We start from the raw sequence: 55,142 nt of genomic DNA, 5'->3' as shown, positions 1-55,142 counted from the left end.
CCGTGCGGCTCCCGATGGCGGCGAACCAACCGGTTTCGGCCTTGTCGAGCATCTACGTCCCAACGCTCGCGGGGGGCAGCATCCCGCTGCTCGAAATCGCCAGCCCCAAACTGAAGAGCGTGCCGCCGCTGATCACGCGCTACAAATTGCAGCGCACGGTGACGATTACCGCGTACAACCAGCCGGGGGTGCTGACCTCCAACCTCAACAGCGCGGTGACCGCACGGCTGGCGAAGATCGACTTGCCGCCGGGCTACAGCTTCGGCATCGGCGGCGAGGCCGAGGCGGCGCGGCGCAATTTCTCCGGCCTGGGGCCGATCATCCTGCTCGCGACCTTCGGCATCTTCGGCGTGCTCGTGCTCGAATTCGGGCGCTTCCGCGAGACGATGGTGGTGGCAGGCGTCATTCCGCTCGGCACGGTCGGCGGGCTGGTGGCGATGCTGCTGACCGGCAATTCGCTGTCCTTTCTCGCGATCATCGGCTTCGTTGCGCTGATCGGGATCGAGATCAAGAATTCGATCCTGCTGGTCGATTTTACCACGCAACTGCGCGCACGCGGGATGGCGCTGCGTGAAGCGATCGAGAAAGCCGGCGAAATCCGCTTCCTGCCGGTGCTGCTGACCTCGGTCACCGCGATCGGCGGCTTGCTCCCGCTCGCGCTGGGTGGGTCGTCGCTCTATGCGCCGCTGGCGTGGGTCATCATCGGCGGGCTGATCAGCTCGACCTTCCTTAGCCGGATCGTCACACCAGTCATGTATCTGCTCGCGGTGCGCAGCGACGAAGCCAAGCGCCTGGCGGCGCAGCCAATCTCTTAACTTCTTCTTCCTCCGCGTCTCCGCGTCTCCGCGTGAATCAGCCTTTTTTTTGTTCACGTTGAGACGCGGAGACGCGGAGAAGAAAGGGGGTGTTGCGCTGCGCGCGGCGGGGTCGTAAAAACACATTCGGGCGACCGCAGCGGTCGCCCTTTTGCGTTTCAGGAGACGAGCCGTGACCACCCCAGCCTTGATGCCCGTGTACCCGCGTTGCGGCGTGCGCCCGGTGCGTGGCGAGGGCTGTTATCTTTACGGCGAGCAAGGCGAGAAATACCTCGATTTCGCCGCCGGCATCGCGGTCAATGCGCTCGGCCATGGCCACCCTAAATTGGTCGAGGCGATCGCCAAGCAGGCGGCGACGCTGATGCACGTGTCGAACCTCTACGGCTCGCCGCAGGGCGAGAAACTCGCGCAGCGGATCGTCGACAACAGCTTTGCCGACACGGTGTTCTTCACCAATTCGGGCGCCGAAGCGGTCGAATGCGCGATCAAGACCGCGCGGCGGTATCACTATGCCAATGGTAATCCGCAGCGGACGACGCTGATCACCTTCAACAACGCGTTCCATGGCCGGACGATGGGCGCGATCTCGGCGACCAACCAGCCCAAGATGCGCGACGGGTTCGAGCCGTTGCTGCCCGGCTTCCGCTATGCGCCGTTCAACGATCTTGAAGCGGCGCTGGCGCTGATCGACGATACCACCGCGGGCTTCATGGTCGAGACGATCCAGGGCGAGGGCGGTGTTTCGGCGGGGACGGTCGAATTCATCCAGGGCCTGCGCAAGGCTTGCGACGACCATGGCCTGCTGCTCGTGCTCGACGAAGTGCAGTGCGGTTACGGGCGCACCGGCAAGATGTGGGCGTATGAACATTACGGCATCACGCCGGACATCCTGTCCTCGGCCAAGGGCATTGGCGGCGGCTTCCCGCTCGGCGCCTGTCTCGCGACCGAGGAAGCGGCCAAGGGGATGGTGTTCGGCACGCACGGATCGACGTACGGCGGCAACCCGCTGGCGATGGCGGCGGGAGAGGCGATCCTCGACGTGATGCTGGAAGATGGCTTCCTCGACCACGTCACCGCAATGGGCGAGCGTCTGCGCACTTCGGTCGAGCAGATGATGCCCAATTTCGATCATCTGTTCGAAGGCGTTCGCGGCAAGGGCCTGATGTTCGGCATCAAGCTGAAGGACACCGCCGTCGCGCGCGATTTCGTGGCGCATTTGCGCGATCATCACGGGTTGCTGACGGTCGCGGCGGGCGAAAATGTCGTGCGCGTTCTGCCGCCGCTGGTGATCGAGGAAGCGCATATTGCGGAGTTCGTGCAGAAGATCAGCGACGGCGCGCGGAGCTTTGCGCCTGCGGCGGTGGCGGCGTGACCTCCCCTGTAATCCTCCCCGGAACGGGGAGGGGGACCGTGAGCATTCAGCGAACGGGGGAGGGGGCTCTCCCCGCGCGTTCCGCTCGTGGCGCTCCCCCTCCACCATTTTGCCGAAGGGGCAAAATGGTCCCCCTCCCCGTGCCGGGGAGGATTTAAGATGCGCCACTTCCTCTCGCTCTCCGACGCCGGCCCCGATGGGATCGCCGCGATGCTGGCCGATGCGCTCGACCGCAAGGCGGCGCGCGTCGGTTGGCCCAAGGGCAAGGCAGACGCCGACGCGCCGCTCGCCGGTCACACGCTGGCGATGGTGTTCGAAAAGAACTCGACCCGCACCCGCGTGAGTTTCGACATGGCGATCCGCCAGCTCGGCGGGTCGTCGGTGGTGCTCGACTCCGGCACCACGCAACTCGGCCGCGGCGAGACCGTCGCGGACACCGCACGCGTGCTGTCGGGCTATTGCGACGCGATCATGCTGCGCACCGATGATCATGCCAAGCTCGAGGAAATGGCGCATCATGCGACCATTCCCGTCATCAACGGCCTGACCGACAATTCGCACCCGTGCCAGATCATGGCCGATCTGCTGACGATTATCGAGGCGGGCAAACCGCTCCCCGGTCTCAAGGTGGCGTGGCTGGGGGACGGCAACAACGTGCTCGCCTCGATCATGGAAGCGGCCGGGCTGATGCAGTTCGATGTCGTTGCCGCCTGCCCGCAAGGCTTCATGCCGCCCGAGAATGACGTCGCGCTCGGCAAGGGCCGCGCGCGCGTTGTCGGCACGGCGGCGGAGGCGGTCGAGGGCGCCGATGTGATCGTCACCGATTGCTGGATCTCGATGGGGCAGGATCACGCCGACACCAAGCTCGCCGCGATGCTGCCCTATCAGGTCGACGCCACGTTGATGGCGAAGGCGAACCCCGATGCCAAGTTCCTCCACTGCCTGCCCGCGCACCGCGGCGAGGAAGTTACGGCGGAGGTGATCGACGGGCCGCAATCGCTGATCTGGGCGGAGGCGGAGAACCGGCTGCACGCGCAGAAATCGGTGCTGCGCTGGTGCTTCGGGCAGATCGGTTGAACCCCGCCTGAGGCTCCACCATATTCGTCATCCCAGCGAAAGCTGGGATCTCCTGGACGTAGGGCGCTCCCGAGCCCCACGAGACCCCAGCTTTCGCTGGGGTGACGAAAGAGTGTGATGACAGAAACTTCCACCTCCGACACCGACCGCGCGCTCGGCTTCACCATTCCCGATCGCCACGCGCGCGGGCGGATCGTGCGACTTGGCCCCGTGCTCGACACGATCCTCGCCGCCCACGCCTATCCCGCGCCGATCGAGGCGCTGCTCGCCGAGGCGCTGACGCTTGCGGCGCTGATCGGATCGACGCTGAAGGATGCGGGCGGGCAACTGACGCTGCAGGCGCAGACGCAGACCGGCATCGTCACGCTGCTGGTGTGTGATTACAAGGGCGGCGAGCTGCGCGGCTACGTCCAATATGATGCCGATCGCCTCGCCGCTGGCCCCGAAAACCCCAGCCTGTTCGCTTTGTTCGGCGCGGGCTATTTGGCGATCACCTTCGATCAGGCGACGACCGGCGAGCGCTATCAGGGCATTGTCCCGCTCGACGGCGATTCGCTGAGTGCTGCGGCCGAGCATTATTTCCTCCAGTCCGAACAAATCCCGACACTGGTGCGCGTCGGCGTTGGCGGCCGCGTCGCAGGCGGGCTGTTGCTGCAGCATTTGCCCGAGGGCGAGGATGGGCGCGAGCGGCTGCACACAAGGCTCGATCATCCCGAATGGGAGCATGTCGCGATCCTCGGCCAGACGATGAAGGCGGAGGAGCTCGCCGATCCCGCGATCCCGCTCGAAACGCTCGTCTGGCGGCTGTTCAACGAAGAAGAGGAAGTTCGCCTCCACGGTGAAACCGGTCTGGTCCGCGGATGTCGTTGTTCGCCCGACTATATCGCGCAAGTGCTCGCCAAATTCCCGCCCGAAGAACAGCAGGCAATGGCGGATGAGAGCGGGACGATTTTCGTCGATTGCGCGTTCTGCGCGCGGAAGTTCCCGGTGGTACCGGCGCCGCTCGATAACGCAGGGATCGTTACGTGACCGATATTGTTCGTCGCTGGCCTGCCCGGAGTGTGGTATCGTGTGCCCCTGCGAGACACGAGATCGTCTGCGCGTAATCGGGCGGGAAGCAACGGAATGCGAGTAGGAACCTTGGCGTGCCGCATCGGCGCGGGCTTGTTGATGACAGCCGGTTTGGCGGCGGCTGCACCCGCCGCTGCGCCGACGCTCGCTGCGGTCGCACGGATCGAGCCGGGACAGTGGCAATTGAAGGCGCGCGATTCGGCTGCCGTGCCGAGCACGCTGTGCATCGGCGATGCTGACATGCTCATCCAATACGGCCACACCGGCGTGCAGTGTCAGCGTTTCGTGATCGCGAATGAGGTCAATCTTGCGACGGTTCACTACACCTGTCCCGGCACCGGTCACGGCCAGACCAGCGTAAAGGTCACGACCCCCCGCAATTTCAGTCTGGAAACGCAAGGCATCATCAACGGCGCGCCGTTCGAGGAACAGTATGAAGCGCGCCGGATCGGGGCCTGCCCCGTCAATGCGGCGACCCATTAAGCGGCGGTTTACGATTGAGTGGTAGGACACCGTTGTGCAGATTTTTTGACGGCACGCTTTCTCCCTAATTGCCCGGCGACGGGCGCCACTGGGTCGCTTTCGGGCGGCCCGTTTTTTGTGCTGCGCTTGCGAAAGCACGCCTTTGGGCGTACCCAGTCGGCATCATGACATTTGAAACGACCTCTTCGGTCACGTCACTGGCCGTCGTGCTGGTGTCGGGTGGCCTCGATTCGATGGTAGCGGCGGCGCGGGCGCGCGAGGACGGGTATGGCCTGCTCGCGCTGTCGGTCGATTATAACCAGCGGCACCGGCTCGAGCTTGCTTCGGCGCGGCGCATTGCGACGGCGCTAGGCGCGGAGCGGCACGTCGTGCTCCCGCTTGATCTCGCGGCGTTTGGCGGCTCGGCGCTCACCGCCGACATCGCCGTGCCCAAGGACGGCGTGCAGCCCGGCATTCCGGTGACCTATGTGCCCGCCCGCAACACGATTTTCCTCAGCCTGGCGCTTGGCTGGGCCGAGGCGGCGGGCGCGCGTGACCTCTATATCGGCGTCAACGCGCTCGATTATTCGGGCTATCCCGATTGCCGCCCCGAATTCATCGCCGCGTTCGAAGGGCTGGCCGAACTCGCGACCAAGGCCGGGGTCGAGGGCAGCCCGTTCCGCATCCACGCGCCGCTCCAGCACATGACCAAGGCCGATATCGTGCGCGAGGCGGCGCGGCTCGGGCTCGATGCCGGCATGAGTTGGTCGTGCTACGATCCGGCGCCGGGCGGCTTGCATTGCGGCGAATGCGACAGCTGCCGCCTGCGCAAAAAGGGGTTCGAGGAAGCGGGCTTGCCCGACCCGACCCGCTACGCGGTCTGATCGGGTGACGTACACCGTCAAGGAAATGTTCCTGACGCTACAGGGGGAGGGCGTGCAGGCGGGCCGGCGCGCGGTGTTCGTGCGCTTTGCCGGATGCAATCTCTGGTCGGGGCGCGAACAGGACCGCGCGACCGCGGTGTGCCGTTTCTGCGACACCGATTTCGTCGGCACCGATGGGGCAGGCGGCGCGAAGTTCGCCGATGCCGCCGCGCTGGCTGCGGCGGCGGCTGGCTTTTGGGGGGCGGGCGAGGCGTTGCGTTTCGTCGTGCTGACCGGCGGTGAGCCGATGCTGCAAGTCGATGATGCGTTGGTTGATGCACTCCATGCCGCCGGGTTCGAAATCGCGATCGAGAGCAATGGGACGTTGCCTGTCCACCCCGGAATCGACTGGGTCTGTATCAGCCCCAAGGCCGGGAGCGAGGTCGTGCAGCGCCACGGCGACGAATTGAAGCTGGTTTGGCCGCAATCCGGCAGCGATGTCGCAGAGTTGGAAACGTGGGATTTCGCCCACCATTTGATCCAGCCGCTCGACAGCGCCGGCGCTGCAGCCAATCACGCCGCGGCGATCGATCTCGTTTTGGCGCGGCCAAAATGGCGACTGACGCTGCAATCGCACAAAGCGCTGGGACTGCGCTGACCGGTTCAAACACGCTGAACCAACACCGTTCGCCCTGAGCCTGTCGAAGGGCGCATCTCCGAACGCTACGTCGCTCGCGGGGGCACGTGCCCTTCGACACGCTCAGGGCGAACGGGAGAAGTGGGGCGCGCAGCTACCGGAATGATAGCGTGAACGGTCCGCATTTGCGATCCTGCCACTGGTCGCGGCGGTTCCAGCAGACATCGTCGAGCCGGGGCAGCCATGCGCGCGTGTCGATCCGGACATAGCGCGGGAAACGTTCCTCACCCCAGGGTACCAACGCGTTACGCATCGCACTCATGTTATTGACGGCAACCTCGTAGACGGTGCCACGCGGTGCATAAGCGGCAGCGGCGGCAACCTGCGCGGCGGTTTGACAAAAGCCATATTGCGCGGCGACGGTGGTAAAGGCCGAATAGGTCCGCGTGCCATAGCGGTCCATCGCGGTTTGGCCGGGCTTCACGCCCTTGGCGGTGCGATTGAAATATTTGACAAGCGTGTCGAACGATTTCTTGAATTCGTCCTTATGATTGGCGAGCGCGACATTGTAATTCTCGACCGTCAGCAGCGTCGGCTCGAACTGGCATTGCAGCGCGGCGACGTTGAGCGCGGAGCGTAAATTCCACACCAGATTGGCGCGAATTTCATCGGGGGTGGCGCCCGGCAGGGTTGGCAGCCCGGGTTCGTCGCCACGGATCGGCGGGCCGCTCATATCGTGCGGCTGGAAGAAGAACTGGGCCGAAGCCGGGGTGGCGAACGCGGCGACGGAAAGCGCGGCGGTCACGGCAAGGGTACGCAACACGGTCATTCTTGGCCTCTCATCATCGGGGACCGCGATTACGGCGTTTCGCGGCGCAACCCAAACTCTTTTTCGAATTCGGTGCCGTCGCGTCAAGCGCTTGCGCGCATCGACATTCCATCGCCCCGAATCGAAAGGGCCGCCCGGTTGCCCGGACGGCCCTCGATATAATCGTTCCCGTTTGGGAAGGATTACATCTTGTTCTCGGTGGTCATCGTCGTGGTGTTCGACGTCATCATGGTGTCGTTCGACATCATCGCGCCATCGTTCGCCATTGCGCCGTCGGTCGCCGTCATGGTGTCGTTGGTGGTCATCGTGTCGGTCGAGTTCATGTCGGTGACCATCGTGTTGTCGGTCGTCGTCGTCTCGGTCTTGGGGGTGCAAGCCGAAATGGCAATCGCGGCAACAGCGATCATCGAACCAGCAGCGACTTTGGAAATGAATGCACGCATTGGAAAGCTCCCTAGATAATGGATTTGGTTGGCCTCGAGACCTTTAATACCCAAACCGTAGTGGACATTAGCCCGGAATCGCCGTGCCCTCAAGCCCAGATTTCTCACCCCAAAGAATGAGTATCAAGAAAAGCGCCGAATCGGCACGCCAATGCCGCGTCGAACGTCGCAAAATCGGTCGGCGCGCCGATCCTTTCGGCGCTGGTCACGCCGAATTCAGCTAAGCCGCACGGCACGATACCGCCGAAATGTGCCAAATTCGGGGCAAGGTTGACCGAAAAGCCGTGCAGCGTGACCCAGCGCCGCACGCGCACCCCGATCGCACCGATTTTAGCCTCCACCACACCGCTGCCGCCCGCCGGATCGGGGACATGGGTCCAGATTCCGACCCGACCGTCCGCCCGAAACGCCGGAATCCCCAAATCGCCCAACGTATCGATCACCCAACCTTCGAGCGCGTGGACATAGCGGCGCACGTCGCGCCCGCGTTTGTTGAGGTCGAGCACGACATAGCCGATGCGTTGCCCCGGACCGTGATAGGTGTAGCGCCCGCCGCGCCCGGTCTGCACCACGGGAAAGCGCGGATCGAGCAACTCGGCCGGATCGGCACTGGTCCCGCCGGTATAGACGGGGGGATGTTCGAGCAGCCATACCTGTTCGCGCGCGTCTCCGGCCGCAACGGCGGCGGCGCGCGCCTCCATTTGCGCGAGCGCTTCGGCATAAGGCACTGGCGAGGGCGCGATGCGCCATTCGATCTCGTCGGGAATTGCAGTCACGAAATCTCGAATGGGACAGGACCTTGAGCAACGCAAGTCATTGGCAAGCCGCTTGCGCTTGCGCTAACAGCCTTTCAACTTCCGGGGGAGACGGACGACGTGATTGCAACGATGAGCACCGTGTGGGACCGCACTGCCGAGTTCCTCAGCGACAATTTGGCAGCGCTCACGCCAATCGTGTTGCTCGGGATCTTCGTGCCGTTGACGTTGCTCGGTAATCTGATGCCGTTGATGGGGTCGAGCGGACAAGTCGGCGATTGGGCGCTTGGGGCAATCGTGTTCGTGCTCGCGCTGGTTACGACCTGGGGCGGTATCGCGATCACCGCGCTCGCCTTCGATCCGGGTGCCGGCCGCGGCAGCGCGGTCGCCACCGCCAATCGCCGGATCGCGCCGGTCCTCGGAATTGGACTGGTCACGACGCTCGCGGTTCTGCTGCTCGCGGTGCCGATTGCGGTGGCGCTGGGGATGAGCGGCCTCGATATGACCGCGATGGCTGCCGGCAAGCCACCGACAGGCGTCGTCAATGGCTGGGCGCTCAGCTTTGCGACGTTCTATATGATCGCCTTCGCGGTCTTCCTGCTCTGGGCCTATGCCCGGCTGGTCCTGCTGATCACGCCGATCATGGTGATGGAGCGGCGCGGGTTGGGGGTTTATGCGCGTGCTTTCGTGCTGACTCGCGGCATTGCGTGGAAGGTGATCGGCGTCTTGCTGCTTTATGCGATTGTCTCGTGGGTTGCATCGGCGGCGGCCAAGACGGTGTTCGGCAGCGTGTTCGGCCTGTTGATCGGGGGGACGGGACCGATCACGCTCGCCTCGGTCCTCACGCAGATTGCGGTGGCGACGATCTCGACGCTCTTTTCGGTCCTGTCGGTCGCGTTCGTCGCGAAACTGTATCTGGCGACGCGCGATGCGCGCGAGGCGATCGTCGAGGCGACATGACGCTGAATGTAGCGGGCGTCCTGCGCGACGCCTGGGCCATGGCGAAGCGCGATCGCGATGTCCTGATCGCGCTTGCTGGGCTGCTGATTTTCGTGCCGCAATATGGATTGTTGTTGTTTCTCGGGCCGCAGCCCGAATTCCCGGGGTTCGAGGCGGATGCCGCCGCGTTGAAACTGTATAATGATGCCAGCACGTTGTGGATGACGACCTATGGCCCGGGCGTGTTGCTCGCAGCGTTCCTGGTCGTGATCGGACAAATCGCGATTACCGCGCTGTACGTCGATCGGGCAAGACCCGATGTTATGACCGCACTGCGCCGTGCGCCGCTGCTGTTTTTCCCCGCCTTGCTGGTGGTGACGATCGCGTCGCCGCTTGGCCTGTCGCTGCAGACCGTGCCGCTGCTGATCCTCCCCGCTGCCTATCTGGAGGGGCGGTTGTTGCTGACGATGCCGATTCTGCTGGGCGAGCGGCCGATTTCGGCGCTGCGCGCGGTCGTGGCAAGTTGGCGTCGGACGGCGGGGCATGGGTTGGTGGCGGCGGGCCTCGCCTGTTTCACCGTGGTCGGGGGCAGGGCCGTCGCGCTGCTGTTTCTGGCACTCGGCGAGGTGTGGGGCCGCGCGCCGATGCAAAATCCGTTCGTGATGGCGTTGATCGACGGCGGTGCGGCGCTCGGCGCTACGCTGGGCGCGGTCGCGACGTTTCTGGTTCAGGTTGCGCTCTACCGGCGGCTCAGCACCGGCACCTGAGGGGCGGCATCGGGCGGCAAATGCCCGGTGATACGTGGATCGGCGAAGGTTTCGACCGTGCGCCCGATCGCCACGAAGCCCTGCGCGCGGTAGAAATTGAGCGCCGAGGGGTGATCGAGCGTGCAGGTATGGACCCACACGCGGTCGATTCCCTTGATCCACGCCCGCGCCAGCGTCTCGGCCATCAGCCAGCGGCCCAGACCCTTGCCCGCGAGTTCGGGGATCAGCGCGAAATACGAAATTTCGCACGCGCGCGGCGCGCGGAAATCGAGTTCGAGCATCCCAACCTCGATCCCGGCGCGATCGACCACCGCATAGATCGACACGGCGGGATCGTGGATGATGTCGAGCAGCTGCTGCTCGGTCATCACCAGTCGCGAGAACCACAGCCAAGGCGCGCCGACTCGCCGGAACAGCGCGCGATATTTCTCCGCGCTCGGCCGGTCCCACGCCACCAGCCGCAGCGGCGACGACGGGAGCGGGCGCAGCGGCGGCTTTCTCCGCATCTCCAGCGTGGTAACGATCGCTGCGACCTCGTCGTCGCGAACCGGCATCAGCCCCACAGCGTCAGGACCCCCATTTCACGACCAGGTGGCGAGTGGCGGCAAGCTCATCAGAATCGCGTCGATATTGCCACCGGTCTTCAGCCCGAACAGCGTGCCGCGGTCGTAGACCAAATTGAATTCGGCATAGCGCCCGCGCCACTCGAGCATCTGCGCGGTGTCAGCAGGGGTGAAGTCCGCATTCCTCCGCCGCCGCACGATGCGCGGGAAGGCATCGAGAAAGCCGCGACCAATATCCTGAATAAACGCGAAATTGGCGGCGAAATCGCCCTCGAGATGATCGCAGAAAATGCCGCCGACGCCGCGGTGCACCTTGCGATGCGGAATGTAGAAATAGTCCTCGGCCCATTTCGAATAGCGCTCATAATAATCCGCGCCGTGCGGATCGCACGCCGCCTTCATCGCGCCGTGAAAGTCGGCGGTATCCTCGGCATAGGGAAGCGGCGGGTTGAGATCGGCACCACCGCCGAACCAGCGCTTGGTGGTGACCAGGAAACGCGTGTTCATGTGGACTGCCGGCACATGCGGGTTCGCCATGTGCGCGACCAGACTGATCCCGGTCGCAAAGAAGCTCGGATCCTCGGCAGCGCCGTGAATCGTCTTGCCGAATTCACCTTCGAACGCGCCGCCGACGGTCGAGACGTTGACGCCGACCTTCTCGAACACTTTGCCCTTCATCACGCCGCGCACACCGCCGCCGCCGGGGGACCCGTCCGGATTGGGGCGATCCCACGGCGTGTATTCGAAATCCGCGTCCGATCCAGCTTCGCGCTCGATGCTCACAAATTCGGCGCAGATCAGGTCGCGCAAATGTTCGAACCAGACGCGTGCCTGTGCCTGTTGCGTGTCGAGTTCGATCATTCCGGCCACCCTTGTGTTTGTCGTAAAGCTTCGGCGAGCGCGATTCCCGCCGCGACCGCGACATTCAGCGATCGCATCCCCGCCGCAAGCGGAATTCGCACTTGAACATCGGCGCGGGCGTGAACGCTATCGGGAACGCCGCTCCCCTCCGATCCCATCAGCAGCACATCGTCAGGCCGGAACTCGGCCGAATCGAGCCGCACCCCGCCGCGTGTGGTCAGCAAGACGATGCGCCCGCCGATCTGCCGTTCAAACGCGTCCCAATCGGCGTGGCGCCGCACATCGACGACGTGCGCATAGTCCATGCCCGATCGCGCGAGCGCCTTTTCGCTCCATGTGAAGCTGGTCGGTTCGATCACGTCGACGCCGGTGTTGAGGCACGCGCCGAGTCGGAGGATGGCACCGACGTTTCCGGCGATTTCGGGTTGGTAAAGGGCGATCCGCATTCCCCCCGCTAGCATCCCTAAAATAGATGGCAAAATCCTGTTGGCAAAATCCCGCGCTCGCGTCTAACAGAGCGCACAGCGCCGCCTTTCGTGCGGTGCTTAAGGCATCCCCGCGCATTCTTCGCGGGTGGGCACATCAAATTTGTCGTTCATCCGCTTTGGGTTTGGCGGGCGAGCGAAGTGCAAGGGCAAGTGGATGGCAAGCGGCAATACCCTCGAAATTCCCAGTCAACACCAAGCGCCGCCCGAAGGCGAACCGCGCCGTCGCGATTTTCTGAGCATCGCGGCCGTCAGTGCCGCCGGTGTCGGCGCGATCGCGATCGTCGTGCCCTTGGTCAACCAGATGAATCCTTCAGCCGACGTGCTCGCGCAAGCGACGACCGAGGTCGATCTGTCGAAGATCGAGGCTGGGCAGGGCGTCACCGTGTTCTTCCGCAAACAACCGTTGTTCGTCCGCAACCTGACCCCGGTCGAGATCGCGGCGGCGGACAAGGTCGACGTCAAGACGCTGCGCGACCCGGAGACGCTCGCGCAACGCACGCGTGGGCAGAAGAACTGGCTGGTCACGATGGGCGTCTGCACCCATCTCGGCTGCGTCCCGCAGGGTATCGTCTCGGGCGAAAGCCGCGGCGAATTCGGCGGCTATTTCTGCCCGTGCCACGGATCGCAATACGATACCGCGGCGCGCATCCGTAAAGGTCCGGCCCCAAAAAATCTGATGGTGCCGGACTATACGTTCACGTCAGCAACGACGATTTCGGTAGGGACCAAGGCATGAGCTTCCCCTGGGCAAAGCATTACGCGCCGTCGAACGGCTTCACCAAGTGGATCGATGAGCGCCTGCCGCTCCCGCGCCTGGTCTATGGCGCGGTCGGTGCGGGTTACCCCGTGCCGCGCAACCTCAATTATTTCTGGAACTTCGGCGTGCTCGCGGGTGCGGCGCTCGGCATCCAGATCATCACCGGCATCGTGCTGGCGATGCATTATGCGGCGAATGGCGGCGTGGCGTTCGATTCGGTCGAACACATCATGCGCGACGTCAATGCCGGGTGGTTCCTGCGCTATGCGCATGCCAACGGCGCATCGATGTTCTTCATCGTGGTTTATATCCACATTTTCCGCGGCCTCTTCTACGGATCGTACAAGGCCCCGCGCGAAATGATCTGGCTGCTCGGCGTCACGATCTTCCTGCTGATGATGGCGACCGCCTTCATGGGCTATGTCCTTCCCTGGGGTCAGATGAGCTTTTGGGGTGCGCAGGTGATCACCGGTTTCTTCTCGGCGATCCCCGTGGTCGGCGAAACGATCCGGATCTGGCTGCTCGGCGGCTTTGCGCCGGACGATGCCGCGCTCAACCGCTTCTTCTCGTTGCATTATCTCCTGCCGTTCGTGATCGCGGGCGTCATCATCCTGCACATTTGGGCGCTGCACATCCCGGGTTCGAACAACCCGACCGGCGTTGATGTGAAGGGGGAGCAGGACACCGTTCCGTTTCATCCTTACTACACCGCCAAGGATGGCTTCGGGCTTGGCGTGTTCCTGTTCATCTTCGCGGCGCTGGTGTTCTTCGCGCCGAATGCGCTCGGCCACCCGGATAATTACATCCCGGCCAACGGGCTGCAGACACCGGCACATATCGTGCCCGAATGGTATTTCTGGCCGTTCTACGCGATCCTGCGCGCCTTCACGGTCGATTTCCTGTTCATTCCAGCCAAGCTGCTCGGCGTGCTCGCGATGTTCGGGTCGATCCTGCTGCTGTTCTTCCTGCCCTGGCTCGACAGCTCGCCGGTCCGCTCGTCCAACTATCGCCCGCTCTACCGGATCTTCTTCTGGCTGCTGGTAGCGGATATCGCGGTGCTGGGTTGGTGCGGCGGGTCGCCGGCCGAGCCGATCTACGTGATCCTCAGCCAGATTTGCGCGGCCTATTATTTCGCGCACTTCCTCATCATCCTGCCCATCGTTTCGCGGATGGAACGTCCGCAGCCCTTGCCGAACTCGATCACCGAGGCGGTTCTGGCGAAAAAGGGTGGCACTTCACCGGCTCATACCGCGCTCAGCGGTAGCCCGGTTCCGGCCGAATAAGGGGCAATACGACCAATGGTTCGCGCAATCGCAATCCTCATCGGCGCCGGTTTCGTCGCTGTCCTGTCCTGGGCGCTGTTCTGGTCGGTCGAGGGGCTCATCACCGAGCCCCCGGCGGCAACAGCCGTTGCCGAGTTCCACCTTCACCCGAAGGAAGTCGCTTTGGCTTCCAACGGCTTGCTCGGCACGTACGACAACCGTCAGCTGCAGCGCGGGCTTCAAGTGTATAAGGAAGTCTGTTCGAACTGCCATTCGCTCAAGCATGTCGCGTTCCGCGACTTGACGCAGATCGGCTATTCGGCGGCACAGGTGAAGAAGTTCGCCGCCGACTGGGGGACCAAGGCCAAGCAGTTCGATCCGAAATCGGGCGATACGACCGAGCGGCCCAACACGCCCGCCGATTATTTCCCGACCGTCTATTATCCCGGCCAGGGCAATCCGCCAGATCTGTCGCTGATCACCAAGGCGCGGCATGACGGCCCGGCCTATGTCTATTCGCTGCTGACCGGTTACGGCGAACCGCCAGCCGCGATGCTCAAGAAATATCCGGATGCGAAGACCCCCGACGGGCTCTATTTCAACCAGTATTTTGCAACGCTCAACCTCGCCATGCCGCCCCCGCTCGCGCAGGATGGTCAGGTGACGTATCTCGACGGCACCAAGCCGACCGTGAAGCAAATGTCGGCGGACGTATCCGCCTTCCTCGCTTGGGCGGCCGAGCCGAACTTGCCGACGCGGCATGGTTATGGCTTGGCGGTGCTGGCGTTCCTCGCGTTCTTCACGCTGCTGACCTACGGCGCGTACAAGAACATCTGGCGCGATATTAAGCACTGAGACCCGCGCCGCACGCTTCACGCCATCTGTCATCCCCGCGAAAGCGGGGACCCAACACCAGCCGGTCGAAATGGGTCCCCGCTTTCGCGGGGAGGATACGATGAGCGCGGACCGGGTCCGAAAGTAACGAGCGAGGGCATCGTGGCCGACACTGACGACCGCAACGCTGATCTTCGGGCGCTGATCCGCACGATTCCGGACTTTCCCAAGCCCGGAGTCCAGTTTCGCGACATCACAACGTTGCTGCTCGACTCGGTAGGCTTTGCCGCCGCGATTGCGCGCATGGCCGCTGGTACGCAGGGGCCGGTCGATCTCGTCGCCGGGATTGAGGCACGCGGGTTCATCTTCGCCGCCGCGCTGGCCGCGCCGCTCGGGGCAGGCGTGCTGCTGATCCGCAAGGACGGCAAGCTTCCCGGTACGACGATCGCCGAAGATTACGCGCTCGAATATGGCACTGACCGCATCGCGATGCATGCCGATGCGCTGGTGCCGGGTCAGCGTGTGTTGCTGGTCGACGATCTGATCGCGACCGGCGGCACCGCCCGCGCTGCCGTACGGCTGTTGCGCAAGGCTGGGGCGATGGTAACCCAAGCGCAGTTCCTGGTCGATCTGCCCGATCTCGGCGGGGCGGATGCGCTGCGTGCCGATGGTCTGGCGGTCGATTCGCTGGTGGCGTTCGCTGGGCATTGATCGCGGCAACGGAACAAACCGCGTCCGAGCCGGGTTCATCAGGGATCGCGGTGCTGTAAAGATCAGTGGCGCGATTCCAGCCTAAGGATCGCGCCATGTCTCGCCTGAAACTCGTCTTTGCCGCTGCCGCTCTGGTCTCGATCGGCGGGTTGTCGGCGTGCGCGGATGGTTATGGCTATGGCGGCCTGTCGGCGGGATATGGCGCCAGCGCCTGGGATCCCTATTATGGCGGTTATCGCGCAGATCCCTATTGGGGCTGGAACAACGATTCCTATTATCCGGGCACGGGATCGTACGTTTACGACCGCCAGAACGTCCGCCGGCGCTGGAACCCGCAGCAGCGCGGCTATTGGCAGGGGCGGACGCAGTCATGGCGCGGCGCACACCGCGAAATGCGCCCGATGTGGCGCGACTATGGGGTGCAGGGCCGACCGGGTTGGGGCCGCCGCCGCTAGGCGATTGGGCGCGTCGCGATCAGGCCGATCGAGACGAAGGTCATCACCACGACATCGTCCTGGTTGAGGACTTTCATCCGGCTGCGGTAACTCCCCATTTCGGGGCGGCTCTGCGACGCGCGTTTGTCGAGAATCTCGGTTTCGCAGCGCAGCGTGTCGCCGGGATAGACCGGTTTGAGCCAGCGGAGTTCGTCCAGCCCGGGGGAGCCCAACCCCGCCTGGCGGTGCGCCTTCAGATTTGCGACGACCATCGCCATCGTCATCCCGCACGTGTGCCAGCCGCTTGCCGACAGCCGCCCGAAATGCGTCTGCGCCGCGGCCTCGTCCGACAAATGGAAGGGTTGCGGGTCATAACGTTCGGCGAACGCTACGACCTCTTCGCGCGTCACCTCATAGCGTCCGAATGACGCCGTCGCGCCGACCTCGATATCTTCAAAATACTGCATGCGCCACGTGTCGAGCCGGACGCGCCCTAACGCAAGCGTTACTTGTCGAGCGCCGCGCGGAACGGGGCATCGTCGCCGTCGAGTCCCGTGCCTGCGGGCAGCCGCAGCAGATCGCGAAGCAGCGGCGCGACATCGACATTGTCGAACGGCGGCAGCGTGCCCAGTGGCCTGATCGCCGGTCCGCTGGCGATGAACACAGCGGCCATTTCGGGCGCGGCACTGTCATAGCCATGATTGCCCAGACCACCGGCATCGGTGGGGGTGGTCTTCGCCAGCAACCACCCGGTTTCGGGCAGGCAGAAATAGGGCGGGATGCGCGGGTTGGTGCCATAGTGGAGCCGCGCCGGGATGTCCGCCTTGCGCCAGCAGTCGAAATGTGAGTGCTTGCCGAGCAACGCTTTTTCCAGCGCCGCTTCATGGCCTGCAACCGGATAGAAACTGGCGAACGGTCCGGAGTCGAAGATCCGATAATCGGCCGGATCGGCGATCTTATCGATCGCGATTGTGCGTTGGGCACTGGTTGCCGCCATGCCGTGATCGGCAACAATGACGAGGTTCGCTGGCTGCCCGAGCGCGCGCAGGCCCGCCACCAGCGTGCCGATCGAGGCGTCGACATCGGCGACGGCGGCAGTCGTTTCGGCTGCGTCAGGGCCATAGGTATGCCCGGCGGTGTCAACCGTGTCGAAATAGAGCGTCAGGAATTTCGGCCGGGTCGCTGCAGGGCGCCGCAACCAGTCGATCACACTCGCCACGCGTTGCTGCGCCGGAACCGCGATGTCGTACGGCCACCAATCCTCGGCACGCACGCCGCCGACCGGCTTCTTGTCCTTGGGCTTGGTGCCGCCCCATGCGACGTTCGATCCCGGCCAGAACAGCGTCGCACTGCGCACTCCGGCGCGCTCCGCCGTCACCCAAATCGGTTCGGCCGCGTTCCACCAGAACGGGTCTTGCGAGTCCGCCATCGTGAACTTCACCCCGGGCAGGCGGGAGTCTTCCATCGCGTTGGAGACGATCCCGTTGCGATCGGGCCGTAATCCGGTGACGAGCGTCCAGTGATTGGGGAAGGTTTTCGACGGAAAGCTCGGCCGCATCGCCGCGCTGATCCCGCGTGCCGCCAGCGCATCGAGATTGGGAGTCACGCCGCGCGCGCGATAATCCGGCCGAAACCCGTCGATCGAGACGAGGATGGTCACCGGAGCACGCACCTCCGCCACCACGGCGGACGGGGCGGGCGGCCCCGCCAGTGGTGGCGTGACGCATGCTTGCAGTGCGGCACACAAGGCAGCGGCGACAATACGGGAGGTCCAGCGCATGGGCCTCCTCTTGCGGCGCATGTGCGTCACGCTCATGACAGAGCCGGGGGCATCCGGTGACGAACCCGCGCCGCCTTATGCCAGCCCCGCCCAGTCGCAAGCTCAGACATTGAAGCGGAACAGCATCACGTCGCCGTCATGGACGACATATTCCTTGCCTTCCTGCCGCAACTTGCCCGCGTCGCGTGCGCCCGCCTCGCCTTTCAGCGTGACGTAATCGTCAAAAGCAATCGTCTCGGCGCGGATGAAGCCGCGTTCGAAATCGGTATGGATCTCGCCCGCCGCCTGCGGGGCCTTGGCGCCAACGTGCACCGTCCAGGCGCGCGCCTCCTTCGGGCCGACGGTGAAGAAGGTGAGCAATTGTAGCAGCTTGTACCCGGCGACGATGACGCGCGTGAGGCCGGTTTCGGACAGACCCAACTCGGTGAGAAAGTCGCCGCGTTCCTCCGGGGCCATCGTCGCAATCTCGGCCTCGATCGCGGCGGAGACGACGACCGCTTCGGCCCCTTCGGCCTTGGCCTTTTCGAACACGCGCGCGGAAAAGGCATTGCCCTCGGCGGCATGCGCTTCATCGACGTTGCAAACGTAAAGCACCGGCTTGGCGGTCAGCAATTGCGCCTGCGCGAACGCGCGCGCCTCGTCTTCGTCCTTGGGCACGGTCAGCCGCGCGGGCTTGCCTTCGCGCAGCAAATCGAGCGCCTGCGCCAGCACCGATGCGGCGATCTTGGCTTCCTTGTCGCCTTGCGTGGCTTTCTTCTGAAGGTTGGGTACGCGCTTTTCGAGGCTCTCGAGATCGGACAGCATCAACTCGGTCTCGATTGTCTCGGCATCGGCGATCGGATCGACCTTGCCTTCGACATGCGTCACGTCGTCATCCTCGAAGCAACGCAGCACATGCACGATCGCGTCGACTTCACGGATATTGCCGAGGAACTGGTTGCCCAGGCCTTCCCCTTTCGACGCGCCGCGCACCAGGCCTGCAATATCGACGAAGCCCAATTGCGTCTCGATGATCTTGGCCGAGCCCGCCACGGCGGCGAGCGCCAGCAGCCGGTCATCGGGTACCGCGACATTGCCGACGTTCGGCTCGATCGTGCAGAACGGATAATTCGCCGCCTGCGCCGCTGCCGTCTGCGTCAACGCATTGAACAAAGTGGACTTGCCGACATTGGGCAGTCCCACGATCCCACACCGAAATCCCATGATCTTCCTTGAACCGTCATTTTCGTGAAGCCTCGCCGATACGGCGTCCGGCGCGGGAATGCCAGTGCGCGGTGCCGCACGGCAAAGCGGGAACGAACGATTGCGCCAATCGGTGCGGTGTGTAGGGATCGTACGGGCAACGATCAGTCGGGGGGCTGGATGGGGGCTAAGAAAAATCTCGCGGCACTTGGCTGCATAACGCTGCTGGCCGGCGGCGTGCTGCCGACTTGCGCGCCCGCTGCGCCGCGCGAGGCGATCCCCCGTATCTACCTTGCGTTTCGCGCGTCGCTTTTGCCCGATCCGGTTCCTGCCTTTCCCGGGATTGGCGAGCGTATCGTGCGCGCACCCGGCCCCCCGGCGCAGCGCGACATTCTCGGGTGGCTGGAGGCGCGGACCGCGCTTCGTCCGGCGCGCACGATCGTCGATTTCCGCCCCATGCCAACATCGAACCTGCGGCTCTCGCTCGGTACGCGCTTTTATAGTGGCTATAGCGCCGACGGCACATCGCCCGGCGCCGAAGCCGCGTTGAATTTCAACCCGCGCGGCAACAATCGACCGGCTGCGCTGCGGGACGGGTTCGATCGGTTCGCCCCGATCGCGCTGATCGGCTTCGAGCGCGCGATCGGCGGCGGGTGGCGCGCAGGGGTGGATGCGGGCGCGATGCTGGGGCGGGCGGTCTCGGTTGTTCCCAATGTCGACCGGCCGGGCGGCATATCGGGCGCGCAAACCCCGCGCGCCGACCCGCTCAATCCCGTCGGGGCCGTGACGCTGAATTACGCATTCTAGGCGTTACCAGCGATAGTTGAAGCTGATGCTCACGCGTTCGGCCTTGGCATTGCCGGGGGCAACTTCGTGCCGCAGCCAGCTTTCCCACAGCAGCACGCTGCCCGCTTGCGGTTCGATATAGACGAAGGGCTTCAGCCCCTCCGGCGCATCGGCGCGGCGCGGCGGTGCGGCCATCATCATCGGCAAGCGCGGATCCTCGAGCTTGAGCGCACCGGCGCCCGGCGGCACCGCGATATAGACCGTGCCCGACACGACGCTGTGGGGATGAACATGCCCCGAATGCGTGCCGCCCGGTTTGAGGACGTTGACCCACAGGCTGTCGAGCTTGAGCTTGCGGTCGTTCAATTCGAACGCGCATTCCTCGGCAAATTTGGCGACATGTTTGTTGAGCACTTTGACCAGATCGCCGAACGCCGGGTCGCGGTGTGGCAAGTCATTGAGCGAGGCGTAAGACGTATAGCCGCGATAGCCATGCTCCTTCGACCATGCCCGCCCGGCGCGGTCATCCTGTGCCAGCGCGTGGCACGACCGGTCGAGGTCGGCGACCAGCGCCGCATTCTTCAATTTGCCCTCGTAGAACGGGGTCGCAAACAAGGTCCGCACGTTCATTTTTCGTCCCCAAGCCGCAGTGCCACGTCGCTCATAAAGCGTTGATCGTCGCCGGTCGCGAGCCAGGCCGCCTCCGCCGATACCGCGCCGAGCAGATCGGCGAGCCGGTCCATCTCCGCCTTGGCATAATTGCCGAGCACATAGGAACTGACTTTATCCTTATGCCCCGGATGCCCGATGCCGAGCCGCACGCGGCGGAAATCCTCGCCGATATGCTGCGCAATCGAGCGGATGCCATTGTGCCCCGCCGCGCCGCCGCCGGTCTTCACCTTGACGCGGAACGGGTCGAGATCGAGCTCGTCGTAGAACACGGTCACCGCGTCGGGCTCGAGTTTGTAGAAGCGCATCGCCTCCCCGACGCTGCGCCCGCTTTCGTTCATGAAGGTCGCGGGTTTGAGCAGCAGGATCTTCTGCCCGCCGATCCGGCCTTCCTGAGTCCAGCCCTGGAACGCTTTCTTGACGCTGCCGAAGTCGTAGAAGTCGGCGATCGTATCGGCCGCCATGAAGCCGACATTGTGCCGGTTGAGCGCATATCCTGCGCCCGGATTACCGAGGCCGACCCAGAGTTGCATTTCTAAAATCACCCCTCCCCTTCAGGGGAGGGGCCGGGGGTGGGGCCTCTCCACGTGCGTATCGCTTGACGAGAGGCCCCACCCCAACCCCTCCCCTGAAGGGGAGGGGCTAAGTTGTCATTACTCTGCGGTGTCGCCCTCTGCTGCTTCGGCGGCAGCCTCTTCAGCAATCGCCGCATCGGCTTCGTCCTCGGCAACCGTCGGCACCGTCGGCGGCACGATCGTCGCAATCGCGAAATCGCGATCGGTGATCGCGGGCTCGACGCCCTTGGGCAGCTTCACGTCCGAAATGTGGATCGAGGCACCGACGTCGAGGCCCTTGAGCGAGATCGTGATCTCGGTCGGGATGTCGGCGGCGTCGCACACCAGTTCGAGCTCATGGCGCGTGATGTTGAGCACGCCGCCAAGCTTGGCGATGCCGGGCGAAGCGTCTTCGTCGGTGAACACCACGGGCACGTTGACGTGCACCGTCGTGTGCGCGCCGATGCGCAGGAAGTCGACATGCGTCGGGCGTTCGGTGACGGCGTCGAAGGCGACGTCCTTGGGCAGGGTGCGAACCTGCTGGCCACCGGCCTCGATCATGATGACCGAATTCATGAAGTGACCCGTCATCAGGAGACGCATCAGCGCCTTTTCCTCGACGTGGATCGACAGGGGTTCCTGCTTGTTGCCGTAGATTACGGCGGGGACGCGGCCTTCACGACGAAGCAAACGGGAGGCTCCCTTGCCAACCTGTTCGCGCGTCTCGGCTGCGAGCGTCAATTGGTCGCTCATTGCAAACTCCGATTACGTTAGGGTTCAGATGCTCGACCAGGCCTCCAGGGATGACCCTGATCGAAGCGGCGGCCTATAGGGGAGGGGGGACGCGGACGCAACTGCGCTAAAGTCCCTCTCCCTTTGGGAGAGGGAGGGAGGAGCGAAGCGACGGAAGGGTGAGGGCAGTACGCGCTGAGATCCTGCCCTCATCCGGCGCTGCGCGCCACCTTCTCCCAAAGGGAGAAGGATTTACTTCACGCGCTCCACCATCATTCCCCGCGCGCGCAACATCGCCACGACCGAGTCGGTCCCAACCAGATGCCCCGCCCCGACTGCGATCAACACCCGCCCCGGTCGCGCCATCCGCCGCACAATCGCGTTCGTCCAGCGGCGGTTGCGGTCGATGATCAGCGTCTGCCGGATCGCCGGATCGCGCCGCACCGGATCGAGCGTCGCCGCCAGCGCAGCGGCATCGCCCGCCGCCCACGCCTCGAGGAAAAGCGCATAGCCGCGCGCCGGATCGAGCGCCTCCTGCGCCGCCTGCAGCAGCAGCAAACGTTGCGACGCCTCGGGCAAGCGATCAAACGCCGCGAATTGACCGCCGCGTGTTTCCAGTGCGCCGATCGCGCGCCCGGCAAAGCCTGCGGTCAGCACCGGCTCGACGCCGTCGGCGGCGCTCGCTGCTTCCTGCCGCCCCGCCGCCGCACCGAGCGTCAGCGCTGCGGCCCAGGTTTTCAGACGGTCGAGCGACTCGGGTGCCAGTCCCGCGCTCGCCATACCGCGTTCGAGCAGGCCGCGATCGGCGACGGCGACTCGCGCCCGAATCGGCGGCAATCCGTCGCGCTGCGCCACCGCCAGGAATTCGTCCCGTGCTGCCTCGGCATCGGCAGGCGGGACTTCCAGAATCAGCGTATCCGCCGCAGCGATCGCTTGCGCGATCGCTGGCGTCCGCCACTGCACCCCCGGCGGCAAGGCGTGGATCGATCCGAACAGCCAGATCGTCGTGTCCTTGTCTGCCACGCGCCACAGCGCCGGATGCGCCTCGACCGGATGCGGTTTCCCGCATCCGGTGAGGAGCACCGCCAGCAGCAGCGCCAGCCAGCGGGGTGAAGGCGCGATGCCCGTCAATATTTGACGCGCGTCGCGGTCAAATGATGCTTGCCGAGCTGCACCTGGACGCTGTCCTTGCCGGCCAGATGCCCCGCACCGACCGCGACGAACACCGTCCCCGGCGTCTTCAGCCGGTTGTCGATCCAGTCGGCCCAGCGCGCATTGCGATCGACCAGCAGCACTTTGTAGAGGTTGGGCTGGCTGGTCAGATCCTCGTTCATCAGCGCGCTCAAGCCCTCGGCATCGCCCGCTTTCCATTTGTCGACCATCGCGTTGATCGTCGAATCGAACTTGTCGACGTCCTTTGCCCCGGCCACCAGAAACGCAATCTGATCGGCCTGTGGCAAATCATGGAAATAGCCGAGCTGTTGCTGCAGCGTTTCCAGCCCCGATACCGGCTTGCCCGCCGCCTTGGCCGCCTTGTCGAGCGCGGTTTCGGCACCGTCGCCGGGGGTGAAGCCGGCCTTTTGCAGCGCGATCTGCGCCATCGTGACCGCGGCGAACCACGGTTCGAGGCTGTCGAACTGGTCGATCCCCGCCGCCGGGACACCAAGCTTGGTCAGCGCCGCGACATAGGTCGCGCGATCGGCTTCGGTCAGCTTCTGCCGCAGCGGCGGGCCGTCCGGGTCGATCGCCAGTGGCAGCACGACCTTCTGCGCTTCGGCCGGATCGGGCAGCGGGATTTCGAGCACGAGTTGCCCGCTTTCGTCGAACGCCTTGCGCACCGCCGAATCGAACCAGCTGAGCCGCGGCTTCAGCGCATGGACCGTGCCGAACAGATAGATCGTCGTGTCGGCATCCTTGACCACCCACAGCGCCGGATCGGCCGGGATCGAGGCTTCGGTCGCCGGGGCGGCCGGCGCAGGGGCGGGGGCAGCAGGGGCAGCTTGCGGTGCGCTATTGCCGCCAAGCAACAGGGCCGCGAGGGCGACCGTCATCGTCTTCACATCCATGATACAGGTCCTTTTGCGATTGGTTTGAAGGATCAGCGCATTTTGCGCCAGAAATAGGCAATCATCATCGTGACGAAGACGACGAGATACAGGGTCATCGCGTCGGGCGCGGGCACCAGTCCGCCCTTCCACAGGATCAGCCACACCGGGTAGCCGAGCAGGAAGACGTTGGCACCCATCGTCGCCGCCCAATAATTGTCGAGCCGTTGCAGTTCGTCCATGTTGCGATGGTAGAACACGCTGCCGCCAAGCACCGCGACGACCATCACCGCCGCCGCCAGAATCGCGAACCAGCCAGGCATCGTGCCGCCCGCGCTGATCGGCGCATCGTGTTGCTCGACCAAGGCGGCGGTAAAGCCAACTGCGCCGCCGAGCAAAGCGAGCACGCTGAAATTGAGGATCGTCCGGCGCGATTTCGCGCGGCTTGCGGCTTCGCCGGGGCCGATACCCTTACCGGTCATCGCCGGTTCCAGTCTGATCATCGAAAATCTCCTCGATCCGCAGGTCGAACAGCCGACCCAGCTTGAAGGCGAGCGGGAGCGAGGGATCGTATTTCCCCGTCTCGATCGCGTTGACGGCCTGGCGCGATACGCCTAGCCTTCCACCGAGTTCTGCCTGGCTCCAGTCGCGCTCGGCACGCAGCACTTTCAGGCGGTTCTTCACGGCGTCCACCGCATCACGACCACAGGATCGTGAAGAGTAAGGCAAACGCTGTGAACAAGGACGATCCCAGCACGATCCACTCGTCGCGCTGGCGCGTTCGTTCGGGGCACATCGGTTCTCTCCGTCATGCGACGCTGACCCAATGTCAGCCGTCCATGACTAAATGCCCGTGATTCGCGCGCATGTCAACTACCCCTGACTAAAAGTCAGCGGAGGACGACTTTGGCAGAAGCGAAGCGGTGCGCGTGGTTGACCCCTTCGCGGCACTGCGGCAAAGCCCGCCGCGTGACGCAACCGCTCAGCTTCCAGAACATGATCCTCCGGCTCCACGATTATTGGAGCCGGCATGGCTGCCTGATTCTTCAGCCGCATGACATGGAGATGGGCGCGGGCACGTTTCACCCCGCGACCACGCTGCGCGCGCTCGGCCCCGACAGCTGGAACGCCGCCTTCGTCCAGCCGTGCCGTCGCCCGACTGACGGGCGTTACGGCGAGAATCCCAACCGGCTGCAGCATTATTACCAATATCAGGTGATCCTGAAGCCCAGCCCGCCCGATTTGCAGGAACTCTATCTCGGCAGCCTTGCGGCGATCGGCATCGATCCGCTGCTCCACGACATCCGCTTCGTCGAGGACGATTGGGAATCGCCGACGCTCGGCGCGTGGGGGCTGGGCTGGGAAGTGTGGTGCGACGGCATGGAAGTCACCCAATTCACCTATTTCCAGCAAATGGGCGGCTTCGACATGAAGCCCGTCGCGGGCGAGCTGACCTACGGCTTGGAACGCCTCGCGCTCTATATCCAGAACAAGGACAGCGTGTACGATCTCGCGTTCAACGACGCCGGGGTGACGTACGGGCAGGTGTTCCACGAAAATGAGGTCGAGATGTCGACCTGGAATTTCGAAATCGCCGATACCGACAGCCTGTTCGACCAGTTCCGCAAGCACGTCGCCGAATGCGAGAATTGCCTGGCGGCCAAGCTGCCGATCCCGGCGTACGAACAAGCGATCAAGGCGAGCCACGTCTTCAACTTGCTGCAAGCGCGCGGCGTCATCTCGGTCGCCGAGCGCCAGGCCTATATGGGCCGCGTGCGCGATCTCGCGAAGGGCAGCTGTCAGGCGTGGATGGACCGCAACGGGTGGGCGGCGTGAGCACCTTGAGCGCCGCAAGCAAATCCCTGCTTTCTCCTCCTTCTCTCCGCGTCTCCGCGTCTCCGCGCGAACCAATTTTTCTTTTCACGCGGAGACGCGGAGACGCGGAGAGAAAGAAGAAGGATTTGCGCACACAAAGACACGAAGACACCAAGCAGGAAGCATCGTCTTGCTTCGTGCCTTTGTGTCTTTGTGTGAGATCCCTCTTTCTTGTGCCTGCGGCGCATAAGGCGTTCGCATGACTGACTTCCTCCTCGAACTCCGCTCCGAGGAAATCCCCGCGCGGATGCAGGATCGCGCGCGCGAGGATCTCGCCAAGCTGTTCGCCGCCGAGCTTGCCAAGGCCGGCCTCGTCGCGAGCGAGCTCGTCACTTACGCCACCCCGCGCCGCCTGACGCTGATCGCGCGCGGGCTGCCGACCGAGACCGCCGCCGTTTCCGAAGAAACCAAGGGCCCCAAGGCGAGCGCCCCGCCGCAAGCGCTCGAAGGCTTTCTGCGCAAAACCGGCCTCACGCGCGAGCAACTGGTCGAGCGCGACGGCGTACTCTTCGCGGTTATCGACAAACCCGGCCGCGCCACGGCGCACGTGCTCGCCGAGGCGATCCCCGCGATCATCCGCGCCTTCCCCTGGCCCAAGGCGATGCGCTGGGGTGCCGCGTCCACTACGATGGAATCGCTCCGCTGGGTCCGCCCGTTGCAAGGGATTGTGGCGCTGTTCGGTGACGATGTGGTCCCGTGCGAGGTCGCTGGGATCGTCAGTGGCGCGGCAACGGTCGGCCACCGTTTCCACCATCCCGGCATCATCACGATCGGCAATGCCGACGACTATGTCGAGAAGCTCCGCGCGTGCCACGTCATCGTCGACCAGGCCGAACGCCGCCAGATCATCGCGCTCGGCGCGACGATGGCCGCGCGGAAAGCCGGGCTCGAGCTGGTGCAGGATGAGGGCCTGCTGACCGAAAATGCCGGCCTCACCGAATTTCCGGTTCCGCTGCTCGGCCGCTTCGACGCGGCGTTCCTCGACGTCCCGCCCGAAGTGATCCAGCTCACCGCGCGCGTGAACCAGAAATATTTCGTGTGCCGCGATGCCGACGGCGCGCTGGCAAACGCCTTCGTCTGCACCGCCAATATCGATGCGTCGGATGGCGGCGCGGCGATCATCGAGGGCAACCGCAAGGTGCTCGCCGCGCGGCTGAGCGATGCGAAATTCTTCTACGACACCGATTTGAAGGTGCCGCTGGAGGAGCAGGCCAGGAAGCTCGACCGCATCGTGTTTCATGAAAAGCTCGGCACGGTGGCGGACAAGGTCGACCGGGTGGCGAAACTGGCAAGGTGGCTGGTCGAGGAGGGGATTGTTGCTTCTTCTGCTCCCCTCCCGCTCGCGGGAGGGGCTGGGGGAGGGCATGTCCCACTCGCCAACGCCTCCGATGCGGACAGCCCCTCCCCTAACCCCTCCCGCGAGCGGGAGGGGGAGTTGTCGCGCGCGGATCTTGCGTCGCTCGCCGAACGCGCCGCCCGCCTGTGCAAGGCCGATCTCGTCACCGGCATGGTCGGCGAATTCCCCGAGCTGCAGGGCCTGATGGGCGGCTATTACGCCGCCGCGCAAGGCGAAGACCCAGCCGTCGCCGCCGCAATCCGCGATCACTACAAGCCGGTCGGGCAGGGCGATGATGTGCCCACCGATCCGGTGACGGTGGCGGTGAGTTTGGCGGATAAGCTGGATACTCTTGCCGCGTTCTTTGCAATCGACGAGAGGCCAACCGGATCGAAGGATCCGTTTGCGCTCCGCCGGGCGGCGCTCGGCGTTCTCGCGATTCAGACGAGTTCGCATCTCCGCTACGACATACAGGCTGCATACGAAGCGTGGGGACGCGCCGCCGGAAAAGAATGGCTTTCCATTGCCACGGGCCTTGAGCATCTGCGGTATTTTTTCGCCGACCGCCTGAAAGTCCAGCAACGCGAAGCCGGGGTCCGGCACGATCTGATCGACGCGGTCTTCGCGCTCGGCGGGGAGGACGATCTCGTGCGCCTGCTCGCCCGCGTGCACGCGTTGCAGGCGTTCATCGGCACGGCCGACGGGGCGAATTTGCTCGCCGGGTATAAGCGCGCGGCGAATATTTTGAAGAAGGAGGGGTTTGCTCCTTCTTCCCCTCTCCCATCGGGAGAGGGGCAAGGCGCTTCGGCGCCGCGGGGTGAGGGTGACGCGCAACGCACGCCGGATCACCCTCACCCTTCCGACGCTTCGCGTCTCCCTCCCTCTCCCGAAGGGAGAGGGGATTTATCGCTGTCCTACACGCCCGAACCAGCAGAAGCTGCGCTCGCCAATGCGCTCGATTCGGCCGAACCCGCCGCCGCCGCCGCCATCGGCGCGGAGGACTTCGCCGGTGCGATGGCCGCACTCGCAACGCTGCGGGCGCCGATCGACCAGTTCTTTGAAAGCGTGATCGTCAACGACGCGCACGACGACAAACGCGCCGCGCGCCTCGCCTTGCTTGATCGGGTTCGTGCTGCAGTGCACAATGTCGCCGATTTCTCCAAGATCGAGGGCTGAATGGACATGCGTTTATGCCTAAACTTAGCCTAAACTTCCGATTGCCTCCCCAGCAAGATAACGCCGTTAAAGGGACGACCATGACGCACTACGTATATCGCTTTGGCGGCGGCGTTTCGGATGGGGGCAAGGGTGATCGCAACTTGCTCGGCGGCAAGGGCGCGAACCTTGCGGAGATGGCATCGATCGGCCTGCCGGTGCCGCCGGGCTTCACCATCTCGACCGAATTTTGTGACGTTTACTATCAGGAAGGCCGCGCTTTCCCCGACGGCCTGAAGGCCGAAGTCGCCACCGGCATCGCGCATATCGAAGGCATCACCGGCAAGGTTTTCGGCGACGCAACCGATCCGCTCCTCGTCTCGGTCCGCAGCGGCGCACGCGCGTCGATGCCGGGGATGATGGACACCGTCCTCAACCTCGGCCTCAACGATGCGACGGTCGAGGGCTTGGCGGCCACGAGCGGCGATGCGCGCTTCGCGTGGGACAGCTATCGCCGCTTCATCCAAATGTATTCGGATGTCGTGCTCGAGCTCGATCATGCCGCGTTCGAGGATGCGCTCGAAATCGCCAAGGAGGATAACGGCTATTTCCTCGACACCGATCTGACCGCGCCCGACCTTCAGAAACTCGTCGGCGAGTATAAGAAGCTGGTCGAGGCGCAATGGGGCAAGCCCTTCCCGCAGGACGTGCACGATCAGCTGTGGGGCGCGGTCGGCGCAGTGTTCGGATCGTGGCAGTCGGAGCGCGCGAAAGTCTATCGCCGCCTCAACGATATCCCCGCAAGCTGGGGCACCGCGGTCAATATCCAGGCGATGGTGTTCGGCAATATGGGCGACACCTCGGCAACCGGCGTCGCCTTCACGCGCGATCCGGCGATCGGCACGCGCGCCTATTACGGCGAATTCCTGATCAACGCGCAGGGCGAAGACGTCGTTGCCGGCATCCGCACCCCGCAATACCTCACCACCGCGGCGCGTGAAGCGGCGGGGGCCAAGCCGCTGTCGATGCAAGAAGCGATGCCGGTGGTGTTTGCCGAACTCGCCAAGGTGTTCGACCTGCTCGAAACGCATTACCGCGACATGCAGGACATCGAATTCACCGTGCAGCAGGGCAAGCTGTGGATGCTGCAGACTCGCTCGGGCAAGCGCACCGCCAAGGCCGCGCTCAAGATCGCGGTCGACATGGCGGAGGAAGGCCTCATCACCCGCGACGAGGCGGTCGCGCGTGTCGACCCGCAAGCGCTCGATCAATTGCTCCACCCGACGCTCGATCCCAAGGCAGTGCGTGACGTGCTGACCAAGGGCTTGCCAGCGTCCCCCGGCGCGGCGAGCGGCTTTGCGGTATTCGACAGCGATACCGCCGAAAAGCGCGCGGCGGCGGGGGACTCGGTGATCCTCATCCGCACCGAAACCAGCCCCGAGGATATTCACGGCATGCACGCGGCGCGCGGCATCCTCACCGCGCGCGGCGGAATGACCAGCCATGCGGCGGTGGTCGCGCGCGGCATGGGGCGGCCGTGCGTCTCGGGCGCGGGCAGCATCTCGATCGACGCCAAGGCGGGCGTGATGCGCGTCGCCGGGCGCGAGATCAAGGCGGGCGACATGGTCACGATCGACGGCACCACCGGCGAAGTGATGGCGGGCGAAGTGCCGACCGTGCAGCCCGAAGTGTCGGGCGATTTCGCCGCGCTGATGGTGTGGGCTGACGCCGCGCGCCGCCTCAAGGTCCGTGCCAATGCCGAGACGCCTTTGGACGCCAAGGTCGCGCGCGAATTTGGGGCCGAGGGCATCGGTCTCTGCCGCACCGAACATATGTTCTTCGATGCACAGCGCATTACCAACGTCCGCCAGATGATCCTCGCCGAGGACGAAGCCCTCCGCCGCGTCGCGCTGGAGAAATTGCTGCCCGAACAGCGCAGCGATTTCGTGCAATTGTTCGAAGTGATGGCGGGCCTGCCGGTGACGATCCGCTTGCTCGATCCGCCACTGCACGAATTCCTGCCGCATGAGGAAAGCGAGTTCGCCGATGTCGCGGCGGCCGCCGGAATCGCGGTCGACGTGCTCAAGCGGCGCGCGGCTGAACTGCACGAATTCAACCCGATGCTAGGGCATCGCGGCTGCCGGTTGGGCGTGACCTACCCCGAAATCTACGAGATGCAGGCGCGTGCGATCTTTGAAGCGGCGGTGCTCGTTGCGCAGAAATCGGGCGCTGCGCCGATCCCCGAAGTGATGATCCCGCTGGTCGGCACGCGCCGCGAGCTGGAACTGATGAAGACCGTGGTCGACAAGGCCGCGCAGGCCGTGTTCGCCGACACCGGCACCACGCTCGAATACCTCGTCGGCACGATGATCGAGTTGCCGCGCGCGTGCCTGATGGCAGGCGAGATTGCCGAGATTGGCGAGTTCTTCAGCTTCGGCACCAACGATCTCACGCAGACGACCTTGGGCGTCAGCCGCGACGATGCGTCGCGCTTCCTGACGACCTATGTCGAGCGCGGCATTTACGCGCGCGATCCCTTTGTTAGCCTCGATGTCGAGGGCGTCGGGCAGTTGATCGAAATGGCGGCGGCGCGGGGCAGGGCGACGCGGCCCGACATCAAGCTAGGCATTTGCGGCGAGCATGGCGGCGACCCGGCGAGCATCGCGTTTTGCGAAGGCGCTGGGCTCGATTACGTGTCGGCCTCGCCCTACCGCGTGCCGATCGCGCGGCTCGCGGCGGCGCAGGCCGCGCTCGCGGCGCGTAAGTGAAACCCTGGGCGCGCTACCTGATCGGCGCGGTCACTGGCGTTGCGCTCGGGCTTGGTGGGGCGGTGTATCTCGTCCGCCACGCTGCGCTCGGCAACAATGTCACGATCGGCCCATGGGCGACGGGCCGCAGCTTCGGCTCGGCCAGCGCCGATCCGTACACGCGTGCCATCGTCGCGGTGAAGGGCTTGCTCGCGCTGCCGGCGCAGGAGGCGCGCTATTACACCGCCGCGACCGACAGTGACGGCGCGCCGCTCGACGGGCGTTGCCGCTATTTGATCCTGGGCGGCGAACTGCCCGCGGCGTGGTGGAGCATGACTGCCTACGATCCTGACGGGTATTTGATCCCCAATGGCGCCAACCGTTTCTCGGTCGCGGGCAATGCCTTCCCGAATGGCGGGCGCGGCGGCTGGTCGATCCGGCTTGCTCCGACGCGGCAAGCGGGTGCCTGGTTGCCGAGCGGCGGGATCCCACGCCTTGAATTGACGCTCCGGACCTATTTGCCGACCGACGGCGGCACCGGCAATCCGAGCGTCGACGTCTTGCCGCGGATCCTGCGAGAGGGATGTTAATGGCACGCTGGACCGGACCCGCTTTGCTCGGCCTGCTCGTTGCGGGCGCGACCTGCTATGCCGGGCTCGTCTTCACCCCTGACGTGTTAACGGGTGCCGCGATCCGGCGCGTGTCCGAGGGCGGGTTCGGTCGCTTCAGCCACGTCCCGCTTGCCGATGCAACAAGCCGCCGGATTGTCCGGCCCAGTCCCGATCTCGCTTATTCGTCTTGTCCCTATGATGTGTCGAAGGGGCCGCTGCTGATCGACGCTGTGCCGGTTGCCGCACCCTATTGGTCGCTGTCGATCTTCGATTCGCGCACCGACACGGTGTTCGTCCGTAATGGCGGGCAAGCGCAGGGCAAGACGTTCCGCCTCGCCATCGCGCGGGCCGGTCAATCGATCCCGGCCGGGTATGAAGCCGTTCGCGTGCACGGCGCGCGCGGCATCGCGCTGGTGCGGATCCTCGTCGCCGATCGCGCGACCTTTCCGGCGCTCGATCGCGCCCGCCGCGCGACCGTCTGCCGCGCGGGTTAGGCGACTGGCGCGGGCTCTGCCGCGGCAACGTCCGCTGCGGTCTCATTGCTGCGCCCGGCGCGAAAAAATGCCGCCTGCGCGCGCCATTGGTCGCGCGCAATCGTGCCGACCGGAAGGCCTAATCGTTCTTCCAGCGCCATTTCGTCTTCGGCCGAGAGCATCTCGATATCCTCGAACCGTACCACGCCGAGCCCGAACAGGCGCGTGTTAAGCGCGTCGTCAATGCCGCGGATTCGCGTGAGTTCGTCGCGCGCGCTGCTCGCGAACCAGCCCTTGCTGGGCATTTCGGGTTCAGCGGGGCCGATCGGCGCGGGGGGTGCCTCGGTTGCTGTCGGCGTCATCGGCACCGGCGCGACGGGTTCGAATACCGCATCCTCGACAGTTGGCTCCGATTTTGCGGGCTCTGGTGTTGTGATCGCGACCGCTTCGGCATGTTCCGGCAGCGCGATCACGGCGGCGGCGGTCATGGGTTCTGGGATCGGTTCGATCTCGGGCGGTGCAGCATCGACTTCGGCCATCGGCACCGACTCGACCGGAGCCGGCTCGACGTCGCTCTCGCGTGTCGGTTCGGGTTCGACCACGCTCAGCGCCGGGTGTTCCGCCACGGCGACAACAACCGGAACGGCGACGGCAGCCGCAGCGGCCGCGCGCAACCCGGCAATCGTGCGTTCGGCTTCGGCGTGGTCGGCGCGAATGGCCTCAAGGTCGGCCTGCAGGTCGGACGCGCGCTGGTTCGCGGCGCGGGCGCGATCCTCGGCTTCGGCATGGTATGCGGTGAAGCTGTCGGACTGTTCGCGCACCCGCCGCTTCCATTTCTTGGTGCTCGGCGCGCTGGCATAGCCCAGCAACCAGCCGCCAAGCAGTAGCACGCCCAGCACGATGAACTGTTCCGGTGTTGTGAACAGCATGGCGACATTCCCCGCGGTTTCGTTACGACCGCGATCCTGCCGTTAACCACGCCGTGGGGCAAGCACTTAGAACGGATTAGACGCCGTTCTTGAAGGCATCTGAGATCGAACATGCGGCTGGTCCCAGAATGACGACGAACAGCGTCGGCAGGATGAACAGGATCAGCGGGATCGTCATGATCGCTGGAAGCCGTGCGGCCTTTTCCTCGGCGCGCATCATGCGTTCGTTGCGGAATTCGGCGGAGAGCACGCGCAGTGCCGAAGCGAGCGGCGTACCGTATTTTTCGGTCTGGATCATCGTCGTCACGACGCCTTTGACCGCATCGAGCTTCACGCGCATGGCGAGGTTCTCAAACGCTTGCCGCCGTTCGGACAGGAAGCCCAATTCGATCGCGGTCAGCGTGAATTCGTCGCCAAGCTCGGGATAGGCCTTGCCCAATTCGCGCGCCACGCGGTTGAACGCGGCATCGACGGTGAGTCCCGCTTCGGCACAAATCACCAGCAGATCAAGCGCGTCGGGCAAGCCCTTCTGGATTTCCTTGCTGCGCTTGGTGATCTTGTTGTTGAGATAGAGGTCGGGGGCCTTGTACGACAGGATGAAGTTTACCGCGACCAGGCCATACGCCTTGAACGGTGTCCAATCGGCGAACATTTCGGTCCCGTAGACCAGGTACAGCACGAAAACCCCCCAGGTGAGCGGGATGACGAGCCGTCCGAAAATGACCGCGACGGCATATTCCTTTGACCGGATGCCGGCCTGCATCAACTTGATCTGTGCGGCCTTGACCTGGCTATCCTGTAGCACCTTCATGCCGGACAGCAGCGCCTTGATCCGGTCGGTCGTCTCATTCTTGGTGACGAGCTTGGCGCGGCGCTTGGTCGAAGCGGTGATGCCCGCCTTTAGCTGTTCGCGCCGGTCGTTCAGCGCTTTTACCCGCTTGGTCATCGGGTCGCGTGCGGTGGTCGCCGCGTAAATCGCGAGCAGCACCATGAACGCGGCGACCCCGGCGAGCAGCGTGGCGACGGTGTACACATCGACGCCGAGGATGACGGGTCCGGTGGGGGCGTTGGTCATCGCATCAGATCTCGAAATTGACCATCTTGGCCATGATGAAAGCACCAAGGCCCATCCACAGCAGCCCACAACCACCCGCGACCATCAGCCGCTGATCGATGAAGAAATTCTGCATATAGCTGCCATTGATCATCCAGATCATGCCGAACACAATGAACGGCAGCGATCCGACGATGTACGCCGATGCCTTGGATTCGGAGGACATCGCCTTGATCTTCAACTTCATTTGCCCGCGCATACGCAGCACGGTGGCAAGATTGGCGAGCGTTTCGGCCAGGTTGCCGCCGGTCTCGCGCTGGATTGCGCAAGTGATGACGAAAAATTGAAATTCGGGCGTGCCGAGCCGGTCGGCCGTGTCCTGCAACGCCGCGTCCATCGTGCGGCCGATCTTCATCTTGTCGGTGATCGCCTTGAACTCGACCCCCACCGGCCCGTCAAGCTCGGCCCCGACGACACCGATCGTTTCGGTAATCGGAAGCCCCGAGCGAAGGCCGCGCACCAACAATTCGATGGCGTCGGGAAATTTGGCGGTGAATTTGGCGATCCGGCGCTTGATGAAGAACCCGACGGCCATATGCGGCAATCCGGCACCGATCACGACGCCGACCAGCAATCCCAACAGGATCGGTAACCCGGCAAAGGCCAGCAGCAGCGTGACGACCGTGACGATGCCGAGCGTCGCCATGCCGTATTGGCCAACGGTCCAAGGCTTCCCCGTCATCGCAAGGCGCTTTTTCAGCAGCGCTGGGCGTGGCAGGAAGCGCATCGCCGCCGCGTCCATCTTGTTGCTGCGCGCCGCCGCGATCCGCCGCATCTGTGCATCGACCAGCGCATTTGCCGATTCGTTGTGGCGCGCACGCACCGCACTCAATCGACGCGTGCTCGCGCGTGCAGCGGATGGACCGCTGAACGCGAAGGCCATCAGTGCCAGCACGATCAACGCGCCCACACCCAGCGAAAGGACAGGGATCAGTTCCACAGGCGTATCTGGCGCTCCGTTTCGTTACGACGGGGTTTACACCACCGTCAGGCGGATCATTTCTTTTTGGAAGACCGCGAAATCATCGACTTGAAGTCGAATTTGCCCATGAGCGAGGTGCCCTTGCCGACCGGCTTGTTCTTTCCGGCTTTCGTGCTGACACTGTCGATCGATTCGGCCGAATCACCGACGGCCATCAATTTGGTAGCAAGATCGACGATCGGGACGATCGTCTTGTTGCCTTTGCCGGCCTCGGCGAAGGGTTTGCCGAGCTTGGCCGATTGCGCGGCGAGCTTCTGGTCGAAATTGACCAGGAAATCGATCCGACGTTCGATCGATCCTTCAAAGTCCTTACGGCTGATTTCGAGCACGGCGGCGGGTTGAACGCGGTTGGCAACGACCACGATCTGCGTCTGTGGCGCGTTCGATTTCATCCACGACAGCAACCGGATCGTGTCGCGCGCGGCGGCCAGTGTCAGCTCGGTCACGATCACCGCGACCTGGATATCGGTCATCAAATGCGGATGGAGCACCAGCATTCCGCGTGGCAGATCGACCACGGTGCATTCGAACGCGGCGCGCATCTCCTCCTGCAATTGATAGAAGGCGCTGCCGTCGGTCAGCACCGGCGAATTGATCGGCGCCTCGGCCGACAGCACCGACAGCCGCTCGCTCGACTTTACCATGGCGCGTTCGATGAACAGCCCGTCGATGCGGCTCGGATTTTCGATCGCATCGGTCAGTCCGCGGCCGGGTTCGAGGTCGAGCGACAGCGCGCCCGTCCCGAAATGCACATCGAGATCGAGCAAAGCCGTCGTCCGCGCGCCCTTCTCGCTCAACACCCATGCAACCGAGGTTGCGAGCGTCGATGCACCAACCCCGCCACGCGCGCCGATAAAGGCGGTGGAAATGTGCGGACGCTCGGTCCCGACATCAACCGCTTTGGGCGCGTTGAGAATGGCCTGGGCGTTGGTGAACGCCTCGCGCAGCATATCGGGGTTGAGCGGTTTCAGCAGATAATCCTGAATTCCACTGACGACGAGGTCGCGGTACAGCCGCACATCGTTGACTTGGCCCGCGGCGATCACGACCGTCCCCGGCTCGCACACTTCGGCCAGCGCATTGATATCGTTCAGCGGATCTCCGCTTTCCGAAAGATCGACGAACAGGATTTGCGGCGAAGCCGAGACCGACAGCGACTGCACGGCGTTGCGCAGCCCGCCTTTGTTCACCTTCTCTGGCGCCCAACCCATTTCGACGGCGATCGGGCGTAGCGTTTCGGCGGTGGTCTCGTCGCAGACATAGGCGGTGAACGGGTCGCGCAGACCGATCCGACCCGGATTGAAGGGTGCGTTCATCAGTTGCCGCCTTTCGAGCTCTCGGACTTGACCGTGGTCCCGCCGGCGCCGGTCGGGGTCGCCTTGCGATAATTGTCGATTGCCCGGCCCGATGTGGCGGTGTCGGTGATGCCGTTACCGACCTGCCCGCGCACCAGATCGGTCGGGTTGGCGACCATCGCGGCAAGGTTGGAATTGACCGCACAGCCTTGGTTTGAGCCGGTATGGCCTTCGAAATCGGGGCCGCGAACGCGGCTGAAATCGGGGCAACCGGGCACGCTCGCTTGCATCCGGCTCACCACGACGCGGATCATCCCGGCCGCGACCGGAGCGTTGGTCAGCGGCGCTTCGTCGGAGACTAGCAGGCCATAGCGCGCAACTTGACGGGAGACATCGTCGCGTACGCCGGTTCCGTAAGGGTTGGGATCGTCGATCGCGACTTGATCGCCATAGCCGAGCCGCAGCGACCCCATCCACCCGGCCAGGCGCTGGTCCTCACCCGGTGCAAGGCCATTGCCGCTGGTCGCGACGTCGAGCGCGTAATCGCTGCGGCTGACGATGGGCTGATGCACCGATTCGAGCCCGCGATTCTGCGTACCGGAGCCCGAGCCCACGGTGGTGCAGGCACCCATCAGCAAAGCCGGGGCCAAACCGGTCGCGATCAGGAGTGTACGATGGTACATGGTCATGTCCCTCCGGGGCGTCAATTGATGCTGAAACCGGGCGCGGCGGCGCTGCCCTTTTTCGGTGGCGTGGCGGGCGCAGGCAGCGCGGACACCGGTTCCTCGCGGCGTTGCGGGGTGGGCGCAGGTGCGGTCGGCACGACGGGGGCTGGCGTCACTGCTCCGAAGGTTGGCTGCGCCGTGCTGCGCGGCGCAAGGCTCGGCTTCGGTCGCTCGCCGCCAGTCGTGCCGTCGCCCAATTGGCCGAGGAAAACGCGGCCAAGATCGGTCGGAGATTTGAGCCCGTCGGTCGGCAGGACGATGTCGTTCGCGTTGGTCGGCTTGACCAGATACGGCGTGATCACGATCACCAATTCGGTTTCGTTGCGCTGAAACGCGTTCGAACGGAACAACGCGCCGAGTACCGGCACATCGCCCAATCCAGGCGCTTTTGTGATCGAATTGTTGTGGCTGTTCGACAGCAGCCCACCGATCATCATGCTTTGGCCGGAGCCGAGCTCGACTGTCGTCTCCACCCGCCTCGTGCTGAGCGCCGGGATCGTGGTCCCGGCGATCGTCACCGCGCCGTCCGATGAGAGCTGCGAAACCTCCGGCCGCACGCGCATCGAGATGCGCCCGTCGGCGAGTACCGTAGGTGTGTAGGACAGGCTCACGCCATATTGTTTATATTCGACCGACACCGCGCCGAGACCCTGGCTGATCGGGATCGGGATTTCGCCGCCGGCCAGGAACGAGCCGGTTTCGCCCGAAATGACCGTGATGTTCGGGTTTGCCAGCGTCGAGACTTCACCATCGCGCTCGCCGAGATCGAGTGAGGATAGGACGTCGAGGCCCAGTACCTTGCCAGCCGCGCCGAGCGTGGTGCCGTTGGCAACGGTCGTGAGCAGGCTGGTTCCCGTCGATGCGACGGTGCCGCCGACGAACAGCGGCCCGCCCGGCGCATATTGCGGTGATGCCCCACGGCCCTGCCCAATGCCGAAATTGAAGCCGCCGCTGCTGTTCAGCGTCTGGAGATTAACGCCGATATTTTTGACGAAGCTGCGGCTGACCTCGGCGATGCGCACTTGCAGATTGACCTGCAATGGCGTCGCCGTCCCAAGGCGCGAGAGCACCTTGGTCGAGTCGCCGACATAGGCCTGGACGAGCCGCGTCGCTTCCGCGCCGTCCTCGGGTGCCTTCACCGTGCCGGTGAGCAGCACCAGCCCGTTCATTGGCGTTGCCACGATGCGCGCGTCGGGCATGGCGAGCGACAACATTTGCTGGATCGAATCGAAATTGTTGCCGACGCGGACGGTCGCGGAATAGACCACCGCGCCCGCCTTGTTCGTGACCGAGACGGTCGTCTCGCCGGCCGACTTGCCGAAGACATAGAGTTGGGTTGGCGAGCGGACCTGAACGTCGGCGATCTTGTCGTCGGCGACGAACACGTCGCTCATCGGCCGCGGCAGCGTGACGAGGCGTCCGCGCCCGGTGTTGACTTGCAGCACCGTACCGGAGGCGACGGTCTGGGCCGGGGCAGCGGCGGGCGCCACTGCGACGCTTCCGCCGACGAGCGCGACGGCGAGCGACCAGCCGAGCGAGATGGACACGCTACGCATCTACTTCTTCCCCCCAACGGCGACTTCCGTCACCGCATTTCCCCGAGCGATATGGACGACTGGTCCGGTGTTGACCGCAGCACCGGGAAACCCGCCGCTGGCTGGTGTCGCGCCACCCTGCGAGTTGGTGGCCGCAGCCTTTCCCGGCACGGTGCGACGCTGGAAGCGCGACACGTCGGCCCCGGTCGCCATGGTCGACGTGCCCGTCGATGGCGCGCTGGCGATTCGCGTCAGCATCGCCTTTTCGGCCTTGGGATCATCCGGCATGCTGACGTCGCCGCTGGCGATCGCCTGTTCGAGTTCGCTGCTGTTATCGGCGATCGAGCGCAGCGACAGCGACAGTGAGCCGAGCGTCTGCGCAACCGCAATCTGCTCGGCAATCTTCGGGGTGGCTTCGACCGTTACATTTGAGAACGTACGGACGATAGTCTTGCCATCTTCCCCGGTGGAATTGTCGGTGCGCTGATCGGTGGCGAGCACGCGCAGATTGCGCATGATTGTCTCGGCGGCCTTGAGCGGTGGACCGTCGCCGCCGCCCGCCACGCTTTGCGTCAGGATAAGGTCGATGCGGTCGCCCGGGAAAACGAAGCCCGCGACGCTGGTCTGCGTCTGCACCGGCACCGTGACCGCACGCATGCCCGGGCCGAGTGCGGCGGCGAGGAAGCCGCTGTCGCCAGGCTTTACGAGGGATCCGTTGGTCAGCGGCTGGCCCGCGGTAATCGCGTTGCGCACGACAGTGCCGGCAAGCGACTTGGGATCAAAGCCCGGCTTTTTGATAAAATAGACGTTCTCGACCATTTCCTTGGGCCATGGCTGATAGCGGATCGACGTGGCGTCGAGGATCGTGCCGACCGGCAAGGCCTTGGTCGCGACCAACACTTCGGGGCCAGTATTCTGCTGCGCCACCGCCGCGACGGCTTGCGGTGCCGAACTGCCGACGATCAGCGATCGTGCCATGAACGCCGTGATCGCCGCGACGATCAGCGCACCCACCAGCAATATGATCTTGCGACTATCCATTTCAGACCTTTCGGACCCGGTCGATTGAGCCGGCGTTAAGCATTCACACCAAAGTGGTTAAAAAGCGGTTCACGCAGCGCGATCAGCGCGGCGATGGCGATTGCCACGCCGTATGGCACTTCGATTTGGCCGGTGCGGTGCCGCACTGCGCGCTCGACCAGCAGCAGCAGCGTCAGTGCTCCGCCGACCAGTGACATCACGATCAGCATCCACGTCAGCGGCACCAGTGGCAGCCACAAAGCGAGCGCACCGATCATCTTGACGTCGCCGCCGCCCATCCAGCCGAACTGGAACGCCGCGACGAACAGCGCGAATACGATCAGCGCGAGACCTAGCTGCGTCGCCATGTCGGGCCAGAGCGTCAGGTCGGTCGCCCACCACCAGATCGGGGCCAACAGCGCGATTGCGGCGTTTTTCCAATTGGCGATCTCGCGCGTGCGCGCGTCCTGGATTCCGGCCGAAACCAGAAGCGCCGCAAGCGCGACGAGCAAAGTTGCGGAAAGCGAAGCCCCACCCATAAGGGAAAAGCCTAGACGTCAGGCCTTTCTAAAACGTAACCAACGGCAATGGTCTCCCCCCAACTCTATCGCCGAGCGATTCCCGCCGCCGCGCGGATTACCCGCTGGACCGCCCGCGACGGCTGGCCGCTGCGGCGATTCGATTGGCCGGCCGAAGGGCGCGCACGGGGCCGGATGCTGTTCGAGGGCGGTCGCGGCGACATCTTCGAGAAGTATCTTGAGGCGTTCGCGCACTGGCATGCGCAAGGCTGGTCGATCACCTCGTTCGACTGGCGCGGGCAGGGCGGATCGGGGCGGCTAACGCCCGACCCACATGTCGGGCACGTCGATGACTTCCAGCTCTATGTCGACGATTTTCGCGACTTTTGGGCAGGTTGGGTCGCCGAAGGGGCGGGGCCGCATGTCGTGCTGGGCCATTCGATGGGCGGGCATTTGCTGCTCCGCGCAATGGTCGAGGGTGCCGCGACCCCTGATGCCGCGGTGCTCGTGGCGCCAATGCTCGGGCTGCACAGCCCGCTTGGCTGGACGCTGGGCGAGCGGCTGGCGGGCGTGCTGGGAGGCGTCGGCAATTCGGCGCGCCCGGCCTGGCGCGGCAATGAGCGCCCCGCATCGACCGAGACCCGGCAGGCTCTGCTGACGCACGACCAAGAGCGCTATGCGGATGAAATCTTCTGGCAATCGTCCAAGCCGGAGCTGCTGCTCGGCCCGCCGAGCTGGCGCTGGGTGATCGAGGCGTTCGGCTCGACCCGGCGGTTGCGCGACGATTCGCGGCTGAAGACGCTGTCCGTGCCGATCCTGTTGCTCGTTGCCGACGACGACAAGCTCGTCTCGCCCAAAGCAGCGTACAAGACTGCGGCGAAGCTGCCCGATGCGCGGATCGTGCGCTTCGGCAAGGAGGCGGCGCACGAGCTGTTGCGCGAAGTCGATGCGGTGCGCAATCGTGTGATCGGTGAGATCGACATTTTCCTGTCGGCGCGCGCGCAAGGATGAGCGGTATGACGCGGTACGATATCGCGATCATCGGTGCCGGAATGGCGGGCGCCAGCCTGGCCGCGGCGGTTGCGCCGCATGCGTCGGTGCTGCTGTTGGAGGCCGAAGACTTGCCGGGCTATCACGCGACCGGGCGCTCGGCGGCCTTCTGGTCGGAAAGCTATGGCGGGCCGGGGGTGCAACCGCTGACCACCGCGTCGGGCGCGGCGCTGCGCGACGGCGGGTTTCTGGAGGATCTCGGCTCGCTGCATATCGGTCGTGCGGCGGATCAGGCCGCGATCGAAGCGTTTCTTGCCGAATTCGCAGGAAGCGGCGTGGCGCTCGAACGCGTCGATCCCCGTGCCTTCATTCCTGGGCTACGGGCCGACTGGACGCTCGGTATTATGGAGCGAAGCAGCACCTATATCGATGTTGCTGCGCTGCATGCGCACTGTTTGGCCGATGCGCGGCGCGCGGGTGCGGTGCTGACGCTTTCCGCGCCGTTGCAGGCTGCCACGCACATGGCCGATCGCTGGCAGATCATGACCGGCGCCGGCATGTTCTCGGCGACGATTCTGGTGAATGCGGCCGGGGCATGGGCCGACGACGTCGCGCGCCGGGCCGATGTCGCACCGATTGGCATCACCGCGTATCGCCGCACGGTCGTGCAACTGGTGACCGACCCGGCACCGCCCGCGACGATGCAGCACATCGCCGACATTGCCGGGAATTTCTATTTCAAGCCCGAGGCGGGGGGGCGTTTGTGGCTCAGCCCGCATGATGAAACCAAGGTCGCGCCGGGCGACGCCCAGCCCGAGGAAATCGATGTCGCCACCGCGATCGACCGCTTCGAACAGGTCGTGGACTGGCGCGTGACGAAGGTGGAACGACGCTGGGCAGGCCTGCGCAGCTTCGCGCCCGATCGGCTGCCGGTCTACGGCTTCGCACCCGATTCGCCCGGATTTTTCTGGTGCGCGGGGCAGGGCGGTTTCGGCATCCAGACCGCGCCCGCGGCAGCCGCACTCGCCGCCGCAGTCTTGCTCGGGCTGGCGCCCGATGCGAGCGTCGCGGCGATCGATCCGGCGCGCTATGCCCCGGGGCGTTTCCACGCGCTGGCGTAACGATCGGCTCGGGTATAGGATATCGCCACCGAGAAAGCGGGAGGCTCTGATGGCACATAAATTCGAGATCTATAAGGATAAGGCTGGCGAGTTCCGCGTCCGCTTCAAATACAATAGCGAGACGATGTTCACGACCGAAGGCTATGCCAGCAAGGCGTCCGCCCAAAACGCGATCGATTCGATCAAGAAAAACGGCCCGGACGCGCCGACCGAGGATAATAGCTGAGCTAACCCCGCCGTCCCGCCGCCACCGCGGCATCGCTCGCCAGCGTGTCTGCGCGTTCGTTGTCGGGGTGGCCGGCATGGCCCTTGACCCACACCCATTCGATCCTGTGCGGTTTCGCCGCATCGAGCAGCCTTTGCCACAGATCGGCATTCTTGACCGGCTGCTTCGCGGCGGTCTTCCAGCCGTTTTTCTGCCAGCCTTTGATCCACTTGGTCAGCCCGTCCATCACGTAGCGGCTGTCGGTCGATAGCGTCACATGGCACGGCCGTTTCAGCGCATTGAGCCCCTCGATCGCCGCGGTCAGTTCCATGCGATTGTTGGTGGTGAGCAGTTCACCGCCCGAGAGTTCCTTCTCGGTCGTGCCCGAACGGATCAGCGCGCCCCAGCCGCCGGGGCCGGGGTTGCCCTTGCACGCGCCATCGGTGGCGATTTCGATTTTGGTCAGTTCGGTCATGAGAGCGTCTTCAACAGGCTGGCGAGATTGGGGTCGTAGACTTTGACACGCCGCCAGAACGCCAGCGGATCCTTGCGCGTTACCACCGCGTCGGCCGGGGTGTTGAGCCAATCCCACGCGCGGGAGAGTGTGAAGCGGATGCATGCCCCGACAGCGAGATCGTTGAAGGCGGAGCGCTCGTCCTGTGACAAGGGGAAATGGCGCGCATAGCCAGCGATCAGCGCATCGCCGACTGCAGCGTCGAACGTCATGCCCGTCGCATCGAACGCCCACGCCGCGTGCATCACCGCCAGATCATAGACGCGGATATCGGTACAGGCGAAGTAGAAGTCGATCAGCCCGCCGACGGCATCGCCGCGCATCAGCACATTGTCTGGAAACAAATCAGCATGGATGGTCGAACGGGGGAGGGGGTCGCGTGCCCATGTCGCGGCCAGATCGGCGAGCGCGACGGTCATGTCGTGATGTAGTCCGGGGGCGATCGAGTCGAGGGCGCCTCCGCATCGATCGAGCAGCGGCTGCCACGTCGCAAAGCCCATCGAGTTCGCGCGTTCGAGCGGGAAATCGGCCAGCGCCGCGTGCATTTCGCCGAGCGCGGTCCCGGCTGCGAGAGCCTGTGTCGGCGTCGGATGCGTCACCGAAACCCCCGGCAGGAACTGGATCAGGCACGCGGGTCGTCCCTCCAGCGTCTGGATCGCCACGCCGTCGCGGTCCTTGATCGCGGGGGGCACCGGGCACCCACGCGCCGCGAGATGATCGAGCAGCACCATGAAATAGGGCAAGTCGCCGCTATCGACGCGCTTCTCGTACAGCGTCAGGATGAAGCGTCCGGTCGTCGTGTCGACCAGATAATTGGTGTTCTCGACCCCCTCGGCGATGCCCTTGACGGATACCAGTTCGCCCACGTCATAACGCGTGAGAAAACCGGCCAAAATCTCGGCCGAGACAGGCGTGTACACCGCCATGGATCAGGCGGCGATTTCGAGCCCGCGGGGCAATTTGAACGAGATCGTCTCGCGCTTGGTCTCGACTTCCTGCTCGGTGATGACGAACCGCTCTGCCAGCCGGTCGACCAGTTCGCGCACCAGCACCTCGGGCGCGGAGGCTCCGGCGGTGATCCCGAGCGTCGTCACGCCGTCGAGGAAAGCCCAGTCGAGCTCCGCAGCACGCTGGATCAGCCGTGCCCGCGTGCCCTCGCGCTCGGCGACTTCGACCAGTCGCACCGAATTTGACGAATTGGGCGCGCCGATCACCAGCAGCGCGTCGCACGCATGCGCGATCGCCTTGACGGCGCTTTGCCGGTTGGAGGTGGCGTAGCAAATGTCCTCGCCGCGCGGCCCCTGGATGCCGGGGAACCGGCGCTTCAGTACTGAAACCACCTCGGCGGTGTCATCCATCGAGAGCGTTGTCTGCGTCAAGAAAGCGAGGTTGTCGGGATCGACCGGTACGAAGCCTTCCGCATCCGCGACTGTCTCGACCAGCGACATCGCCCCATCGGGCACTTGACCGAAAGTGCCGATCACCTCGGGGTGGCCGACATGGCCGATGAAGAGAATATGCCGCCCGGCCTCGACTTGCCGCTCGGCTTCGCGGTGGACCTTGGAGACGAGCGGACAGGTCGCGTCGAAAAAGGCGAGGCCGCGCTCGGTCGCTTTGTCCGGCACCGCCTTGGGCACGCCGTGCGCGGAAAACACGACGGGCAGGCCGTCGGGAACCTCGTCCAGTTCCTCGACAAATACCGCACCCTTGTCGCGCAACATGTCCACAACGAAGCGATTGTGCACGATTTCATGGCGCACGTAGACCGGTGCACCGAACTTCTCGATCGCCAGTTCGACGATCTGGATCGCACGATCAACGCCCGCGCAAAACCCACGCGGGGCGGCGATGATCAAGGCGAGGGGCGGCTTTTGGGGGGTAAGCATCACAGGGGCAACCCTACGCGATTGCTTGCGTAGGCGAAAGCCGCTTCCTATGGTGCACCAGCATCTGCGCAATAAATCCTTACACAGGTGATTTTGCGCGCGAGGCTAAAGCCCTTTTGTATGACAAGGTACGTGACCCCGTGAAAACCCGGAAATCGACCATCGCCGCATCAGCGTTCCTGCTGTCGGCATGCTCTCTGCTTGGCGCGTGCAAGACCACCGGCGACCTTGACGAGACGGGCGGCATCACCGCGATCCGGACCGCCTGCCCGAGTGTCGCGGTTCCGGCATCGACCGGCGACATCACCGTGTTCGATCCCGCGACCAGCCGCGACGCCAGCGCAGTCGATGTGACGGCGGTGCTGACCAAGGTGCGTTCGACCTGTACCGATTCGGGGGCCGATATTCTGACCAGCGTGACCTTCTCGGTCGAAGGCCGCCGGACCAGCACCGATGGCGCGCGGGACGTCACCTTGCCGTACTTCGTCACCGTTGTGCAGGGCGGCAGCGCCGTGGTCGCCAAGCGAATTGGCCATGCGACGCTGCATTTCGAGCCCGGCCAGGCGCGCGCCAGCATACAGGGCACTGGCAGCGCAACCGTCGCTCGCTCCGCCGCGACTTTGTCGGACGATGTGCGCAAGAAACTGACCGAGAAGCGCCGTCCGGGCGACCAGGAGGCTGCGGTGGATCCGCTCACGCGTCCGGAGATTCGTGCCGCGGTGCTGAGATCGACCTTCGAGGCGCTGGTCGGGTTCCAGCTGACCAACGACCAGCTGAAATATAACGCCACGCGGTAATCCGCCGCGTGCCGTCATCTCGCGAGGAGTATGAGCGGCAGGTTCGTGGCTTGCGGGACGTGGCGGATGCTATGCTGGCGGACGGCATTGCGATCGAACAGGTGGGGCAGGTTATGGTCGACTTGCGTAATACCTGAAAGCACGGTTTCGTGGCCACGACGATCCTGCGATCGTCGCGGTCATGAAATGCGCAATCGACTGAAATACGGCCATCCGCTCGGGCCGGACGCCGATTCGATCGTGGTCAAATATGGAACTTGGGCCTTGGTGATTGACGCTGCTTGCCGTCCCGCTCGCTTGAGCGGGTCTTGAGAGGGGGTATGCGAAAGCGTAGGAGTATGGGGAGGAGCACATCATGCAGTTGCTAGAACTCCCCTCGGGTATGGTTAGCCTGGAATATGCGGCCCAGGACCAGGTCGAAGTCAGCGCGCGTCTTAAAACCCTTGCGGCTGTTTCCGTCACCAATCATGCGACCTATTCCGAAGTGAAGGTCGGGGATGAGGCCTTCCTCCACATGTCCGATTGGGACGAGCCCTGCATGATTGCGCAAAGCGAGGCCGGCAACGCGATCCTTCGCCGCGTTTGCGCGATGGGCCTGCCCGATAGCGCAATCGCTGCGGAATAGACGAAAGCCCGCCAAGGCGGATTGACTCGCTTGCTGCACCGCGTCAAACCTTTGGGCGTCGATGCGGGGCAACTCGCATAGGCACGCGCGGGAGAGACCCCGGACTTGATCCGGGGCGCCGAAGGAGCAACCGCCCCGGAATCTCTCAGGCCACCGGACCGCGCGCGCTATCGACACTCTGGAAAGCGCACCCGCTCGCTGAGCGGGGGCCACCGAAGGGGTAAGCCCGTAGCAGTGAGGCGGCGGGTCAAAGCTCTCAGGTTCCCGTGACAGAGGGGGCGGCGATGCAACCACGCGAACCGCGTGATGCCGCGCCGTGAACCTTGCCACGGAAGGCCTTTGTATGAGCGATACCGACACTCCAAACGCGGATGGCGACGAGATCGCAACCGAGACTCTGCCGCTCGACGCGTGGCATCGCGTGCACGGCGGGCGGATGGTCGAATTCGCCGGCTATCACATGCCCGTGCAATATGAAGGCATCATGGCCGAGCATCTGTGGGTGCGCGAATCGGCCGGATTGTTCGACGTTTCGCACATGGGCCAATTGGTGTTTCGCGCCGAGGGGCGGGTCGATGTCGTCGCCGCGCTCGAAGCGCTGCTTCCCGCTGATATTGCCGGGCTGGGCGAAGGCAAGCAGCGCTATTCGCTGCTGCTTGCCGAAGATGGCGGCATTCTCGACGATTTGATGGTGACGCGCCTGCCGCTGGTCCATCCGTTTGCCGCGCTCGCGGAGGAAGGTGTCTCGGAACCGACCGGTTGGTCGCCGCTGGACGGGGACACGCCCGATATCGACAGCCCGCAATTTTATATGGTCGTCAACGGCGCGACCAAGATCGACGACATCGCGCATCTGCTCGAATTCCTGCCCGACGGGATCGCGATCAACCACCTCGAAGACCAGGCGTTGCTCGCGCTTCAAGGACCGAAGGCGGTTGATGCGATGGCGCGGCTGGTGCCGGGCGTTGCCGATCTTGTCTTCATGACGGCGGGCGCGTTCGATTGGAACGGCGTGCCGCTGTGGATCAGCCGATCCGGCTATACCGGCGAGGACGGGTTCGAGATTTCGGTGCCCGCCGAGCATGTCGAAGCGCTCGCCGATGCGCTGACCGCGCAGGATGAGGTCAAGCCGATCGGCCTTGGCGCACGCGATTCGCTGCGGCTGGAGGCGGGGTTACCCCTGTACGGGCATGATCTCGATCCCGCGACGACTCCGGTGCAGGCTGATCTCGGCTTCGCGCTCTCGAAGCGCCGCCGCGAAGCGGGCGATTTCATGGGTGCAACGCGCATCCTCGCCGAGCGCGCAGCGGGTGCCGAAACCAAGCGTGTCGGGCTGCTGATCGAAGGTCGTCAGCCCGTTCGCGAGGGGGCCGCAGTCGTCGACTCTGCCGGTGGCGAAGTCGGTCGCGTGACCAGCGGCGGCTTCGCGCCGAGCGTCGGCGCGGCGATCGCGATGGCGTATGTGCCGACCGCACTCGCCGCCCCCGGCACCACGATCCAGCTTTCGCAACGCGGCAAGGTCCATCACGCGACCGTTACCGCAATGCCCTTCATTCCCCACCGCTACGTCCGCGCAGGAGGCAAGTGATATGAGCCGTTACTTCACCGAAGATCATGAGTGGGTCGATGTCGATGGCGACATCGGCACCGTCGGCATTTCCGAATATGCACAAGAACAGCTCGGCGACATCGTGTTCGTCGACGTGCCCGATGAGGGCAAAGAGCTGACCAAGGGCGACGAGGCCGCGGTGGTCGAATCGGTCAAGGCCGCATCGGACGTTTATTCGCCGGTGTCGGGTACCGTGATCGAGGCCAATGCATCGCTCGGCGATACGCCGGGGTTGGTCAACGAAGACCCCGAGGGCGACGGCTGGTTCTACAAGCTGACGCTCGCCGATCCCGACGAGCTGAGCGAGTTGATGGACGAGATCGCGTACCAGGCGTTCGTCGCGAAGCTTTGAGATTACTCGCCCCTCCCCTTCAGGGGAGGGGTTGGGGTGGGGCGTCTCCACAAGCGCTCCACCCGTGGCACGGCCCCACCCCCGGCCCAGCGGCGGGTCGATCAGGCCCCGCCTGATCTGAACCGTGCGGGGCACGGTTCACCCGCCGCTCCTGAAGGGGAGGGGCTAGGAGAATAAGATGCGCTACCTACCCCTGACTCAGCCCGACCGCGATGCCATGCTCGGCGTGATCGGTGTCGCGACGATCGACGATTTGTTCGTCGACGTGCCCGAGGCGGCGCGGCTCGATGGCCCGATTCACGGCTTGCCGATGCATGCCAGCGAAATGGCGGTCGAACGGCACATGTCCGCGCTCGCACGCAAGAACCTCACCGCTGGGCAGGGGCCCTTCTTCCTCGGCTGTGGCGCGTACAAGCATCATGTCCCGGCGTCAGTCGATCATCTGATCCAGCGGGGCGAGTTCCTGACCGCCTACACGCCGTACCAGCCGGAAATCGCGCAGGGCACGCTGCAGATGCTGTTCGAGTTTCAGACGCAAGTCGCGCGGCTACTCGGCACCGATGTGGCGAATGCTTCGATGTATGACGGCTCGACCGCGTGCTGGGAAGCGATCGGCATGGCGCGGCGCATCACCAAACGTGGCAAGGCAATCCTGTCGTCGGGGCTGCACCCGCATTATGTCTCGGTCGCCAAGACGATGGCGAAGTTCACCGGCGATGCACTCGAGACCTCCGCGCCGACGCTCAGCGCCGATACCGATCTCGACGCGCTGATCGCGGCAATCGATAAGGATACGTCGTGCGTCGTGGTGCAATATCCCGACATCCTCGGCCGCATCGCCGACCTTAAGCCGCTGGCCGATGCGTGCCACGCGCAGAAAGCGCTTCTGATCGCCGTGGTGACCGAGCCGGTCGCGCTCGGCGCGATCAAGTCCCCCGGCGAGATGGATGCCGATATCGTGGTGGGCGAGGGGCAGTCGCTTGGTGTCGGCCTCCAGTTCGGCGGGCCCTATGTCGGGCTGTTCGGCTGCAAGGAAAAGTACGTTCGTCAGATGCCGGGTCGGCTGTGCGGCGAGACGCTCGATGCCGATGGGCGGCGCGGCTTCGTGCTGACGCTCAGCACGCGCGAGCAACATATCCGGCGTGAGAAGGCGACGTCGAACATCTGCACCAATAGCGGCCTGTGTGCGCTCGCTTTCTCGGTCCACATGACGTTGCTGGGCGAAGCGGGCTTGCGGCAGCTTGCAGCGATCAACCATGCCGGTGCGGTCGCGGCGGCGGAGCGGCTGGCGCAGGTGCCCGGCGTCGAGCTGGTAACACCGACCTTTTTCAACGAATTCACGCTGAAATTGTCGCAGGAAGCGCGCCCCGTCGTGCGGACGTTGGCCGATCGCGGCATTCTTGCCGGCGTATCGCTCGGGCGGCTTTATCCGGGTGTGGGCGCCCTCGCGAACGGCCTCGTCGTGGCGGTGACCGAAACGACGTCGGCGGAGGATGTCGAAGCGCTGGCGTCCGCGCTTCAGGAGATTCTGGCATGAGCATCAATGCAAGCGGATGGCGCCCCGAAGCGCCGATTTCGGTCGGCAAGACCTCGTCGACGACGACCGGCAACAAGGCGCTGATGCTCGAGGAAGCGCTGATCTTCGAGATTGGCGATACGACCACGACGGGGGTGGATTTCGACCAAGCCCCTCCCCTTCAGGGGAGGGGTTGGGGTGGGGCCGTGCCTCAAAACGCGACCGCGGATTCGCGGAGAGGCCCCACCCCCAACCCCTCCCCTGAAGGGGAGGGGCTTAAAGATAGCCGCCTAGGCACCCTCGCCCGCACCGCGCCGATCGGTCTGCCGGGTCTCTCCGAGCCCGAGACGGTGCGGCATTACACCCGCCTGTCGCGCCAGAATTACGGGATCGACCTCGGCTTCTTCCCGCTCGGCAGTTGCACGATGAAGCACAATCCGCGCCTGAACGAGAAGATGGCGCGGCTGCCCGGCTTCGCCGACATCCATCCGCTCCAGCCGGTCGATACCGTGCAAGGCGCGCTTGGGGTGATCAACGAACTCGCCAATTGGCTGATTACGCTCACCGGCATGTACGGCGTGGCGATGACGCCGAAAGCCGGCGCGCATGGCGAGTTGTGCGGGATGCTGTGCATCAAGGCGGCGCTGGAGGCGCGCGGCGAGGGGCATCGCAAGGTCGTGCTGGTGCCCGAAAGCGCGCACGGGACCAACCCGGCGACCGCTGCCTTTGCCGGCTATACGGTGGAGGATATTCCCGCCACCGCCGAGGGCCGCGTCGATACCGCGGCGCTGCTGGCGCGGCTTGGGCCCGATGTCGCAGCGGTAATGATCACAAATCCCAACACCTGCGGCTTGTTCGAACGCGACATGAAGGTGATCTCCGACGCAGTCCATGCGGCGGGCGGGTTCGTTTATTGCGACGGCGCGAACTTCAACGCGATCGTTGGACGCGTGCGACCGGGTGACCTCGGGATCGATGCGATGCACATCAACCTCCACAAGACCTTCTCGACCCCGCATGGCGGCGGCGGGCCGGGTTCGGGGCCGGTGGTGCTGTCGGAGGCGCTGGCACCGTTCGGGCCGTTGCCGTTCACGGCGCGGATGGCGGACGGGCATCTTCAGCTTATCGAAGAGGAAACCGCAGGAGACGAGCATCCGCACAGCTTCGGCCGGATGTGTGCCTTCCATGGCCAGATGGGCATGTTCACGCGCGCACTGACCTATATCCTCAGCCACGGCGCGGATGGCTTGCGGCAAGTGGCCGAAGATGCGGTGCTTAACGCCAATTACATCCTGCGCAGCCTCGATACGACGCTTGAGGCACCGTTCGGCACGTCCGGCCCGTGCATGCACGAGGCGTTGTTCTCGGATAATGGCCTGGCCGAGGGCTTCTCGACGATCGATGTCGCCAAGGGCCTGATCGATGAGGGTTTCCACCCGATGACGATGTACTTCCCGCTCGTCGTCCACGGCGCGATGCTGATCGAGCCGACCGAAACCGAATCGAAGGCGGCACTCGACCAGTTTATCGTCGCGCTGCGCTCGGTCGCCGAGCGCGCTAAGGCAGGCGACGTCAGCCTGAAATCCGCGCCACACTTCGCGCCGCGCAGCCGACTTGACGAAACGCTGGCGGCGCGCAAGCCGGTGCTGGTGTGGAAGGACCCCGACCTGGCGCAAGCCGCGGAATGATCGCCGCTTGATCCCCGGTGCTGCCGCACGGTACACCAGCGCCGGGGTCATGGGGAATTCGCTATGCACGAACAGGTTGCGCTGCCGCACGGGTGGTTGCAGATTCTCCTCCCGCTGGTGATTTTCGGCGTGATCATGGCGATCCGCGCACCACGGCTGATGCGATTGCGGCCGCTCAACGTCGATCGGCTGTGGATTGTCCCGGCGATCTATTGCGGCGTGGTCGCGCTGATTTTTGTTCAGCGTCCACCAAGCGTTACGGGCTGGGGCATCGCCGCGCTGGGGCTGCTGGCTGGTGCCGCGCTGGGTTGGCAGCGCGGCAAGACGATGCGGATCGAGCGCGACCCGGCGACCGGTCAGCTGATGCAGAAGGGATCGATCTGGGCGATCGCGTTCATCGCGGTGCTGTTTGCGCTCAAGACGATTTCGCAGAATGAGGGTGGCGCGCTGCATCTCGATGTCACCTTGCTGATTGACGGGCTTGCCGCCTTGTCGCTCGGGGTGTTCAGCGCGCAGCGGCTCGAAATGTATTTGCGCGCGACTCGCCTGATGAAGTCAGCGCAAGTTTGATCGGTGGCGCGATGACCGATCCTGCTCCATGGATTCCGGGCGAGGCGGCGGGAGAGGATCGCCGCCACGCCCCCGCCACGTTGCGCAATCGCATGGCGATTGCCGACGTGTTGCGCGCGGTGCTGCCGCGGTCAGGTACCGTGCTTGAGATCGCCAGTGGTTCGGGCGAGCACGCCGCCTATTTCGCCGGTGAATTCCCCGCGCTGGCGTGGCAACCGAGCGACCCCGATCGCGCTGCGCTGACGTCGATTGCGGCGTGGTGTGCGGGGATCGCCAATGTCCTGCCGCCGCTCGATCTTGATGCTGCCGCGCCGGTGTGGCCGGTTTCACGAGCGGACGCTGTCCTTTGCATCAACATGCTGCACATCAGCCCGTGGGCCGCGACACTCGGCTTGATGGCGGGTGCCGCGCGGGTGCTCGACACCGGTGCGCCATTGCTCGTCTATGGCCCGTTTCTGCGCGATGATGTGCCGACCGCGCCGAGCAACCTCGCCTTCGACGAATCGCTGCGTGAGCGCGATCCGGCATGGGGCATCCGTTCGATCGGCGCAGTGGCCGAGGCTGCAACGGGGTTCGCGCTCGACCAGACGATCGAAATGCCCGCGAACAATGTGATGCTGGTCTTCCGCCGCGTTTAGGCAGTAAACGCCTGAATCGTTTCGGTCTGGCGGCGCAGATGCTCTCGCCATACGATATACAGACCGCTCGCGACGATGATCGGCGCGCCGATCCAGGTTGCGGGGCCGGGCAAGGTGTCGAACACCAGCCAGCCGAACAGTGTCGCCCAGATCAGCGACGAATAGTCCATCGGCACGACCACCGACACCGGCCCCAGCCCGAGCGCCGAGGTCATTGCGAGTTGCGCCCCGCCGCCGAGCAGCCCGACGCCAGCCAGAAACAGCCAGACCTCGATCGGATGAGTCTTGAACACGAAGACGTAGAGGATGCCCAAGGGCAGCATCGAAAGCGTCGAGAACCAGAACACCGTGGTCATCGCGGCCTCGGTCCGGCCGATTTGGCGCAGCAGGATCGAGACGCTGGCGGTGAGCGAGGCGGCGGCGAGGCCGGTGACCGCGCCCCAGATCGGGAAATGCCCGCTGCCCGGCTGCGCGACGATCAACACGCCGCAAAACCCGACCAACACTGCCAGCCAGCGGTGCCAGCCGGTCGGCTCGCCCAGGATCAAGGCTCCGAGGATCGTCGCGAAGATCGGCATCGTGAAGCCGATCGTCGTTGCTTCGGCCAGGGGCAGCGCGAGAACCGTGGCGAAAGTGAACGCCATTGCGGTCAACCCCATCACCGCGCGCAGCAAATGGGCCGGCATCCGCGTCGTCGCGACCGAGCGCCAGCCGGGCCGGCCCAGCACGATCCCGCCGACCAGCACCGCGGCGCCGAATTGACGCCAGAACAGGATTTCTCCGAGCGCCGCGCCATGCACTTCGCTCTGCTTGATGCACACATTCATGGCGGCGAACAGACCGACCGAAAGCAGCCGCAGGCCGATCGCGGCGAGAATGCGGTCTTCGCCTTTGGTCATGTACGCTGTCCCTGCATGAGCGTCCCAATGGCCGCCTACCTCTCTATAGACAAGTTCAGGGTGACGGATTTCTTCGGAGGCGCTATCCGCGCCTGCATGATCAAACGCGCACTCCCCGTCACCCGCGAGGCCGATTTCTCCGCCTGGTACCAATCCGTCATCTCTGAAGCCGATCTGGCCGAGGAATCGGGCGTGCGCGGCTGCATGGTGATCCGGCCATGGGGGTACGGGATTTGGGAGCGAATCCAACGGCTGCTCGACGACCGGATCAAGGCGACGGGGCATGAAAATTGCTATTTTCCGCTGTTCATCCCGCTTTCTTACTTCGAAAAGGAGGCTGCGCATGTTGAGGGCTTTGCCAAGGAAATGGCGGTCGTCACGCACCACCGGCTGGTGAGCGACGGGAAGGGCGGGCTGATCCCCGATCCGACCGCGAAGCTTGAGGAGCCCTTGGTCGTTCGCCCGACCTCCGAGACGGTAATCGGGGCTGCGTTCGCGCGCTGGATTCAGTCGTGGCGCGATTTGCCGGTGCTGATCAACCAATGGGCCAATGTCGTGCGCTGGGAAATGCGCACCCGCATGTTCCTGCGCACCAGCGAGTTTCTCTGGCAGGAAGGGCACACGGCCCACGCCTCAGCCAAGGAAGCCCGCGAAGAGACGCTGAAAATGCTCGAAGTCTATCGCAGCTTCGCCGAGGATTGCCTCGCGCTGCCGGTGGTGGCGGGCGAGAAGCCCGAGAATGAGCGCTTCCCCGGCGCGGTCGCGACCTACAGCATCGAGGCGATGATGCAGGACGGCAAGGCGCTGCAGGCCGGCACGTCGCACTTCCTCGGCACCAATTTCGCCTCCGCGCAAAACATCCGTTTTCAGAACGACCAGGGCGAGTTTGTGCTCGCCAATACGACGAGCTGGGGTGTGTCGACGCGGATGATCGGCGGAGTGATCATGGTCCACGGTGACGACGATGGCTTGCGCGTGCCGCCAGTGATCGCGCCGTGGCAAGTGGTGATCGTGCCGATGCTGCGCGATAACCCGGAGGATGCCGAGATCATCGCCTATTGCAAGGCGCTACAAGCCGAGCTGGCGGGCCAGAGCGCGCTCGGCGAGCCGGTGCGCGCGCTGCTCGACCTCAAATTCGGCAAGGCCGCGACCAAGCGCTGGAGCTGGGTCAAGAAGGGCGCGCCGATCGTGATCGAAGTGGGCGGGCGTGATGTCGCCGGCGGCAACGTCTCGGTGATCCGGCGCGACCGGCTGTACCGCGACGATGGCAAGCTCGATAGTGCGGTCGTGGCGCGCGGTGATTTCGTGTCGACCCTTTCCGCGACGCTTGAGGACATTCAGGCGTCGCTCCACACCGAAGCGCGCGCGCGGCTCAACGCCAATATCACCCCGGCCTCCGATTTCGCCACGGTCGAGCGGCATTTTGCCGAGGGCGTGAAGAACCCTGGCTGGCTCGAAGTGCAATGGTCGAAGCCGACCGGGCCTGCGCTCGACATGGTGGTCGAGCGGTTGAAGGCGCTGAAGCTGACGCTGCGGAACGCGCCGATCGAACAGGCAGCGGCGGACGGGGCGTGCATCTTCACCGGCGATCCGGCGGTGGAGCGGGTGCTGGTCGGGCGGAGTTACTAGAGTCTGATCCATTTATGTTGAAGCGTAGCCGGAGTTTCTGAGATAGTTGGCGCATTCCTGAGGCGGGAAAGCGTCGAGCAAGGTGCCGATGCGTTTCCAG

General features: G+C 64.6%; 60 protein-coding genes and 1 riboswitch (1 of these 61 running past the window's edge). Of the genes, 32 read left to right on the top strand and 28 right to left on the bottom strand.

The genetic code is table 11. The features are described from left to right. From IEV62_RS04475 to queE, 7 genes are all read left to right on the top strand, one after another. Positions 1-815, top strand: the end of a protein-coding gene (locus tag IEV62_RS04475) for an efflux RND transporter permease subunit (RefSeq protein ID WP_188445668.1). 2,248 nt of this gene lie to the left of the window's left edge; the window shows 815 of its 3,063 coding nt (coding positions 2,249-3,063); its start codon lies beyond the left edge, outside the window; it ends in the stop codon at positions 813-815. Positions 816-987: 172 nt separating this feature from the next. Beyond that, positions 988-2,187 carry an aspartate aminotransferase family protein gene (locus IEV62_RS04470; protein WP_188445667.1) on the top strand — a complete coding sequence of 400 codons (1,200 nt, stop codon included), beginning with the start codon at positions 988-990 and terminating at the stop codon, positions 2,185-2,187. A gap of 159 nt (positions 2,188-2,346) precedes the next feature. After that, positions 2,347-3,264, top strand: a complete 918-nt coding sequence (gene argF, locus IEV62_RS04465) for an ornithine carbamoyltransferase (protein WP_188445666.1) — start codon at positions 2,347-2,349, stop codon at positions 3,262-3,264. Between the two features lie 117 nt (positions 3,265-3,381). After that, positions 3,382-4,293, top strand: a complete 912-nt coding sequence (gene hslO / locus IEV62_RS04460) for an Hsp33 family molecular chaperone HslO (protein WP_188445665.1) — start codon at positions 3,382-3,384, stop codon at positions 4,291-4,293. A gap of 141 nt (positions 4,294-4,434) precedes the next feature. Continuing rightward, positions 4,435-4,818: a DUF3617 domain-containing protein gene (locus IEV62_RS04455; RefSeq protein WP_229732817.1), complete on the top strand. Its 384-nt coding sequence runs from the start codon at positions 4,435-4,437 to the stop codon at positions 4,816-4,818. Positions 4,819-4,982: 164 nt separating this feature from the next. Further along, entirely contained in the window at positions 4,983-5,681 is a 699-nt protein-coding gene (queC, locus tag IEV62_RS04450) for a 7-cyano-7-deazaguanine synthase QueC (RefSeq protein WP_188445663.1), read from the top strand. Between the two features lie 4 nt (positions 5,682-5,685). Then, a complete protein-coding gene (gene queE, locus IEV62_RS04445) occupies positions 5,686-6,318 on the top strand; it encodes a 7-carboxy-7-deazaguanine synthase (protein ID WP_188445662.1) in 633 nt (210 codons plus the stop codon). A 133-nt stretch (positions 6,319-6,451) separates the two neighbouring features. Here queE and IEV62_RS04440 read toward each other — a convergent pair whose 3' ends face one another. From IEV62_RS04440 to lipB, 3 genes are all read right to left on the bottom strand, one after another. Continuing rightward, positions 6,452-7,126, bottom strand: a complete 675-nt coding sequence (locus IEV62_RS04440; RefSeq protein WP_188445661.1) for a hypothetical protein — start codon at positions 7,124-7,126, stop codon at positions 6,452-6,454. Between the two features lie 182 nt (positions 7,127-7,308). Continuing rightward, a complete protein-coding gene (locus IEV62_RS04435) occupies positions 7,309-7,569 on the bottom strand; it encodes a hypothetical protein (protein WP_188445660.1) in 261 nt (86 codons plus the stop codon). A gap of 104 nt (positions 7,570-7,673) precedes the next feature. Then, the gene (gene lipB, locus IEV62_RS04430; protein ID WP_188445659.1) at positions 7,674-8,345 is read right to left on the bottom strand and encodes a lipoyl(octanoyl) transferase LipB; all 672 of its coding nucleotides are present in this window, start codon (positions 8,343-8,345) and stop codon (positions 7,674-7,676) included. 99 nt (positions 8,346-8,444) lie between these two features. Here lipB and IEV62_RS04425 point away from each other — a divergent pair, with 99 nt between their 5' ends. Next, positions 8,445-9,284, top strand: coding sequence for a hypothetical protein (locus IEV62_RS04425; protein ID WP_188445658.1), 840 nt, complete (start codon positions 8,445-8,447; stop codon positions 9,282-9,284). Continuing rightward, positions 9,281-10,030, top strand: a complete 750-nt coding sequence (locus IEV62_RS04420; RefSeq protein WP_188445657.1) for a hypothetical protein — start codon at positions 9,281-9,283, stop codon at positions 10,028-10,030. Before IEV62_RS04425 ends, IEV62_RS04420 begins: the two co-directional genes overlap by 4 nt. Here the strand turns inward: IEV62_RS04420 and IEV62_RS04415 are convergent. The 3 genes from IEV62_RS04415 to IEV62_RS04405 are packed head-to-tail and all read right to left on the bottom strand — an operon-like array spanning position 10,003 to position 11,900. After that, positions 10,003-10,593, bottom strand: coding sequence for a GNAT family N-acetyltransferase (locus IEV62_RS04415; RefSeq protein ID WP_188445656.1), 591 nt, complete (start codon positions 10,591-10,593; stop codon positions 10,003-10,005). The genes IEV62_RS04420 and IEV62_RS04415 overlap by 28 nt on opposite strands. 18 nt (positions 10,594-10,611) lie before the next feature. Further along, on the bottom strand, positions 10,612-11,454 hold the full coding sequence (gene hemF, locus IEV62_RS04410; RefSeq protein WP_188445655.1) for an oxygen-dependent coproporphyrinogen oxidase: 843 nt from the start codon (positions 11,452-11,454) through the stop codon (positions 10,612-10,614). Further along, positions 11,451-11,900 (bottom strand): tRNA (cytidine(34)-2'-O)-methyltransferase, encoded by a 450-nt coding sequence (locus IEV62_RS04405; protein WP_188445654.1) that lies wholly within the window; start codon positions 11,898-11,900, stop codon positions 11,451-11,453. Before IEV62_RS04405 ends, hemF begins: the two co-directional genes overlap by 4 nt. 196 nt (positions 11,901-12,096) lie before the next feature. Here IEV62_RS04405 and petA point away from each other — a divergent pair, with 196 nt between their 5' ends. The 5 genes from petA (at position 12,097) to IEV62_RS04380 (ending at position 15,961) form a co-directional block, all read left to right on the top strand. Further along, positions 12,097-12,678 (top strand): ubiquinol-cytochrome c reductase iron-sulfur subunit, encoded by a 582-nt coding sequence (petA, locus tag IEV62_RS04400; protein WP_188445653.1) that lies wholly within the window; start codon positions 12,097-12,099, stop codon positions 12,676-12,678. After that, positions 12,675-13,982 (top strand): cytochrome b, encoded by a 1,308-nt coding sequence (locus IEV62_RS04395; protein WP_188445652.1) that lies wholly within the window; start codon positions 12,675-12,677, stop codon positions 13,980-13,982. Before petA ends, IEV62_RS04395 begins: the two co-directional genes overlap by 4 nt. A 15-nt stretch (positions 13,983-13,997) precedes the next feature. After that, positions 13,998-14,816: a cytochrome c1 gene (locus IEV62_RS04390; RefSeq protein ID WP_188445651.1), complete on the top strand. Its 819-nt coding sequence runs from the start codon at positions 13,998-14,000 to the stop codon at positions 14,814-14,816. Between the two features lie 141 nt (positions 14,817-14,957). Further along, positions 14,958-15,506 carry an adenine phosphoribosyltransferase gene (locus IEV62_RS04385; protein WP_188445650.1) on the top strand — a complete coding sequence of 183 codons (549 nt, stop codon included), beginning with the start codon at positions 14,958-14,960 and terminating at the stop codon, positions 15,504-15,506. Between the two features lie 95 nt (positions 15,507-15,601). Then, a complete protein-coding gene (locus IEV62_RS04380) occupies positions 15,602-15,961 on the top strand; it encodes a hypothetical protein (protein ID WP_188445649.1) in 360 nt (119 codons plus the stop codon). On the opposite strand, the gene IEV62_RS04375 is transcribed toward IEV62_RS04380, so the two are convergent. From IEV62_RS04375 to ychF, 3 genes are all read right to left on the bottom strand, one after another. Continuing rightward, positions 15,958-16,407, bottom strand: coding sequence for a MaoC family dehydratase (locus IEV62_RS04375; RefSeq protein WP_188445648.1), 450 nt, complete (start codon positions 16,405-16,407; stop codon positions 15,958-15,960). The genes IEV62_RS04380 and IEV62_RS04375 overlap by 4 nt on opposite strands. Positions 16,408-16,445: 38 nt before the next feature. Next, on the bottom strand, positions 16,446-17,720 hold the full coding sequence (locus IEV62_RS04370) for an alkaline phosphatase family protein (RefSeq protein WP_188445647.1): 1,275 nt from the start codon (positions 17,718-17,720) through the stop codon (positions 16,446-16,448). A gap of 102 nt (positions 17,721-17,822) precedes the next feature. Beyond that, complete coding sequence (ychF, locus tag IEV62_RS04365; RefSeq protein WP_188445646.1) at positions 17,823-18,923, bottom strand: redox-regulated ATPase YchF; 1,101 nt, start codon at positions 18,921-18,923, stop codon at positions 17,823-17,825. Positions 18,924-19,082: 159 nt separating this feature from the next. Here ychF and IEV62_RS04360 point away from each other — a divergent pair, with 159 nt between their 5' ends. Continuing rightward, a complete protein-coding gene (locus IEV62_RS04360; protein WP_188445645.1) occupies positions 19,083-19,709 on the top strand; it encodes a hypothetical protein in 627 nt (208 codons plus the stop codon). 3 nt (positions 19,710-19,712) lie between these two features. Here the strand turns inward: IEV62_RS04360 and IEV62_RS04355 are convergent, their stop codons facing one another. From IEV62_RS04355 to IEV62_RS04325, 7 genes are all read right to left on the bottom strand, one after another. Next, positions 19,713-20,318, bottom strand: coding sequence for a TIGR02466 family protein (locus tag IEV62_RS04355; RefSeq protein ID WP_188445644.1), 606 nt, complete (start codon positions 20,316-20,318; stop codon positions 19,713-19,715). Further along, the gene (pth, locus tag IEV62_RS04350) at positions 20,315-20,890 is read right to left on the bottom strand and encodes an aminoacyl-tRNA hydrolase (protein ID WP_188445643.1); all 576 of its coding nucleotides are present in this window, start codon (positions 20,888-20,890) and stop codon (positions 20,315-20,317) included. Before pth ends, IEV62_RS04355 begins: the two co-directional genes overlap by 4 nt. Before the next feature lie 120 nt (positions 20,891-21,010). Next, positions 21,011-21,664 carry a 50S ribosomal protein L25/general stress protein Ctc gene (locus IEV62_RS04345; RefSeq protein ID WP_188445642.1) on the bottom strand — a complete coding sequence of 218 codons (654 nt, stop codon included), beginning with the start codon at positions 21,662-21,664 and terminating at the stop codon, positions 21,011-21,013. 231 nt (positions 21,665-21,895) lie between these two features. Continuing rightward, on the bottom strand, positions 21,896-22,774 hold the full coding sequence (locus tag IEV62_RS04340) for a TraB/GumN family protein (protein WP_229732816.1): 879 nt from the start codon (positions 22,772-22,774) through the stop codon (positions 21,896-21,898). Continuing rightward, positions 22,771-23,709: a TraB/GumN family protein gene (locus IEV62_RS04335; protein ID WP_188445641.1), complete on the bottom strand. Its 939-nt coding sequence runs from the start codon at positions 23,707-23,709 to the stop codon at positions 22,771-22,773. The genes IEV62_RS04340 and IEV62_RS04335 overlap by 4 nt, the downstream gene beginning before the upstream one ends. Positions 23,710-23,741: 32 nt before the next feature. Continuing rightward, complete coding sequence (locus tag IEV62_RS04330; RefSeq protein ID WP_188445640.1) at positions 23,742-24,191, bottom strand: hypothetical protein; 450 nt, start codon at positions 24,189-24,191, stop codon at positions 23,742-23,744. Beyond that, a complete protein-coding gene (locus IEV62_RS04325) occupies positions 24,160-24,372 on the bottom strand; it encodes a helix-turn-helix transcriptional regulator (RefSeq protein ID WP_188445639.1) in 213 nt (70 codons plus the stop codon). Before IEV62_RS04325 ends, IEV62_RS04330 begins: the two co-directional genes overlap by 32 nt. Positions 24,373-24,684: 312 nt before the next feature. Between IEV62_RS04325 and IEV62_RS04320 the strand changes: the two genes are divergently transcribed. The 5 genes from IEV62_RS04320 to IEV62_RS04300 all read left to right on the top strand — a co-directional run bounded on the left by IEV62_RS04320 (position 24,685) and on the right by IEV62_RS04300 (position 31,906). Then, on the top strand, positions 24,685-25,524 hold the full coding sequence (locus IEV62_RS04320; protein ID WP_188445802.1) for a glycine--tRNA ligase subunit alpha: 840 nt from the start codon (positions 24,685-24,687) through the stop codon (positions 25,522-25,524). A 238-nt stretch (positions 25,525-25,762) separates the two neighbouring features. After that, the gene (glyS, locus tag IEV62_RS04315; RefSeq protein WP_188445638.1) at positions 25,763-28,075 is read left to right on the top strand and encodes a glycine--tRNA ligase subunit beta; all 2,313 of its coding nucleotides are present in this window, start codon (positions 25,763-25,765) and stop codon (positions 28,073-28,075) included. An 80-nt stretch (positions 28,076-28,155) separates the two neighbouring features. Beyond that, positions 28,156-30,822, top strand: a complete 2,667-nt coding sequence (gene ppdK / locus IEV62_RS04310) for a pyruvate, phosphate dikinase (RefSeq protein WP_188445637.1) — start codon at positions 28,156-28,158, stop codon at positions 30,820-30,822. Beyond that, positions 30,819-31,391: a DUF1214 domain-containing protein gene (locus IEV62_RS04305; RefSeq protein WP_188445636.1), complete on the top strand. Its 573-nt coding sequence runs from the start codon at positions 30,819-30,821 to the stop codon at positions 31,389-31,391. The genes ppdK and IEV62_RS04305 overlap by 4 nt, the downstream gene beginning before the upstream one ends. After that, on the top strand, positions 31,391-31,906 hold the full coding sequence (locus IEV62_RS04300; RefSeq protein WP_188445635.1) for a DUF1254 domain-containing protein: 516 nt from the start codon (positions 31,391-31,393) through the stop codon (positions 31,904-31,906). Before IEV62_RS04305 ends, IEV62_RS04300 begins: the two co-directional genes overlap by 1 nt. Here the strand turns inward: IEV62_RS04300 and IEV62_RS18190 are convergent. The 8 genes from IEV62_RS18190 to IEV62_RS04260 all read right to left on the bottom strand — a co-directional run bounded on the left by IEV62_RS18190 (position 31,903) and on the right by IEV62_RS04260 (position 40,024). Beyond that, positions 31,903-32,814, bottom strand: coding sequence for a helix-hairpin-helix domain-containing protein (locus tag IEV62_RS18190; protein WP_229732815.1), 912 nt, complete (start codon positions 32,812-32,814; stop codon positions 31,903-31,905). The two genes, IEV62_RS04300 and IEV62_RS18190, sit on opposite strands and share 4 nt — an antisense overlap. A 76-nt stretch (positions 32,815-32,890) precedes the next feature. Continuing rightward, on the bottom strand, positions 32,891-33,889 hold the full coding sequence (locus IEV62_RS04290; protein ID WP_188445634.1) for a type II secretion system F family protein: 999 nt from the start codon (positions 33,887-33,889) through the stop codon (positions 32,891-32,893). Positions 33,890-33,893: 4 nt separating this feature from the next. Then, a complete protein-coding gene (locus IEV62_RS04285; protein ID WP_188445633.1) occupies positions 33,894-34,868 on the bottom strand; it encodes a type II secretion system F family protein in 975 nt (324 codons plus the stop codon). Positions 34,869-34,924: 56 nt separating this feature from the next. Continuing rightward, positions 34,925-36,226, bottom strand: coding sequence for a P-loop NTPase family protein (locus tag IEV62_RS04280; RefSeq protein WP_188445632.1), 1,302 nt, complete (start codon positions 36,224-36,226; stop codon positions 34,925-34,927). Continuing rightward, positions 36,226-36,888, bottom strand: a complete 663-nt coding sequence (locus tag IEV62_RS04275) for a CpaD family pilus assembly protein (protein WP_188445801.1) — start codon at positions 36,886-36,888, stop codon at positions 36,226-36,228. The genes IEV62_RS04280 and IEV62_RS04275 overlap by 1 nt, the downstream gene beginning before the upstream one ends. Before the next feature lie 20 nt (positions 36,889-36,908). Continuing rightward, the gene (locus IEV62_RS04270) at positions 36,909-38,486 is read right to left on the bottom strand and encodes a type II and III secretion system protein family protein (RefSeq protein WP_188445631.1); all 1,578 of its coding nucleotides are present in this window, start codon (positions 38,484-38,486) and stop codon (positions 36,909-36,911) included. Next, a complete protein-coding gene (gene cpaB, locus IEV62_RS04265) occupies positions 38,487-39,506 on the bottom strand; it encodes a Flp pilus assembly protein CpaB (protein WP_188445630.1) in 1,020 nt (339 codons plus the stop codon). It lies immediately after the preceding gene. A 35-nt stretch (positions 39,507-39,541) separates the two neighbouring features. After that, on the bottom strand, positions 39,542-40,024 hold the full coding sequence (locus IEV62_RS04260; protein WP_188445629.1) for an A24 family peptidase: 483 nt from the start codon (positions 40,022-40,024) through the stop codon (positions 39,542-39,544). A gap of 48 nt (positions 40,025-40,072) precedes the next feature. Here IEV62_RS04260 and IEV62_RS04255 point away from each other — a divergent pair, with 48 nt between their 5' ends. The 3 genes from IEV62_RS04255 to IEV62_RS04245 are packed head-to-tail and all read left to right on the top strand — an operon-like array spanning position 40,073 to position 42,340. Continuing rightward, complete coding sequence (locus IEV62_RS04255; RefSeq protein ID WP_188445628.1) at positions 40,073-41,014, top strand: alpha/beta fold hydrolase; 942 nt, start codon at positions 40,073-40,075, stop codon at positions 41,012-41,014. 5 nt (positions 41,015-41,019) lie between these two features. Then, positions 41,020-42,114 carry an NAD(P)/FAD-dependent oxidoreductase gene (locus IEV62_RS04250; RefSeq protein WP_188445627.1) on the top strand — a complete coding sequence of 365 codons (1,095 nt, stop codon included), beginning with the start codon at positions 41,020-41,022 and terminating at the stop codon, positions 42,112-42,114. A gap of 49 nt (positions 42,115-42,163) precedes the next feature. Continuing rightward, the gene (locus IEV62_RS04245; protein WP_188445626.1) at positions 42,164-42,340 is read left to right on the top strand and encodes a YegP family protein; all 177 of its coding nucleotides are present in this window, start codon (positions 42,164-42,166) and stop codon (positions 42,338-42,340) included. A gap of 1 nt (position 42,341) precedes the next feature. On the opposite strand, the gene rnhA is transcribed toward IEV62_RS04245, so the two are convergent. Genes rnhA through ispH form a run of 3 tightly spaced genes read right to left on the bottom strand, consistent with a single transcriptional unit; the run spans position 42,342 to position 44,719 of the window. Beyond that, positions 42,342-42,794, bottom strand: coding sequence for a ribonuclease HI (gene rnhA / locus IEV62_RS04240; protein ID WP_188445625.1), 453 nt, complete (start codon positions 42,792-42,794; stop codon positions 42,342-42,344). Further along, positions 42,791-43,759: a homoserine kinase gene (thrB, locus tag IEV62_RS04235; RefSeq protein ID WP_188445624.1), complete on the bottom strand. Its 969-nt coding sequence runs from the start codon at positions 43,757-43,759 to the stop codon at positions 42,791-42,793. The genes rnhA and thrB overlap by 4 nt, the downstream gene beginning before the upstream one ends. 3 nt (positions 43,760-43,762) lie before the next feature. Beyond that, the gene (gene ispH, locus IEV62_RS04230; protein ID WP_188445800.1) at positions 43,763-44,719 is read right to left on the bottom strand and encodes a 4-hydroxy-3-methylbut-2-enyl diphosphate reductase; all 957 of its coding nucleotides are present in this window, start codon (positions 44,717-44,719) and stop codon (positions 43,763-43,765) included. 140 nt (positions 44,720-44,859) lie between these two features. Between ispH and IEV62_RS04225 the strand changes: the two genes are divergently transcribed. From IEV62_RS04225 to IEV62_RS04190, 8 genes are all read left to right on the top strand, one after another. After that, a complete protein-coding gene (locus IEV62_RS04225) occupies positions 44,860-45,516 on the top strand; it encodes a hypothetical protein (RefSeq protein WP_229732814.1) in 657 nt (218 codons plus the stop codon). A gap of 355 nt (positions 45,517-45,871) precedes the next feature. Further along, positions 45,872-46,141, top strand: coding sequence for a hypothetical protein (locus tag IEV62_RS04220; RefSeq protein WP_188445623.1), 270 nt, complete (start codon positions 45,872-45,874; stop codon positions 46,139-46,141). A 78-nt stretch (positions 46,142-46,219) separates the two neighbouring features. After that, a riboswitch (glycine riboswitch) is annotated at positions 46,220-46,312 on the top strand. 172 nt (positions 46,313-46,484) lie between these two features. Further along, entirely contained in the window at positions 46,485-47,729 is a 1,245-nt protein-coding gene (gene gcvT, locus IEV62_RS04215) for a glycine cleavage system aminomethyltransferase GcvT (protein WP_188445622.1), read from the top strand. Between the two features lies 1 nt (position 47,730). Further along, positions 47,731-48,102: a glycine cleavage system protein GcvH gene (gene gcvH / locus IEV62_RS04210; RefSeq protein WP_188445621.1), complete on the top strand. Its 372-nt coding sequence runs from the start codon at positions 47,731-47,733 to the stop codon at positions 48,100-48,102. A 178-nt stretch (positions 48,103-48,280) separates the two neighbouring features. Beyond that, a complete protein-coding gene (gene gcvPA / locus IEV62_RS04205; protein WP_188445620.1) occupies positions 48,281-49,639 on the top strand; it encodes an aminomethyl-transferring glycine dehydrogenase subunit GcvPA in 1,359 nt (452 codons plus the stop codon). Further along, on the top strand, positions 49,636-51,306 hold the full coding sequence (gene gcvPB / locus IEV62_RS04200) for an aminomethyl-transferring glycine dehydrogenase subunit GcvPB (RefSeq protein ID WP_188445619.1): 1,671 nt from the start codon (positions 49,636-49,638) through the stop codon (positions 51,304-51,306). The genes gcvPA and gcvPB overlap by 4 nt, the downstream gene beginning before the upstream one ends. A gap of 63 nt (positions 51,307-51,369) precedes the next feature. After that, complete coding sequence (locus IEV62_RS04195) at positions 51,370-51,876, top strand: CcdC protein domain-containing protein (RefSeq protein ID WP_188445618.1); 507 nt, start codon at positions 51,370-51,372, stop codon at positions 51,874-51,876. 11 nt (positions 51,877-51,887) lie between these two features. After that, a complete protein-coding gene (locus IEV62_RS04190; RefSeq protein WP_188445617.1) occupies positions 51,888-52,514 on the top strand; it encodes a DUF938 domain-containing protein in 627 nt (208 codons plus the stop codon). On the opposite strand, the gene IEV62_RS04185 is transcribed toward IEV62_RS04190, so the two are convergent. Then, positions 52,511-53,413, bottom strand: a complete 903-nt coding sequence (locus IEV62_RS04185; protein ID WP_188445616.1) for a DMT family transporter — start codon at positions 53,411-53,413, stop codon at positions 52,511-52,513. The genes IEV62_RS04190 and IEV62_RS04185 overlap by 4 nt on opposite strands. 96 nt (positions 53,414-53,509) lie before the next feature. On the opposite strand from IEV62_RS04185, the gene IEV62_RS04180 reads away from it, so the two are divergent. Next, entirely contained in the window at positions 53,510-55,042 is a 1,533-nt protein-coding gene (locus IEV62_RS04180) for an aminoacyl--tRNA ligase-related protein (protein ID WP_188445615.1), read from the top strand. Positions 55,043-55,142: the final 100 nt, after the last annotated feature.

This window comes from Sphingomonas psychrolutea (assembly GCF_014636175.1).
Classification (GTDB): Bacteria; Pseudomonadota; Alphaproteobacteria; order Sphingomonadales; family Sphingomonadaceae; genus Sphingomonas; species Sphingomonas psychrolutea.
This window is presented reverse-complemented; position numbering and strand designations above follow the sequence as displayed.

What these genes read in the sequence shown, in the direction of transcription:
- argF (WP_188445666.1), top strand. Translation starts at nt 2,347, where the DNA reads ATGCGCCACTTCCTCTCGCTCTCCGACGCCGGCCCCGATGGGATCGCC.
- hslO (WP_188445665.1), top strand. Translation starts at nt 3,382, where the DNA reads ATGACAGAAACTTCCACCTCCGACACCGACCGCGCGCTCGGCTTCACC.
- IEV62_RS04455 (WP_229732817.1), top strand. Translation starts at nt 4,435, where the DNA reads ATGACAGCCGGTTTGGCGGCGGCTGCACCCGCCGCTGCGCCGACGCTC.
- queC (WP_188445663.1), top strand. Translation starts at nt 4,983, where the DNA reads ATGACATTTGAAACGACCTCTTCGGTCACGTCACTGGCCGTCGTGCTG.
- IEV62_RS04440 (WP_188445661.1), bottom strand. Translation starts at nt 7,126, where the DNA reads ATGACCGTGTTGCGTACCCTTGCCGTGACCGCCGCGCTTTCCGTCGCC.
- IEV62_RS04435 (WP_188445660.1), bottom strand. Translation starts at nt 7,569, where the DNA reads ATGCGTGCATTCATTTCCAAAGTCGCTGCTGGTTCGATGATCGCTGTT.
- IEV62_RS04420 (WP_188445657.1), top strand. Translation starts at nt 9,281, where the DNA reads ATGACGCTGAATGTAGCGGGCGTCCTGCGCGACGCCTGGGCCATGGCG.
- hemF (WP_188445655.1), bottom strand. Translation starts at nt 11,454, where the DNA reads ATGATCGAACTCGACACGCAACAGGCACAGGCACGCGTCTGGTTCGAA.
- IEV62_RS04405 (WP_188445654.1), bottom strand. Translation starts at nt 11,900, where the DNA reads ATGCGGATCGCCCTTTACCAACCCGAAATCGCCGGAAACGTCGGTGCC.
- petA (WP_188445653.1), top strand. Translation starts at nt 12,097, where the DNA reads ATGGCAAGCGGCAATACCCTCGAAATTCCCAGTCAACACCAAGCGCCG.
- IEV62_RS04395 (WP_188445652.1), top strand. Translation starts at nt 12,675, where the DNA reads ATGAGCTTCCCCTGGGCAAAGCATTACGCGCCGTCGAACGGCTTCACC.
- IEV62_RS04390 (WP_188445651.1), top strand. Translation starts at nt 13,998, where the DNA reads ATGGTTCGCGCAATCGCAATCCTCATCGGCGCCGGTTTCGTCGCTGTC.
- IEV62_RS04380 (WP_188445649.1), top strand. Translation starts at nt 15,602, where the DNA reads ATGTCTCGCCTGAAACTCGTCTTTGCCGCTGCCGCTCTGGTCTCGATC.
- IEV62_RS04375 (WP_188445648.1), bottom strand. Translation starts at nt 16,407, where the DNA reads ATGCAGTATTTTGAAGATATCGAGGTCGGCGCGACGGCGTCATTCGGA.
- IEV62_RS04370 (WP_188445647.1), bottom strand. Translation starts at nt 17,720, where the DNA reads ATGCGCTGGACCTCCCGTATTGTCGCCGCTGCCTTGTGTGCCGCACTG.
- ychF (WP_188445646.1), bottom strand. Translation starts at nt 18,923, where the DNA reads ATGGGATTTCGGTGTGGGATCGTGGGACTGCCCAATGTCGGCAAGTCC.
- IEV62_RS04360 (WP_188445645.1), top strand. Translation starts at nt 19,083, where the DNA reads ATGGGGGCTAAGAAAAATCTCGCGGCACTTGGCTGCATAACGCTGCTG.
- IEV62_RS04355 (WP_188445644.1), bottom strand. Translation starts at nt 20,318, where the DNA reads ATGAACGTGCGGACCTTGTTTGCGACCCCGTTCTACGAGGGCAAATTG.
- pth (WP_188445643.1), bottom strand. Translation starts at nt 20,890, where the DNA reads ATGCAACTCTGGGTCGGCCTCGGTAATCCGGGCGCAGGATATGCGCTC.
- IEV62_RS04345 (WP_188445642.1), bottom strand. Translation starts at nt 21,664, where the DNA reads ATGAGCGACCAATTGACGCTCGCAGCCGAGACGCGCGAACAGGTTGGC.
- IEV62_RS04335 (WP_188445641.1), bottom strand. Translation starts at nt 23,709, where the DNA reads ATGGATGTGAAGACGATGACGGTCGCCCTCGCGGCCCTGTTGCTTGGC.
- IEV62_RS04330 (WP_188445640.1), bottom strand. Translation starts at nt 24,191, where the DNA reads ATGATCAGACTGGAACCGGCGATGACCGGTAAGGGTATCGGCCCCGGC.
- IEV62_RS04320 (WP_188445802.1), top strand. Translation starts at nt 24,685, where the DNA reads ATGATCCTCCGGCTCCACGATTATTGGAGCCGGCATGGCTGCCTGATT.
- glyS (WP_188445638.1), top strand. Translation starts at nt 25,763, where the DNA reads ATGACTGACTTCCTCCTCGAACTCCGCTCCGAGGAAATCCCCGCGCGG.
- ppdK (WP_188445637.1), top strand. Translation starts at nt 28,156, where the DNA reads ATGACGCACTACGTATATCGCTTTGGCGGCGGCGTTTCGGATGGGGGC.
- IEV62_RS04300 (WP_188445635.1), top strand. Translation starts at nt 31,391, where the DNA reads ATGGCACGCTGGACCGGACCCGCTTTGCTCGGCCTGCTCGTTGCGGGC.
- IEV62_RS18190 (WP_229732815.1), bottom strand. Translation starts at nt 32,814, where the DNA reads ATGCTGTTCACAACACCGGAACAGTTCATCGTGCTGGGCGTGCTACTG.
- IEV62_RS04290 (WP_188445634.1), bottom strand. Translation starts at nt 33,889, where the DNA reads ATGACCAACGCCCCCACCGGACCCGTCATCCTCGGCGTCGATGTGTAC.
- IEV62_RS04280 (WP_188445632.1), bottom strand. Translation starts at nt 36,226, where the DNA reads ATGAACGCACCCTTCAATCCGGGTCGGATCGGTCTGCGCGACCCGTTC.
- IEV62_RS04275 (WP_188445801.1), bottom strand. Translation starts at nt 36,888, where the DNA reads ATGTACCATCGTACACTCCTGATCGCGACCGGTTTGGCCCCGGCTTTG.
- IEV62_RS04270 (WP_188445631.1), bottom strand. Translation starts at nt 38,486, where the DNA reads ATGCGTAGCGTGTCCATCTCGCTCGGCTGGTCGCTCGCCGTCGCGCTC.
- cpaB (WP_188445630.1), bottom strand. Translation starts at nt 39,506, where the DNA reads ATGGATAGTCGCAAGATCATATTGCTGGTGGGTGCGCTGATCGTCGCG.
- IEV62_RS04260 (WP_188445629.1), bottom strand. Translation starts at nt 40,024, where the DNA reads ATGGGTGGGGCTTCGCTTTCCGCAACTTTGCTCGTCGCGCTTGCGGCG.
- IEV62_RS04255 (WP_188445628.1), top strand. Translation starts at nt 40,073, where the DNA reads ATGGTCTCCCCCCAACTCTATCGCCGAGCGATTCCCGCCGCCGCGCGG.
- IEV62_RS04250 (WP_188445627.1), top strand. Translation starts at nt 41,020, where the DNA reads ATGACGCGGTACGATATCGCGATCATCGGTGCCGGAATGGCGGGCGCC.
- IEV62_RS04245 (WP_188445626.1), top strand. Translation starts at nt 42,164, where the DNA reads ATGGCACATAAATTCGAGATCTATAAGGATAAGGCTGGCGAGTTCCGC.
- rnhA (WP_188445625.1), bottom strand. Translation starts at nt 42,794, where the DNA reads ATGACCGAACTGACCAAAATCGAAATCGCCACCGATGGCGCGTGCAAG.
- thrB (WP_188445624.1), bottom strand. Translation starts at nt 43,759, where the DNA reads ATGGCGGTGTACACGCCTGTCTCGGCCGAGATTTTGGCCGGTTTTCTC.
- ispH (WP_188445800.1), bottom strand. Translation starts at nt 44,719, where the DNA reads ATGCTTACCCCCCAAAAGCCGCCCCTCGCCTTGATCATCGCCGCCCCG.
- IEV62_RS04220 (WP_188445623.1), top strand. Translation starts at nt 45,872, where the DNA reads ATGCAGTTGCTAGAACTCCCCTCGGGTATGGTTAGCCTGGAATATGCG.
- gcvT (WP_188445622.1), top strand. Translation starts at nt 46,485, where the DNA reads ATGAGCGATACCGACACTCCAAACGCGGATGGCGACGAGATCGCAACC.
- gcvH (WP_188445621.1), top strand. Translation starts at nt 47,731, where the DNA reads ATGAGCCGTTACTTCACCGAAGATCATGAGTGGGTCGATGTCGATGGC.
- gcvPA (WP_188445620.1), top strand. Translation starts at nt 48,281, where the DNA reads ATGCGCTACCTACCCCTGACTCAGCCCGACCGCGATGCCATGCTCGGC.
- gcvPB (WP_188445619.1), top strand. Translation starts at nt 49,636, where the DNA reads ATGAGCATCAATGCAAGCGGATGGCGCCCCGAAGCGCCGATTTCGGTC.
- IEV62_RS04195 (WP_188445618.1), top strand. Translation starts at nt 51,370, where the DNA reads ATGCACGAACAGGTTGCGCTGCCGCACGGGTGGTTGCAGATTCTCCTC.
- IEV62_RS04190 (WP_188445617.1), top strand. Translation starts at nt 51,888, where the DNA reads ATGACCGATCCTGCTCCATGGATTCCGGGCGAGGCGGCGGGAGAGGAT.
- IEV62_RS04185 (WP_188445616.1), bottom strand. Translation starts at nt 53,413, where the DNA reads ATGACCAAAGGCGAAGACCGCATTCTCGCCGCGATCGGCCTGCGGCTG.
- IEV62_RS04180 (WP_188445615.1), top strand. Translation starts at nt 53,510, where the DNA reads ATGATCAAACGCGCACTCCCCGTCACCCGCGAGGCCGATTTCTCCGCC.